The organism is Flavobacterium frigoris, from assembly GCF_900111075.1.
In the GTDB taxonomy this organism is placed as follows: Bacteria; Bacteroidota; Bacteroidia; order Flavobacteriales; family Flavobacteriaceae; genus Flavobacterium; species Flavobacterium frigoris.
On the sequence record NZ_FOFZ01000004.1, the window covers coordinates 115344 to 173014 of the forward strand.

General features: G+C 33.1%; 56 protein-coding genes (2 of these 56 cut by a window edge). 27 read left to right on the plus strand and 29 right to left on the minus strand.

Annotation, left to right across the window (positions count from 1 at the left end):
* The 6 genes from lgt to hemN form a co-directional block, all read left to right on the plus strand.
* On the plus strand, positions 1-434 hold the 3' portion of the coding sequence (gene lgt, locus BMW63_RS07665; protein ID WP_074722877.1) for a prolipoprotein diacylglyceryl transferase. It extends 403 nt beyond the left edge of the window; the window shows 434 of its 837 coding nt (coding positions 404-837); its start codon lies beyond the left edge, outside the window; it ends in the stop codon at positions 432-434.
* Positions 435-474: 40 nt separating this feature from the next.
* Positions 475-1671, plus strand: coding sequence for an aspartate aminotransferase family protein (locus tag BMW63_RS07670; RefSeq protein ID WP_074722878.1), 1197 nt, complete (start codon positions 475-477; stop codon positions 1669-1671).
* A gap of 128 nt (positions 1672-1799) precedes the next feature.
* Positions 1800-3194: a tetratricopeptide repeat protein gene (locus tag BMW63_RS07675; RefSeq protein WP_074722879.1), complete on the plus strand. Its 1395-nt coding sequence runs from the start codon at positions 1800-1802 to the stop codon at positions 3192-3194.
* 2 nt (positions 3195-3196) lie between these two features.
* Positions 3197-3946, plus strand: coding sequence for a shikimate dehydrogenase family protein (locus tag BMW63_RS07680; RefSeq protein WP_074722880.1), 750 nt, complete (start codon positions 3197-3199; stop codon positions 3944-3946).
* Between the two features lie 309 nt (positions 3947-4255).
* Entirely contained in the window at positions 4256-6280 is a 2025-nt protein-coding gene (locus BMW63_RS07685; RefSeq protein WP_074722881.1) for a DUF349 domain-containing protein, read from the plus strand.
* A gap of 139 nt (positions 6281-6419) precedes the next feature.
* A complete protein-coding gene (gene hemN / locus BMW63_RS07690; protein WP_074722882.1) occupies positions 6420-7784 on the plus strand; it encodes an oxygen-independent coproporphyrinogen III oxidase in 1365 nt (454 codons plus the stop codon).
* 124 nt (positions 7785-7908) lie between these two features.
* Here the strand turns inward: hemN and BMW63_RS07695 are convergent, their stop codons facing one another.
* The 10 genes from BMW63_RS07695 to BMW63_RS07740 all read right to left on the minus strand — a co-directional run bounded on the left by BMW63_RS07695 (position 7909) and on the right by BMW63_RS07740 (position 17622).
* Entirely contained in the window at positions 7909-8139 is a 231-nt protein-coding gene (locus BMW63_RS07695) for an HP1242/YdcH family protein (protein ID WP_074722883.1), read from the minus strand.
* Positions 8140-8171: 32 nt separating this feature from the next.
* Positions 8172-8873, minus strand: a complete 702-nt coding sequence (locus tag BMW63_RS07700) for a sulfite exporter TauE/SafE family protein (protein ID WP_074722884.1) — start codon at positions 8871-8873, stop codon at positions 8172-8174.
* Positions 8874-8886: 13 nt separating this feature from the next.
* Positions 8887-9468, minus strand: a complete 582-nt coding sequence (locus BMW63_RS07705; RefSeq protein WP_074722885.1) for a cytochrome b/b6 domain-containing protein — start codon at positions 9466-9468, stop codon at positions 8887-8889.
* Between the two features lie 149 nt (positions 9469-9617).
* Positions 9618-10067 (minus strand): FixH family protein, encoded by a 450-nt coding sequence (locus tag BMW63_RS07710; RefSeq protein ID WP_074722886.1) that lies wholly within the window; start codon positions 10065-10067, stop codon positions 9618-9620.
* A gap of 42 nt (positions 10068-10109) precedes the next feature.
* The gene (ccoG, locus tag BMW63_RS07715; RefSeq protein WP_074722887.1) at positions 10110-11528 is read right to left on the minus strand and encodes a cytochrome c oxidase accessory protein CcoG; all 1419 of its coding nucleotides are present in this window, start codon (positions 11526-11528) and stop codon (positions 10110-10112) included.
* Positions 11529-11553: 25 nt separating this feature from the next.
* Positions 11554-12450: a cbb3-type cytochrome c oxidase N-terminal domain-containing protein gene (locus BMW63_RS07720; RefSeq protein ID WP_074722888.1), complete on the minus strand. Its 897-nt coding sequence runs from the start codon at positions 12448-12450 to the stop codon at positions 11554-11556.
* 108 nt (positions 12451-12558) lie between these two features.
* On the minus strand, positions 12559-12759 hold the full coding sequence (locus tag BMW63_RS07725) for a cbb3-type cytochrome c oxidase subunit 3 (protein WP_074722889.1): 201 nt from the start codon (positions 12757-12759) through the stop codon (positions 12559-12561).
* A gap of 5 nt (positions 12760-12764) precedes the next feature.
* Entirely contained in the window at positions 12765-14954 is a 2190-nt protein-coding gene (ccoN, locus tag BMW63_RS07730) for a cytochrome-c oxidase, cbb3-type subunit I (RefSeq protein WP_074722890.1), read from the minus strand.
* A 2-nt stretch (positions 14955-14956) separates the two neighbouring features.
* Positions 14957-15148, minus strand: a complete 192-nt coding sequence (gene ccoS, locus BMW63_RS07735) for a cbb3-type cytochrome oxidase assembly protein CcoS (RefSeq protein WP_074722891.1) — start codon at positions 15146-15148, stop codon at positions 14957-14959.
* 95 nt (positions 15149-15243) lie between these two features.
* Positions 15244-17622: a heavy metal translocating P-type ATPase gene (locus BMW63_RS07740; RefSeq protein WP_074722892.1), complete on the minus strand. Its 2379-nt coding sequence runs from the start codon at positions 17620-17622 to the stop codon at positions 15244-15246.
* Between the two features lie 106 nt (positions 17623-17728).
* Between BMW63_RS07740 and BMW63_RS07745 the strand changes: the two genes are divergently transcribed.
* On the plus strand, positions 17729-18409 hold the full coding sequence (locus BMW63_RS07745) for a Crp/Fnr family transcriptional regulator (protein WP_074722893.1): 681 nt from the start codon (positions 17729-17731) through the stop codon (positions 18407-18409).
* A gap of 11 nt (positions 18410-18420) precedes the next feature.
* Here the strand turns inward: BMW63_RS07745 and BMW63_RS07750 are convergent, their stop codons facing one another.
* The 4 genes from BMW63_RS07750 to def form a co-directional block, all read right to left on the minus strand.
* A complete protein-coding gene (locus BMW63_RS07750; RefSeq protein WP_074722894.1) occupies positions 18421-19866 on the minus strand; it encodes an APC family permease in 1446 nt (481 codons plus the stop codon).
* Between the two features lie 37 nt (positions 19867-19903).
* Positions 19904-20677 carry a nucleoside triphosphate pyrophosphohydrolase gene (mazG, locus tag BMW63_RS07755; protein ID WP_074723028.1) on the minus strand — a complete coding sequence of 258 codons (774 nt, stop codon included), beginning with the start codon at positions 20675-20677 and terminating at the stop codon, positions 19904-19906.
* Positions 20678-20789: 112 nt separating this feature from the next.
* The gene (locus tag BMW63_RS07760; protein ID WP_074722895.1) at positions 20790-21269 is read right to left on the minus strand and encodes a DUF5606 family protein; all 480 of its coding nucleotides are present in this window, start codon (positions 21267-21269) and stop codon (positions 20790-20792) included.
* Positions 21270-21358: 89 nt separating this feature from the next.
* Entirely contained in the window at positions 21359-21946 is a 588-nt protein-coding gene (gene def, locus BMW63_RS07765) for a peptide deformylase (RefSeq protein ID WP_074723029.1), read from the minus strand.
* 200 nt (positions 21947-22146) lie between these two features.
* On the opposite strand from def, the gene BMW63_RS07770 reads away from it, so the two are divergent.
* Positions 22147-24375, plus strand: a complete 2229-nt coding sequence (locus tag BMW63_RS07770) for an FUSC family protein (protein ID WP_074722896.1) — start codon at positions 22147-22149, stop codon at positions 24373-24375.
* A gap of 26 nt (positions 24376-24401) precedes the next feature.
* Here BMW63_RS07770 and BMW63_RS07775 read toward each other — a convergent pair whose 3' ends face one another.
* The 4 genes from BMW63_RS07775 to BMW63_RS07790 form a co-directional block, all read right to left on the minus strand.
* Positions 24402-25898, minus strand: coding sequence for a malate:quinone oxidoreductase (locus tag BMW63_RS07775; protein WP_074722897.1), 1497 nt, complete (start codon positions 25896-25898; stop codon positions 24402-24404).
* A gap of 122 nt (positions 25899-26020) precedes the next feature.
* Entirely contained in the window at positions 26021-26437 is a 417-nt protein-coding gene (gene ruvX / locus BMW63_RS07780) for a Holliday junction resolvase RuvX (RefSeq protein ID WP_074722898.1), read from the minus strand.
* A gap of 1 nt (position 26438) precedes the next feature.
* Positions 26439-26720: a type II toxin-antitoxin system RelE/ParE family toxin gene (locus tag BMW63_RS07785; protein WP_074722899.1), complete on the minus strand. Its 282-nt coding sequence runs from the start codon at positions 26718-26720 to the stop codon at positions 26439-26441.
* Entirely contained in the window at positions 26710-26943 is a 234-nt protein-coding gene (locus BMW63_RS07790; RefSeq protein WP_074722900.1) for a hypothetical protein, read from the minus strand. Before BMW63_RS07790 ends, BMW63_RS07785 begins: the two co-directional genes overlap by 11 nt.
* A 171-nt stretch (positions 26944-27114) precedes the next feature.
* On the opposite strand from BMW63_RS07790, the gene BMW63_RS07795 reads away from it, so the two are divergent.
* The 3 genes from BMW63_RS07795 (at position 27115) to BMW63_RS07805 (ending at position 29853) form a co-directional block, all read left to right on the plus strand.
* On the plus strand, positions 27115-27930 hold the full coding sequence (locus BMW63_RS07795) for a 2,3,4,5-tetrahydropyridine-2,6-dicarboxylate N-succinyltransferase (protein ID WP_074722901.1): 816 nt from the start codon (positions 27115-27117) through the stop codon (positions 27928-27930).
* 65 nt (positions 27931-27995) lie between these two features.
* The gene (locus BMW63_RS07800; RefSeq protein WP_074722902.1) at positions 27996-29069 is read left to right on the plus strand and encodes a glycosyltransferase family 9 protein; all 1074 of its coding nucleotides are present in this window, start codon (positions 27996-27998) and stop codon (positions 29067-29069) included.
* Positions 29059-29853 (plus strand): glycosyltransferase family 2 protein, encoded by a 795-nt coding sequence (locus BMW63_RS07805; RefSeq protein WP_074722903.1) that lies wholly within the window; start codon positions 29059-29061, stop codon positions 29851-29853. Before BMW63_RS07800 ends, BMW63_RS07805 begins: the two co-directional genes overlap by 11 nt.
* Here the strand turns inward: BMW63_RS07805 and BMW63_RS07810 are convergent.
* The 3 genes from BMW63_RS07810 to BMW63_RS07820 form a co-directional block, all read right to left on the minus strand.
* Positions 29850-30620 carry a lipopolysaccharide kinase InaA family protein gene (locus tag BMW63_RS07810; protein WP_074722904.1) on the minus strand — a complete coding sequence of 257 codons (771 nt, stop codon included), beginning with the start codon at positions 30618-30620 and terminating at the stop codon, positions 29850-29852. The two genes, BMW63_RS07805 and BMW63_RS07810, sit on opposite strands and share 4 nt — an antisense overlap.
* A 448-nt stretch (positions 30621-31068) precedes the next feature.
* Complete coding sequence (locus BMW63_RS07815; protein ID WP_074722905.1) at positions 31069-32025, minus strand: WaaS/CpsH family glycosyltransferase; 957 nt, start codon at positions 32023-32025, stop codon at positions 31069-31071.
* Positions 32026-32107: 82 nt separating this feature from the next.
* The gene (locus tag BMW63_RS07820; RefSeq protein ID WP_074722906.1) at positions 32108-32896 is read right to left on the minus strand and encodes a glycosyltransferase family 2 protein; all 789 of its coding nucleotides are present in this window, start codon (positions 32894-32896) and stop codon (positions 32108-32110) included.
* A 438-nt stretch (positions 32897-33334) separates the two neighbouring features.
* On the opposite strand from BMW63_RS07820, the gene BMW63_RS07825 reads away from it, so the two are divergent.
* From BMW63_RS07825 to BMW63_RS07850, 6 genes are all read left to right on the plus strand, one after another.
* Positions 33335-33901 (plus strand): L-threonylcarbamoyladenylate synthase, encoded by a 567-nt coding sequence (locus BMW63_RS07825; RefSeq protein ID WP_074723030.1) that lies wholly within the window; start codon positions 33335-33337, stop codon positions 33899-33901.
* 46 nt (positions 33902-33947) lie between these two features.
* Complete coding sequence (locus tag BMW63_RS07830) at positions 33948-34322, plus strand: GxxExxY protein (RefSeq protein ID WP_074722907.1); 375 nt, start codon at positions 33948-33950, stop codon at positions 34320-34322.
* 73 nt (positions 34323-34395) lie between these two features.
* Positions 34396-35811 carry a CCA tRNA nucleotidyltransferase gene (locus BMW63_RS07835; protein WP_074722908.1) on the plus strand — a complete coding sequence of 472 codons (1416 nt, stop codon included), beginning with the start codon at positions 34396-34398 and terminating at the stop codon, positions 35809-35811.
* A 60-nt stretch (positions 35812-35871) separates the two neighbouring features.
* Positions 35872-36894, plus strand: coding sequence for a COX15/CtaA family protein (locus tag BMW63_RS07840; protein WP_074722909.1), 1023 nt, complete (start codon positions 35872-35874; stop codon positions 36892-36894).
* A gap of 61 nt (positions 36895-36955) precedes the next feature.
* Positions 36956-37729 carry a CDP-alcohol phosphatidyltransferase family protein gene (locus BMW63_RS07845; RefSeq protein WP_074722910.1) on the plus strand — a complete coding sequence of 258 codons (774 nt, stop codon included), beginning with the start codon at positions 36956-36958 and terminating at the stop codon, positions 37727-37729.
* 219 nt (positions 37730-37948) lie between these two features.
* Complete coding sequence (locus BMW63_RS07850) at positions 37949-38131, plus strand: CsbD family protein (protein ID WP_074722911.1); 183 nt, start codon at positions 37949-37951, stop codon at positions 38129-38131.
* 108 nt (positions 38132-38239) lie between these two features.
* Here the strand turns inward: BMW63_RS07850 and BMW63_RS07855 are convergent, their stop codons facing one another.
* Genes BMW63_RS07855 through BMW63_RS07875 form a run of 5 tightly spaced genes read right to left on the minus strand, consistent with a single transcriptional unit; the run spans position 38240 to position 41760 of the window.
* Positions 38240-38995 carry a LytR/AlgR family response regulator transcription factor gene (locus tag BMW63_RS07855; RefSeq protein ID WP_074722912.1) on the minus strand — a complete coding sequence of 252 codons (756 nt, stop codon included), beginning with the start codon at positions 38993-38995 and terminating at the stop codon, positions 38240-38242.
* 48 nt (positions 38996-39043) lie between these two features.
* Positions 39044-39397, minus strand: a complete 354-nt coding sequence (locus BMW63_RS07860; RefSeq protein ID WP_074722913.1) for a 2TM domain-containing protein — start codon at positions 39395-39397, stop codon at positions 39044-39046.
* Between the two features lie 15 nt (positions 39398-39412).
* The gene (locus BMW63_RS07865; RefSeq protein WP_074722914.1) at positions 39413-39724 is read right to left on the minus strand and encodes a 2TM domain-containing protein; all 312 of its coding nucleotides are present in this window, start codon (positions 39722-39724) and stop codon (positions 39413-39415) included.
* 2 nt (positions 39725-39726) lie between these two features.
* On the minus strand, positions 39727-41064 hold the full coding sequence (locus tag BMW63_RS07870) for a 2TM domain-containing protein (RefSeq protein ID WP_074722915.1): 1338 nt from the start codon (positions 41062-41064) through the stop codon (positions 39727-39729).
* Between the two features lie 45 nt (positions 41065-41109).
* Entirely contained in the window at positions 41110-41760 is a 651-nt protein-coding gene (locus tag BMW63_RS07875; RefSeq protein WP_074723031.1) for a hypothetical protein, read from the minus strand.
* Positions 41761-41932: 172 nt separating this feature from the next.
* On the opposite strand from BMW63_RS07875, the gene BMW63_RS07880 reads away from it, so the two are divergent.
* Positions 41933-42175 carry a hypothetical protein gene (locus BMW63_RS07880; RefSeq protein WP_074722916.1) on the plus strand — a complete coding sequence of 81 codons (243 nt, stop codon included), beginning with the start codon at positions 41933-41935 and terminating at the stop codon, positions 42173-42175.
* Entirely contained in the window at positions 42168-42464 is a 297-nt protein-coding gene (locus BMW63_RS07885) for a type II toxin-antitoxin system RelE/ParE family toxin (protein ID WP_074722917.1), read from the plus strand. The genes BMW63_RS07880 and BMW63_RS07885 overlap by 8 nt, the downstream gene beginning before the upstream one ends.
* 9 nt (positions 42465-42473) lie before the next feature.
* On the opposite strand, the gene BMW63_RS07890 is transcribed toward BMW63_RS07885, so the two are convergent.
* Positions 42474-44633 (minus strand): TonB-dependent receptor, encoded by a 2160-nt coding sequence (locus BMW63_RS07890; protein ID WP_074722918.1) that lies wholly within the window; start codon positions 44631-44633, stop codon positions 42474-42476.
* Between the two features lie 278 nt (positions 44634-44911).
* Between BMW63_RS07890 and BMW63_RS07895 the strand changes: the two genes are divergently transcribed.
* The 7 genes from BMW63_RS07895 (at position 44912) to BMW63_RS07925 (ending at position 52567) form a co-directional block, all read left to right on the plus strand.
* Positions 44912-45469, plus strand: a complete 558-nt coding sequence (locus BMW63_RS07895) for a sugar O-acetyltransferase (protein WP_074722919.1) — start codon at positions 44912-44914, stop codon at positions 45467-45469.
* Positions 45470-45650: 181 nt separating this feature from the next.
* Complete coding sequence (locus tag BMW63_RS07900; RefSeq protein WP_317040268.1) at positions 45651-46901, plus strand: chloride channel protein; 1251 nt, start codon at positions 45651-45653, stop codon at positions 46899-46901.
* 6 nt (positions 46902-46907) lie between these two features.
* Positions 46908-47510 carry an HPP family protein gene (locus BMW63_RS07905; protein ID WP_074722921.1) on the plus strand — a complete coding sequence of 201 codons (603 nt, stop codon included), beginning with the start codon at positions 46908-46910 and terminating at the stop codon, positions 47508-47510.
* Between the two features lie 105 nt (positions 47511-47615).
* A complete protein-coding gene (locus tag BMW63_RS07910; protein WP_074722922.1) occupies positions 47616-48155 on the plus strand; it encodes an IS1096 element passenger TnpR family protein in 540 nt (179 codons plus the stop codon).
* Positions 48156-48243: 88 nt separating this feature from the next.
* A complete protein-coding gene (locus BMW63_RS07915; RefSeq protein ID WP_074722923.1) occupies positions 48244-49302 on the plus strand; it encodes a nucleoid-associated protein in 1059 nt (352 codons plus the stop codon).
* A gap of 251 nt (positions 49303-49553) precedes the next feature.
* Positions 49554-49796, plus strand: a complete 243-nt coding sequence (locus tag BMW63_RS07920) for a hypothetical protein (protein ID WP_074722924.1) — start codon at positions 49554-49556, stop codon at positions 49794-49796.
* Positions 49797-50197: 401 nt separating this feature from the next.
* Entirely contained in the window at positions 50198-52567 is a 2370-nt protein-coding gene (locus tag BMW63_RS07925; protein ID WP_074722925.1) for a GAF domain-containing protein, read from the plus strand.
* Here the strand turns inward: BMW63_RS07925 and BMW63_RS07930 are convergent.
* Positions 52564-53766 carry a Pycsar system effector family protein gene (locus BMW63_RS07930; protein WP_074722926.1) on the minus strand — a complete coding sequence of 401 codons (1203 nt, stop codon included), beginning with the start codon at positions 53764-53766 and terminating at the stop codon, positions 52564-52566. The two genes, BMW63_RS07925 and BMW63_RS07930, sit on opposite strands and share 4 nt — an antisense overlap.
* A gap of 25 nt (positions 53767-53791) precedes the next feature.
* On the opposite strand from BMW63_RS07930, the gene BMW63_RS07935 reads away from it, so the two are divergent.
* Positions 53792-57520: a metallophosphoesterase gene (locus tag BMW63_RS07935; protein ID WP_074722927.1), complete on the plus strand. Its 3729-nt coding sequence runs from the start codon at positions 53792-53794 to the stop codon at positions 57518-57520.
* Here the strand turns inward: BMW63_RS07935 and BMW63_RS07940 are convergent.
* Positions 57503-57671 carry the final stretch of a hypothetical protein gene (locus BMW63_RS07940; RefSeq protein ID WP_074722928.1) on the minus strand. It continues 710 nt past the right edge of the window, so 169 of the gene's 879 nt are visible here — the last part of the coding sequence; the start codon falls outside the window, past its right edge — the gene reads right to left on this strand; its stop codon occupies positions 57503-57505. The two genes, BMW63_RS07935 and BMW63_RS07940, sit on opposite strands and share 18 nt — an antisense overlap.

The following is a 57671-nucleotide window of genomic DNA, read 5'->3' on the forward strand; positions in this document are numbered from 1 at the left end:
GGCTTCTCGATCGTATTGCAATCGCAGCTCCAGTTGCCGCAACTTTTATCAGGTTAGGTAATTTTATGAATTCGGAGATTTATGGAAAACCAACTAACGGGAATTGGGGAATTGTTTTTCAAAAAGATGATTTAATTCCGAGACATCCCACCCAATTGTATGAAGCTTTCTCTTATTTTTTAATTTTTATCTTGTTACAATTTTTATATAAATCTAATTATACAAAAAAAGGAGACGGTTTACTCTTTGGTATTTTTCTGGTGCTATTATTTTCAGCACGATTAATAATCGAATTTTTCAAAGAAAATCAAGAAGCTTTCGAGAATCAGATGCCTTTAAATATGGGACAAATTTTAAGTATTCCTTTCATTATTTTTGGTGCACTTCTAATTCTATGGAGACTCAAAACTCGACAAGTAAATCCAATAGTTTAAAAACTATTCTTTATCCTTTTTAAAACTTTAAGCAAAAAACGTGAATCAAGATTTCTTACAATATCAGGCACAAACTTCTCCTTATCCATTAGGTATGGAAGTATCCTATGCAAAAGGTTCTTATATCTACGACACCAATAATAAAAAATACCTTGATTTTGTGGCAGGTGTTTCGGCTTGTACGTTAGGACACCAACCGCCGAGAGTAAACCAAGCCATTAAAGATCAATTGGATAAATATTCGCATGTGATGGTCTATGGGGAATATTCCCAAAGCCCAGCAGTAGAATATTGCAAGCTTTTAGCATCTCTCCTACCGCCACCTTTAGACAAGACGTATCTCGTTAACTCAGGAACAGAAGCCATTGAAGGAGCGTTAAAGCTGGCACGACGCGTTACGGGTCGCAGTCAATTGATTTCTTGTCACAATGCCTATCATGGAAATACCATGGGCTCGATGAGTATAATGGGTTTTGAGGAGCGCAAACAAATTTTTCGCCCTTTAATCCCTGACGTCGATTTTATCACCTTTAACAATGAAGCCGACTTAGCGAAAATAACGACAAAAACCGCAGGTATAGTTTTAGAAACAATTCAAGGTGGTGCTGGATTTATTCAACCTCATAATGATTTTTTAAAAAAAGTACGCGCACGCTGCACCGAAGTGGGAGCGCTAATGATTCTTGATGAAATCCAACCGGGCTTTGGAAGAACAGGAAAACTATTTGGTTTCCAGAATTACGATGTCGTCCCTGATGTTGTTGTAATGGGAAAAGGAATGGGAGGCGGAATGCCTGTAGGCGCTTTTACTGCATCAACGGTGATGATGGATTTACTAAGTGATAATCCAAAACTGGGACATATCACCACTTTTGGAGGGCACCCTGTCATTGCGTCAGCCTGCCTGGCTACTTTGCAAGAAATTACTGAAACCGATCTGATGCCCAAGACTCTAGAGAAAGAAATGCTGTTTAAATCACTTTTGGTACACCCTTTGATACAAGAAGTTCGAGGAAAAGGGTTAATGCTGGCCGCAATGACAAGTAGCGCAGCAATAACGAATGAAGTGATTTTAAAATGTCAAGACAAAGGCCTTATTTTATTCTGGTTACTATTTGAAGGATGCGCGATAAGAATTACGCCGCCACTTACAATTTCAGACGATGAAATACGTGAAGGTTGCGCAATAATGCTAGAAGTAATGGATGAAATACTTTTGTCGACTAAAATTGATTAACAGATAACAACAGCTAAATAAATAATTATTATTTTGTTAATTAAATTGTTCACAACAATTCTAAATTTTCTTCGCAACAGCAGTAAGGATGCCTAATTTTAAATAGGCCAAATTCTAAAAACAAAAGTATGCAATTAAGCAACGAAGAAGAAGACTATAACTTATCCCTTAAAAAATTTGAGTCTATGTTGAAAACCAACAAAGTGCTCTTTTTTGACTCGGAAGAATTTGAAGAAATTATTCTTCATTATCTCGATATGGGTAAGGCCGCACTGGCAAAAAAAGCACTTAAGCTTGCACTAGATCAACACCCTAAATCAACTGGTTTAAAACTGGTTCAAGTGGAAATGCTCGTGTATGACGACAAACTGGATATAGCGGAGAAATTACTCAATGAGCTATATGCGATCGAACCTACGAATGAAGAAATTTTCATTCAAAAAGCAAATATTTATTCGAAAAGAGACCAACATGAGAAGGCGGTTGAACTACTAAATACTGCTTTAGAATATACGGATGATTATGCTGATGTGTATAATTTAATTGGGATGGAATATCTATTTATGGATAATCTAGAAATGGCAAAACAAAGTTTTATCAAATGTCTCGAAGAAGACCTTGATGATCAATCCGCACTTTATAATGTAGTGTATTGTTTTGAATTTTTAGATCAAAATTTAGACGCGATCGCTTATTTGAACAAATACATCGATAAAAACCCTTATAGCGAAATAGCCTGGCATCAAATGGGTCGTTTATATTATGGGGTAAAAGATTATGAAAATGCCATTCGTGCCTTTGATTATGCCACTTTAATCGATGATGAATTCCTTGGTGCTTTCATGGAAAAAGCAAAAGCTTACGAACGATTAAACAAATATCAAGAGGCGATTGAAAGTTACAGCCGTACCATCGAATTAGATGATGCCACTAGTTATGCTTTGCTTCGAATAGGTAAATGTCATGAAAAATTAGGCAATAAAGTTCTAGCACTTAAATTTTTCAATCAGACGGTTCATGAAGATCCGCTTTTAGATAAAGGATGGATTGCAATCACCGATTTTTATGTACGACAAAAAAACTATCAGAAAGCGTTATTTTATGTCAATAAAGCGTTAGCAATTGACAATCAAAATCGTTTGTACTGGAAGCGCTATGCCACGATAAACAAAAATATGAATTTCTTTGAAGAAGCTGAATTTGGCTTCAGAAAAGCAGTGGAGTTTGGGGATCATGAATTAGACACTTGGTTATTTTGGGTGGACATCCTTCAGTTTTTAGGTGAGTTTGAAAGTGCTATCCAAACCTTGCTGCAAGCCTCTGAATATTATCCTGAAGAAAATGAAGTAGAATACCGTTTAGCCGGACTGTACTTTATGATTCAAGACAACACGAAAGCAAAATTTCATTTGAGTAATGGCTTGCGTTTAAACTTTGACAACTACATTATTCTTGAAGATATGTTTCCTGTAGTTTGGACAAAAAAAATGGTACAGAATTACATTGCAAAACATAAAAAATAAAAATGTCCGATATAATAAGAAAACGATATGGTTTATTAGGTCGAAATATTAGCTATTCCTTTTCTAAAGGCTATTTTACCGATAAATTCACTGCTGAAAATTTTGTAGGTTACACGTACGAAAATTTCGACATTAAAGCGATTGCCTCATTTACCGAGGTAGTAAAAAATAACTCTGATTTAAAAGGGCTGAGTGTGACCATTCCATATAAAGAATCAGTAATCCCTTTTTTAGATAAATTATCAAAAAAGGCAGCACTTATTGGAGCTGTCAATACGATTAAGATTACAAAAAAAGGAAAAATAAAAGGCTACAATACTGATTATTATGGCTTTAAAAAAGCACTAGAACCTTTATTGCAGCAACATCATAAAAAAGCACTAATCTTGGGTACGGGAGGCGCCTCTAAGGGAGTTGCTTTTGCTTTAGATGAATTGGATATTGCATATACCTTTGTCTCCAGAGAGGCCAAAGAAAACAGTATTGACTATAATCGAATCAATGCGACTACTTTTGACAATTACCAAATTATAATAAACGCCACTCCTGTGGGTACAAGTCCTAATACAGAAGCATTTCCATTAATTCCGTACGACTACTTCACAGATAGGCATATCGCTTTTGACTTGATTTACAATCCTGCCGAAACGCAATTTCTAAAAAAGGCAAAAGAAAAAGGAGCAAAAATTAAAAACGGCTATGATATGCTCGTTTTCCAAGCCGAAAAAGCGTGGAAGATCTGGAATAAATAATTATCCCCTTTAAAAAATATTCCTGCGTTAAATGGCTGCGCCACGATATTTAAATTCAGTACGTTATTCTTAGCACAAAACAGCTAAGTTACTCGTTATTAATCCTATAAAAACCAGCTCTCATAGCAGCAGCATCCTTTTTTATCTCCTTTTTTAGGATAAAAAAGATATAGCGAATAGCAGGAAATTGCTTCAAAAAATTTCTAAATTTAACATAAAACGACTATAAATAAGGTAATTATTTTGTATTTCAATATTCCTTTACTATCTTTCGTTTTCGATAAAATAGGAACCTTAAACATTGAAAAAATGTTAGAAGAAAAGAATGACAACCTGCAACAAGCAGATGGAAATGTAGCTAATGATTCAAATGAATCTGTTCAAGTGGAGACTGCAATCACAGAAACCGAAGCGATTACCGAAGATACCGCTACTGAAACACCAGAGACTGTAGAACATAATGCTGTTTCCACTCCTGAAGAAGAAGTGGCTAACACAGCTGCCGTCACTGAACATGCAAATCAAAAAGCGTTAAACTCAATAGATGATTCTAATGCCGAGGAAAGTGAGGACGAAACCTTAAAAGACCGTCACCATATCCCGATGAAAGATTATGATACATTATCGATGGAGCAACTTGTAGATGAACTGCAAATTCTGGTTGAAAACGATAAAGTTATGTCAGTTAAAGATCATGTTGAAGAAATTAAAAAAGCCTTTTTAACACAGTACAACCATTTTATCGAAGAGAAAAAAGAGGAATATCTTGCCGAAAATCCTGATACGACAGAGGATTTTCAATACCATTTCCCTTTAAAATCTAAGTTTGATCAATCTTACGCTACTTATAGAGATAATAAAAATACACATTTCAAGAGTTTACAAACGAATTTGAAATCTAATTTAGAAAATAGATTAGCTATTGTTGAAGAGTTAAAAGAGCTAATCAATCCGCAGGAAAACATAAAAGATACTTTAAAGCATTTTAATGAATTAAGAGACCAATGGAAAAATGCGGGTTCGATTCCAAAAGACAAATACAATCACGTATGGAATAACTACCATTTTCATGTAGAAAATTTCTATGACTATTTACATCTTGATCGCGAGGCTAGAGACTTGGATTTTAAACATAATTTAGAGCAGAAGCAAAAGATTGTGGCGCGTGTTGAGGAACTTGTGAATGAAGCGGACATAAATAAAGCTTTTAGAGAATTACAAGACTTGCATAAAATCTGGAAAGAAGATATAGGACCTGTTTCTAAAGAACATCGTGATGTCATCTGGAACCAATTTAGTGATTTGACTAAACAAATGCACGACAAACGTGAGGTTTTATTTGAAAAACTAAGAGGTACTGAACTGGAAAATCTAGAAAAGAAAAAAGAAATTATTGCTGCGATTGCCGTGTTAGCGACCGTAAAAGTAAACGCTCATTCGCAATGGCTTGCTCAAATTGAAAAAGTAGAAGCATTAAGAACTGCTTTTTTCTCTGCAGGAAAAGTACCTTCAGATGTTAACGAAGACACTTGGGGTGCTTTTAAATTAGCAGTAAGAAATTTTAATTCTTTTAAAAATTCATTTTACAAAGACATTAAAAAAGAGCAAAATGAGAATTTAGCCAAGAAAAATGCGTTGGTAGTTAAAGCACAAGAATTACAAGAAAGCACTGATTTTGCTGCTACTACTCCGATCATGAAGAAAATTCAGGACGAATGGAAGCAAATAGGTCATGTTCCAAGAAAATATTCAGATAAAATCTGGAAAGAGTTTAAAGATGCCTGCAATCACTATTTCAATAAGCTAAAAGAGCAAAAAGATGAAGATAGCGTTGAAGAAATAGAAGCTTTTGACAAGAAGAAAGCATATTTAGAAACTTTGCGTGAATACCAATTGACAGGAGATCATAAAACCGATTTAGATGCCATAAAACTTCACATTGAAACGTGGAAGAATTTTGGAAAAGTTCCTTTTCCGAGAAGGCATATTGAAGGGAAATTTAATAAAATCCTAGATGCGCTTTTTGAAAAATTAAGCTTGAGTAAAAAAGATACAGACATGTTGCGTTTTTCTAATCGAATGGATCATTTATCTGAAAATAATGATACTCGAAAAATAGAAAATGAAAAGATTTTCTTGATGCGCAAGATTGAAGAAGTTCAAAATGAAATATTCCAATTGGAAAATAACATTCAGTTTTTTACTAACACAAGAAATGCAAAAAAAGAAAATTCAATTGTTTTAGAAGTTAGAAAAAACATTGCTATCCATAAAGAGAGTTTAGACGTTTGGAAAGAAAAACTAAAGCAGTTAAGAAATATAAAGCAAGAATAAAATAATAAAGCACTATAGGTATAAGCCTCATTCTAAAAATAGAATGGGGCTTTTTTTTATACTACCATCCGAGTATGATAATTATCATTTTAATTTTTATAAAATCAATTTACTTTTGATTACTGAAAATTGATATCTCATGAAAAATTCTTTAATCCAAAAATATAATGTTCCCGGCCCAAGATATACCAGTTACCCAACAGTCCCGTACTGGCACGAAGCGGACTTTGTATATCAAAATTGGGTCGATACATTGCAAAAATCGTTTGCGGAAAGTAATTCCACAGAAGGTATCAGTCTCTACATACACCTTCCTTTTTGCGAAAGTTTATGTACTTTTTGTGGTTGTAACAAACGCATTACCAAAAATCATAGTTTAGAACATCCTTATATCGATGCTGTCTTAAAAGAATGGTCTTTATATTGTAAAATTCTAGGCGAAAAACCAATAATAAAAGAAATCCATTTAGGCGGTGGGACACCCACTTTTTTTTCTACTAAAAATTTAGAAGATTTGATTAATGGAATTTTTTGTTATGCCACAAAGGCAAAAGACTATGAATTTAGTTTTGAAGGACATCCTAACAACACTACTTACGAACACTTACAAAAGTTATATGATTTAGGATTTAGAAGAGTCAGTTTTGGTGTTCAGGATTATTCTGAAAAAGTTCAAAAGGCCATTCATCGCGAGCAACCCTTTCACAATGTAGCTAAAGTAACTTTCTGGGCTAGAGAGATTGGCTACACTTCGATAGGACACGATATTATTTTTGGTTTGCCGTTTCAGGAAGTAGAAGATGTAATTGATACCATTGAAAAAACAAAGTCGTTGCAGCCGGACCGCTTGGCATTTTATAGCTATGCCCATGTACCTTGGATAAAAGGAAATGGACAACGTGGCTTTAAAGATCAAGACATACCAAAAGATAATGAAAAGAGAAAGTTGTATCAAATAGGTAAGGAATTACTACAGGCAAATGGTTATTATGAAATAGGAATGGATCATTTTGCATTAAAAACGGACAGCTTATATGAAGCATACGAAAACGGCGAACTGCATCGTAATTTCATGGGCTACAGCTCCTCAAAAACACAACTAATGATTGGTTTAGGTGTGTCCTCAATAAGCGACAGCTGGTATAGCTTTGCGCAAAATGAGAAAAAAATAGAAGATTATTACCAAATCTTGGAATGGGATAAATTACCCATCTTCAGAGGCCATCTGTTAACAGATGAAGACCTCATCATACGAAAACACATCTTAAATTTAATGTGCGAGTTTTCAACTAGCTGGACAAATGAATCTACTTATTTCAAAGAAATACCCGAAGTACTTATTCAACTAAAAGAAATGGAAAAAGATGAACTGCTACAAATCAATAAAGACAGTATTCAAGTCACAGAAAGCGGTAAGCCTTATATTCGTAACATATGCATGGCATTTGACCTACATTTAAAACGAAAAGCTCCAGATACCCAATTATTCTCGATGACAATTTAGAATAAGTCGATAAAAACTATAAAAAAATAACACACAAAAACCATTTAAGGCTATAAGTTAAAATTACTGCAACTTATAGCCTTATATGGTTTTCTTTTTATTAGCTCAGTAAAATCAATTATTCTTAGTTAGTCAGCATAGAATATAGCTCGTCTTTAATTAATAATAATTTAGCTTTTATTTCATGAGCATGTTCATCAGTTACCACCTCAACGTCTGTATTAATTCGATGAACTTGATGTTCTAATTCATTGTATTCGTCAAATAGTTTTTTAAAATGATTGTCATCTGTTTTTAGTTGATGAATTTTATCATGATATTCCGGGAATTCGTGTAATAAATCGTGTCTTTCCATTTTATTTATTTTAAATTATTAATAATATTATTTTAGTGACATTGCGGATTTTCTTGTACAAAAAGGCTCATATTAGAAGGAGAAACATAAGGTATTCCTAAACCTAATCCTCTTAATATAAATAACACCCCAATAATAACTGCAACATAAGGAATAACTTTTTGGATTTTATTTCGAATAGGAATAGTCAAATACGAATTAATGTAGATGACACTACTCATCATAGGTATAGTTCCCAATCCGAATAAAACCATGTAGAACACCCCAAAACCGGCATTTTGCATGGCTATTGCACCAAACAAGGCCACATAAACCATACCACAAGGTAAGAATCCATTTAACAGACCTATCGTGAATAATGATTTATAACTTTTATTTCTAAATTGACTTCCTAATGTTGATTTTATTTTTGAAATCACAACGAAAACAGGCTTTGAGAAATTGTATTTTGCGAATGTCTTCTCCGGAATTAAAATTACGGCAATCATACCAACACCAATGAATATCGATAATTTTTGTTGAAATCCTGCCATAAACAACCCTTTACCAACTAACCCGAAAACCAGTCCGATAGTACCATATGCAGTTAATCTACCAATATGATAGGTCAAAATTTGAGTGACTTTTTTAGTAGGATTATTTCTATCGACAGGTAACATCATAGCAATTGGCCCGCACATACCTATACAGTGAAAACTACTAATTAATCCAAAAAAGAAGGCTGAATATAACATATTAGATATTCTTTTAAAATTTATCCTTTTTTTTCCCACTTATAATTTTAGAAATAAGACCTCGGTTTGTAGTGAACTCTGCAACAAAAACACCACTTAAGTGAATAAAAATAAAAGCTAGTAAATAGTATATTGACAATACATGTATTTCTTCCATTTGTCCCTTTAAATTTTTCGGACCAAATTCAATAATTAAACCTGTCACTAATGAAATTGCAACGCAACCATAAAAAAATAAATAAATCCAATATTGAAATTTTTCTTTTATAGTTAGTCCTTTGCGAAGAGGATTTGAAAATTTCATTAGGTTTAAAAACGGAAGTAACATTCTAATACTAAAAAATCCAACTAAAACATAACCAATATAGATATGCCAATCCCACATGGGTTTTCTGATTTGTTTTGCCAAACTAATCATCTGGTCATCTGACAAAGATTGATCCGTAGTTGCTAAGTAATTTCTAATAATGTCAGCAACACTATTTTTATTCATCCACGTCGAACGCAGAAATATAGTAAATAAAATTAACATCATGCAAATTGCAATTGCCCAATGTATGATTCTGTACGCGACAGTATAGTTTCTATTTTCCATGATTTTTTAATCTAATTAAATAAAAATGATTCTTCCTTATGATAAAATAAATTCTGCATTTATTTCAGTAACCTTCCTTAGTTTGCAAGCAATGTAACACACTGTATTTCCATATCATTATAAAAACATTTTTCCAATCAAAACTGGTCTTAATTAATGTAAATTGTTTCCTTTGTCAGATATTGTTTACCATCATATTGCCATTCCATATTAATGTCCCATCGACCGCCTACCAATTTTGATTTAGGTATGAGCAAAGTTGGATTAGATAAGGAAATTGACGTTTCAAAATCTAATTTTTTGTTAGACGGTCTATATAGGGACACTGTTCCTTTAATCTTATTTGGAACAAAAACATCGGGGAAAACTATAGTTACTCCAGCTGTAGTTTGTGTAACGATAGGTTTCTCAGCTAAATCCTCAGCATTTTGAACCCGTTTCATTTCATTGCCAAAAACGGCATCATGCTTGTAATATTCTTCTACAACCAATTCATTGTCATATTTAGAATTTACTTGTACTTTAATTACAAAGTACAATATAAAGCTCATAAACAATGCAATTGCAATAACGATTCCTGTTCCCCAATTGATTTTCATATTCCTGAATTTTATAATTTTATAACTTCATTTAACATTTTATCAATCGAAACTTCGTGGACTTAAAAAACTAGTGGTACTGGTTTCTATTTTTTTATCGCCTTCATAAACTTCAATTTTTAATTTAGTTTTTTCATTCTCTAATAAAAACTGATTGATTTCTATAAACAAAGTTCCACTGCTCATACCTTGTTTCGGCACTGTAAGCGTTTGATTACCCACCACATTTAATGTCCCTTTTATCCCAATTAATTTGAAATGAATATCATTAAAATCACCATTTGTTTTATTAATAATTTTATAAGTAAAAATATTACTGATTTTATCCCCTTTATGCTGATAAAGCTGTCCTGGCAATCGTAAAATAGTTGCTTCAACATCAGTACGTAAGAATAACAACCCGATCAATATTCCCACCAAAATGGCTAAAATTGCAGTATACCCTTTCATTCTAGCGGTGAATTTAAAAGGGCTTTTTTTCTCTATCTCATCTTCAGATGCATATCGAATTAGTCCTTTGGGTAATCCCACACTATCCATAATAGTATCACACTCATCTATACAAGCAGTACAATTAACACATTCCAGTTGCGTTCCGTTTCTAATATCAATTCCTGTCGGACATACATTTACGCATTGTTTGCAATCAATACAATCTCCTTTTCCAGTAACTTCTCTATCTTCCTGTTTATTGAATTTTGCTCGGCCTACTTGTTTTTCACCACGCACAAAATCATACGCAACATTAATTGATTTATTGTCTAAAAGTACTCCTTGCAACCTACCATATGGACATGCGATAATACAAACCTGTTCTCTAAACCAAGCAAAGATGAAATAGAAAACTCCTGTAAAAATGGAAAGCGCTATTAATGTACTCAAATGATTGGAAGGACCATCTTCAATCATCCTAATCAATTCGTCGCTACTAATAAGATAGGCTAGAAAAACATTGGCAATACCAAAAGATATTACTAAAAAAACACTCCATTTTAACCCCTTCTTTCTAATCTTTTCGGCGTTCCATTCCTGTTTTGACAATCTAATTTGGGCTCCTCTGTCTCCTTCTATCCAGTACTCAATTCTTCTAAAAACCATTTCTAAAAATATAGTTTGGGGACAAATCCATCCACAAAAAATACGCCCAAAAATGACTGTAAACAAGATAACAAATACTACACCCACTATCATAAATAGCACAAAAATATAAAAATCTTGCGGCCAGAATGGAAATCCAAAAATATTAAATCGCCTTTCTAAGATGTTAAACATCATGAACTGATTACCATTCACCTTTATAAAAGGATTTGCAATCAGAATAATCAATAAAAAATAACTAACCCACTTTCTATATTCATAAAACCTACCCGAAGGTTTTTTAGGGAATATGAACTTTCTATTTCCTTCATCATCGATGGTACCAATGGTATCTCTAAAAGCTTCATCTGGCAACTTTGACATTTTGTGTATTTTATTTTACTATACTTTATTTAACTACTGGAGCACTATCATCAACCCATATTTCACCGTCTGGCGCTTTGGGATCTTTAGGATTACTTCCCCTTAAAGATAAAACATAACTAGCAACCTTTTGCATTTCTTTTGGTTTCAGTGTTCCTTTCCAAGAGATCATCCCTTTTCCATCACGACCACCGTTGACTAACGTATGGAATACATTTTTTATTCCTCCACCCAAAATCCAATTTTCATCAGTTAAATTGGGCCCAATTTGACCTCCCGCATCCGCTCTATGACAAACAACACAATTTGCGGTAAAAATGGTTTTTCCTATAGCTAATTCAGCTGGATCTGTTAATAGAGTAACCGTTTTTTCATCCATTAAATCGGGTGCTGTTTTCATATATTCAGCTACATCAATTTTGGCTTGAGCCAATTCTTTTTTAAGCTCCATTTCCTGATTATCGCCATCCATAACTTCAAAACGAATCAAATAAACTGCAGCAAAAACAATACAACCATAGAACAAATACACCCACCATGGCGGTAAATTATTATCCAGTTCCTTAATACCATCATAGTCATGATCCAACAATAATTGGCCTTCATTTTCAATTGGTTCTGTTTTTGTAAGCGCTTTCATCAGACTTTTAAACCACTTGCTTTCTTTAAAACTAATGCTGTTAACTTCCTCTAATTTGGCTTTTTGTTCATCTGTCAGCAATTGATACGTAATCACTTCAACTGCATTCATAGTAATTTCTATTGCTATTAAAAGAAATAGAAATACGAATAAAAATAGGGAAACCATAGGGAATTTTATAAAAGCTGCGCGATCACCGGAATCGATGAAATATTCCATTGCTCCAAAAACGGCAAAGAAAATTAGCGGTACTCTTACGTAGGCTGGGATTAATTTTTTCATTGTTTTTTATATTTAAGGCTCAACTCCCCTCCCCCATTCTAAAGGAGAGGAAGTCAAAACCTGCATGATTACTATTACTACTTTTCTGTCAAGAAAGGCTCATTTTTATTATAAACCATCATTATTTGATTCTCCTTTATAAGTATCGTTCAATGGCATTTGACTCAGTTCAGTAATTTTATCTTTTTTATAAGACCAAACCCACAAACCCAATCCCACAAAGAAGGAAAAGAAAATTAACAGTGATAGTATTGGATAGATCGCGACTCCCGAAATCGTCTCCATGTTGTGTTTAATTTGTTCAAACATGACTTTTAGTTTTTAGTATTATCTTTTACTTTAATATCAGTTCCCAGTCTTTGTATGTATGCTATTAAAGCTACGATTTCTCTTTCATTCATTGGAACAAATTTTTCTCCTCTAGCTTCAGCTTTTTTCTTACTTTCATTATAACTTTTTACAAAGTCAGGATCGTTTTTCAAGCTTTCTTCAATCTTTAAGGCTTGCGTTCTTAAATCCTTAAGTCCGTTTGCAACTTCGGCATCAGAATAAGGAACACCTAATGTAACCATAGCTTCCATTTTCTTTTGTGTCAAAGAGATATCCATCGGTTTATTATCAAACAACCATTTATATCCTGGCATAATTGAACCTGCAGATATACTTTGTGGACTCCAAAAGTGGTTAAAATGCCAGCTGTCATTGTATTTACCTCCTTCTCTTAATAAATCTGGACCAGTTCGTTTTGATCCCCAAAGAAATGGATGATCGTAAACAAACTCACCTGCTTTTGATTGTGGTCCATAACGCTCTACCTCACTACGGAAAGGACGAACAGATTGAGAGTGACAGCCCACACAACCTTCACGGATGTATAAATCACGTCCTTCTAATTCTAATGGCGAATATGGTTTTACACTTGCAATAGTTGGGATATTCGATTTAACCATAATTGTTGGTACGATTTGAATAACACCCCCAATTAATATAGCAATTGTTGCTAAAATGGTTAACTGAATAGGTTTTCTTTCTAGCCATGGGTGAAATTTTTCTCCTTTAATTCTTCCATTACTAATTTTAACTAAAGCAGGAGCTTCAGCTAATTCATCTTCAATAGTAGAACCATTTCTTAAGGTTTGAATAATATTATAAACTAATACTAACATTCCTATTAAATAAAGAGTTCCACCAATAGCACGCATCCAATACATTGGCATAATTTGCGTAACCGTTTCAAGGAAATTACCATACGTTAAAGTTCCGTCTGGGTTAAACTGTTTCCACATAGAAGCTTGTAAAAATCCAGCTACATACATTGGAAGGCAATATAATATAATTCCTAAAGTTCCAATCCAAAAATGGAAATTAGCTAGTTTAGTCGAAAATAATTTACTCTTAGTCATTCTTGGTATTAACCAATAAATCATACCAAAAGTCATAAATCCATTCCAAGCTAAAGTACCTACGTGAACGTGTGCAATAATCCAATCTGTGTAATGCGCAATTGCATTTACATTTTTAAGAGACAACATTGGCCCCTCAAAAGTTGCCATTCCATAACCTGTAATCGCTACAACAAAGAATTTTAATACTGGTTCTTCACGTACTTTATCCCATGCACCTCTTAAGGTTAGCAAACCATTAATCATACCTCCCCAAGAAGGCGCTAATAACATGATTGAAAATACTACTCCTAAATTTTGTGCCCAGTTAGGCAAAGCAGAATATAATAAATGATGAGGACCAGCCCAGATATAGATAAAAATCAATGACCAGAAGTGAACTATAGATAATCTATAAGAATATACGGGACGATTCGCTGCCTTTGGAACAAAATAATACATCAAACCTAAAAAAGGAGTAGTCAAGAAAAATGCAACCGCATTATGTCCATACCACCACTGTACTAAAGCATCTTGAACACCTGCGTAAACAGAATAACTCTTCCAAGCCGAAACAGGTAATTCTAAATTATTAAAAATATGTAAAACAGCTATGGTAACAAAAGTGGCTAAATAAAACCAGATTGCAACATACAAATGGCGTTCTCTCCTTTTTATCATGGTACCAATCATATTAATCCCCATAACCACCCAAATTATGGTTATTGCAATATCAATAGGCCATTCTAATTCAGCATACTCTTTTGAAGAGCTATACCCTAAAGGCAAAGTAATTGCGGCAGCAACAATGATTAGTTGCCAACCCCAAAAATGAAGATTACTTAAAAAATCACTATACATTCTTGCCTTTAGCAGTCGTTGCAATGAATAATACATTCCCGCGAAAAAGGCATTCCCCACAAAGGCAAAAATAACCGCATTGGTATGTAAAGGTCTCAGCCTACCATAACTTAACCACGCAATTCCGTCTGTTAGGTTAGGGAAAAGATAAAAGAAGGCTACTAATAGCCCCACTGACATTCCCACTACACCAAAAAGGATGGTAGCGTAAATGAATTTCTTTACAATTTTGTTGTCGTAATAAAATTGTTGCATTTCCATAATTAATTTTGTTTTTCTTCTGTTATTTGTTCTGGTTTTGGATTCTCAACTTTGAGCTCATCGTCAAAAAGCATTCTGACAGATGGCGTATAATCATCATCATACTGGCCTGTCTTTACCGCTCGTATAAAAGCAATAAAGAAACCTATAGCAATTATTATACTGATGGAGATTAATAAATAAATGACACTCATACCTAAAATTTCTGTTTACAAAGTTAACCAGCTCCCTATTTATAAAATATGACAATTATCATGGTTACTTCTTTTTTGTTAATGTTTGTTTAAAATTATCTTAATTTCTTAGCGTAAAAATTACTCATTATAGTTACAAAACTGACAATGGTTATGGTGCTCAACGGCATAATTATCGCTGCAACTAAGGGTTGTAGATGTCCTGTAATTGCAAATGACAATCCTATTATATTGTAAAGCAATGACATCCCAAAACTCATCCTGATTGTTGTCATTGCCTTTTTAGATAACTTTAAAAAGTAATGCAATTTTTGGAATTCATTTGCTTCCAAAATCCCATCACAAGCAGGTGAAAAAACATTCACATTTTCTGAAATAGAAATTCCGACATTGCTTTGCGCCAATGCACCCGCATCATTCAAACCATCTCCTACCATCATCACGTTTCTACCCTGTTCTTGCAGTTGTTTGATGAATTCCAATTTTTGCTCCGGTTTTTGGTTAAAAATCAATTCAGTCCCTACAGGTAATAACATTTCTAAAGAAAATTTCTCCCCCTCGTTATCTCCAGATAAAACTTTAATTTGATAATTCTGTTTCAAACTTTTGAAAAGACTTTCTAGTCCTACTCTATATTGATTATTAAAAATATATTTTCCATAATACTCATTATTAATGGTAATATGAACTGCCGTTTGCAGCACCGTATTCTCATCTGGGCTTCCCGCAAATGCAGCTGATCCAATTACTACCTCTATTCCCTGAATCTTTGCCCGAATCCCTTTACCAGTTATTTCCTCAAAATCAGTAATAGTTACACTTTTCATCTCCGGAAGAAAATCGTACAACATTCTACTTAATGGATGATTAGAAGCGCGAAGTACTGTTTTAATATTGGTTAGATTCTCACTAGACAAAGACTCGCCTTCATATGAAATTTTTGCTTTTTTATTAGTGGTAATGGTCCCTGTTTTATCAAAAACTATGGTATCAACTTTAGCTAATTGTTCAATAACCAGCGCATTCTTCAGGTAAAACTTCTGTTTTCCTAAAATTCGTAATACATTCCCCATCGTAAATGGAGCAGTCAATGCTAGAGCGCACGGACAGGCCACTATTAAGATTGCAGTAAAAACATTAAAAGCAGTATTTGTATCGATGACAATCCAATAGGCAAATGATGCAAAAGCAATCAGCAATAAGACAGGAGTAAAATACCTGCTTATTGTATCGGTTATACTTTTATGTCTTTGAGTAACAGCTTTCTGAAAAACATCATTACTCCACAATTGGGTAAGGTAACTTTGAGAAACAGAGTACAACACTTCCATTTCAACAACTTTTCCAATTTGTTTTCCCCCAGCAAATACTTTATCACCTGAATTCTTAGTGATAGGAACCGCTTCACCAGTTACAAAACTATAATCGATGGCGGCTTTCTCGCTAATCAATATCCCATCAACGGGAATTAATTCCTGATTTCTGATCAGTAGTCGATCCCCTTTTTGAATATCATAAACCGGGACACTTTCTTCAGAACCATCACTATTGATTCGGGTAATCGCTATTGGAAAATACGATTTAAAATCCCTTTCGAAACTTAAAAAACTATAGGTTTTTATTTGAAACATCTTTCCAAGCAGCATAAAGAAAATCAAGCCAGTCAGACTATCAAAAAAACCAGATCCATAATTAAAAACAATATCAGTAGTACTTCGCACAAACATCACAATGATTCCTAATGCAATAGGAATGTCAATATTTAGCATTTTAGAACGAATACTTTTATAGGCCGAAACATAATAATCTGAAGCGGAATACAAAAACGCGGGCAAGGATAAGATGAAAATTAACCAGCGAAAGAATGGCTTATACGTATCCAACCAAAATTCATTTACCTCAAAATATTCTGGAAAGGAAAGCAACATTATGTTACCGAAGCAAAAAAAAGCAACTCCTAACTTGTAGGTCAAGCTTCTGTCAATATTCTTTTTCCCAGTTTCGTAATTTTCCAGACTAATATAGGGCTCGTAGCCAATAGAACTAAGTAAATATACAATTTTACTTAGAGAAACGGTTTGGGGATTATACGTAATTCGAACCTTTTTTTCAGGAAAATTGACCTGTGAAGTACTGATTCCTTTTTGAAGTCGCTGTAAATTTTCTAAAATCCAAATGCAAGAACTACAATGGATATGAGGTATACTAAGTGAAACAATAGCCGTAGCCTCTTCTTCAAATTCTAATAATTTTGCAACGATACTTTCGTTTTCTAAGAAATCATATTTACCTTTAATATCAAGCGGGGTTGCTCCAGGGGCTTTTTCAAAATCATAATAGCATGTCAGGTCATTGACGCTAAAAATTTCGTACACCGTTTTACAGCCGTTGCAACAAAAACTTTTATCGTCAAAAATAATTTCTTCTGCTTTAATAATATCTAAACCACAATGGAAACAATTTTGTGTGTCCATAACTTTGCTCATTTTACCTGATGCAAATATCCTAAACGAATGTTACTATTAATATGATATATGTCATATTAATGCGTAAATTTACACAACTAACGCCCCCATCAAGATGTCAAAATGCGAAGAATGTATTGTTAGAGAATTTAGCTCGCTGAAAGCTCTAAATAAAGATGAACTGGTAAAACTTGCCGGTTGTAAAACGTCACGCATTATCAGAAAGGGCGACGTGATTTTTGAAGAAGGAGAAAATGTAAATGGAATATTCTGCATTAAGGATGGGGTTTGTAAACTTACCAAATTAAGTCCCAACGGAAAAGATCATATTGTCAAACTAGTTACAAAAGGAGAATTATTAGGACAACGTTCCATGATTAGTGATGAACCCGTTCACTTAAGTGCTGTCGCGCTTGAAGATATGGAAGTTTGTTTTATTCCAAAAACCGAAGTTATGGGGTTCTTTGATAAAAACAATCAGTTTTCAATGAATGTGATGAAAACGATATGTGGTGATTTAAAAGAAGCGGATAGTCATACCGTAAATATGGCTCAAAAAACTGTAAAGGAACGTCTAGCCGAAACACTACTTTACTTATACAATACCTTTGGAAAAAATGAAGATGATTCCTTAAAAATTCAACTTTCAAGAGATGAATTAGCTAGTATGATAGGGACAGCAACTGAAAGCTGTATTCGCTTGCTGTCTGATTTTAATAAATTAGGTTTAATAGAATTAGTCGGTAAAAAGATTACTATCAAAGACATCAGTAAATTAAAAAAGATCTCCGAATAACAACCTACTTATTATTTTTTGTGCATCAAAAAATAATAAACTGGTATTCCCAAGGCTACAATTCCTAATCCTAAACCGGTATTTAAAGTGTCATGTATCAATAAGGTGATACAAATCGCTGTAGTAACAATTATATACAATGCCGGTACAATTGGATAACCAAAAGCGCGGTACGGCCTTTCAGTATTGGGTTCTCTTTTTCTTAGAATAAACACTCCAAAGATCGTTAATATATAAAACAGTAACGAAGCAAAAGTTGCATAGGTTAATAAATCTCCAAACTTACCGGATACACAAAGCACACAAGCCCAAGCACACTGTACCCATAACGCTTTTGCTGGAACTTGGTTTTTATTCAAAATCTTAGCTCCTTTAAAGAAAAGTCCATCTTTGGCCATCGCATAAAACAATCGTCCACCTGAAAGAATCAAGCCACTATTGCAGCCAAAAGTAGAAACCATAATTAAGGCAGCCATTATGAAAACACTGCTATTTCCCATAATCATACCCGCAGCAGCAGCGCCTACGCGATCATTACTTGCAAACATAATTCCGTTACCAGAGATATCAGCAGCCGCTGGAGTACCATGCATTGGCAACAAAGCCAAATAAGCCAAGTTTGCCAAAATGTAAATAACAGTAACAATCAAAGTACCCAGGAATAAACTTCGCGGAATATTCTTTTTTGGCTCCTTAATCTCTCCTGCAATAAAAGTAACATTGTTCCAGGCATCACTTGAAAACAAAGAGTTTATTATTGTAGCACCTGCAGCCCCCAGAAGTGCCATTCCAGTCAGCTTTGAGACAGTAATTGACCCATCAGTATTTAAAACAGTACGACTCGCTTCCCACATATTGGCAAAATTATTAGATAAGACGTCCGTGTGGAAACCAACATACAAACCAAAAACAATTAACGCAAAAAGCGCAATTAACTTAGTCGATGTTAAAATTAACTGAATCAATTTCCCGCTTTCTACTCCTTTAGTGTTGATAAACGTGAGGACAATAATGCTAGCGATCGCCAACACTTTACTGTTAGGAAAAACAAAGCTATCCCCAAAAGTAAAAAGCGTATTGTCTAAAACCGGAAAAAATATAGCAGAATAGTTGGCAAACGTAACTGCAATTGCAGCAATAACTCCAGTCTGAATTACAGTAAAAACAGTCCAACCATAGAGAAATGAAATTAATCTTCCGTAGGCACGCTGAATATAAACAAATTGCCCCCCTGCTTTAGGCATCATACCTGCTAATTCACCATAACTTAATGCGGCAGCAACGGTAATTAAACCAGTCACTAACCAAATTATTAGAAGCCAAGCAGCAGAACCAATATCACGAGCCATAGCGGCAGTAACGATAAAAATACCAGAACCAATCATCGAACCAGCTACTAAACTTGTAGCATCAATTAACCCCAAAGAACGTTTTAACTCCGTTTTATTTTCCGACATTATAATTTGAATTGACTTTTAAAAATAATAAATGATACTACAGTTTTTTTGCTTCATTCCAAAAAATATCCATCTCTGCAAGAGTCATGTCCATCAGTGGTTTCCCTAGTTCGCCTGCTTTGCTTTCCAGATATTGAAAGCGTTTGATGAATTTTTTATTGGTTCGTTCCAAAGCATCTTCGGGATTTACATTTAAAAAACGGGCATAATTAATCATTGAGAATAAAACATCACCGAACTCGGCTTCAATATTATCTTGATTTCCAGCTTCAACCTCAACTTGCAATTCCTCCAATTCTTCTTGAACTTTATCCCAAACTTGATGCGACTCTTCCCAATCAAACCCTACTCCTTTTACTTTATCTTGTATTCTACTGGCTTTGACCAATGCTGGTAAACTTTTAGGAACACCCTCTAGAACTGATTTTTTTCCTTCCTTAAGTTTTAGTTTTTCCCAATTTTGTTTGACTTCTTCTTCATCGGCAACTATAGTATCCGAGTAAATATGAGGATGACGGTGAATTAACTTATCGCAAATTTCATTGCAAACATCGGCTATATCAAAATCATTCGTTTCGCTTCCAATTTTAGCATAAAAAACAATATGCAACAACAAGTCTCCCAATTCCTTTTTAACTTCATTCAGGTTATTATCCAAAATAGCGTCCCCTAACTCATAGGTTTCCTCGATGGTAAGATGACGTAAAGTTTGAAGCGTTTGTTTTTTATCCCAAGGGCATTGCTCACGCAACTCGTCCATAATAGTTAATAATCTATCAAAAGCATTAAGTTGATTTTCTCTTGTATTCATAGCATTTGGTTTTTCTCTGTCAGTTCTGTCTTTGAACAAAGGCTGGTAAAAATAAGAAATCCTGTCTTCTAAAATTAGAGAAGACAGGATTTTTTATAAAATTTAGAATGTATTATTCTTTAACTTTTTTTGCTTTTTTTGTTTTTTCAGCAACAGCTTCCTCTTCGACTACAGCAGGAGTTTCCTCTGCAGCGCCTGCAGCTGGTTCTTCATCAACAACCAAACCTTTAGCTTCAAGCATATTATACCAATTTAATATTTTTTTAATATCTGATGGATATACCCTTTCCTCATCATAGTCAGGTAAAACTTCTTTAAAGTAAGCTGCTAATGTAGCATTGTCTTCTTTATGTGAAATTGCTGCACCATTACTTTCTTTGGCAGCAATTTTATCCATTATTTCAGCTAATGGTTTTTCACCTTCATAAGTGTAAACTGAAATCTCAGATAATAAACTTACATTACTTTTTAAATTTACCGTGATTTTCTTTCCATCTAATAATGATTCTGCAACAAAACCAGTACGCGTTTGCACTTTAAGTACATATAAACCCGGTTTCCCAGAAATGGCTAGTATTTTTTCTAAATTCATATTATTTTAATTATTATTAAGAATTCGATTTGTGTATATATTTTATTAAACTCCAAAATCCATGCCTAAATATAGCCTCTGAAATTTTATTACCTTCCTTTTTTGGCGATAAATCTCATTCTATAGTCTTGGAATGTCTTGCCTTCAGTAATATTCTTTAGTTTCTTTTGAATCAAACGCTTTTTAAGTGAGGAAATTTTATCGGTAAACAAGATTCCTTCTATATGATCGTATTCATGTTGAATTACTCTTGCTATTAAACCTTCAAAAACCTCTGTTTTCACAACAAAATCCTCTTCGCAGTACTCAATAGTTATTCTTTCGTTTCTGTAAACATCCTCACGAACATCAGGAATACTCAAGCATCCTTCATTAAAGCACCATTCTTCACCCTCTTCTTTCAACATTTTGGCATTTATAAAAGTTCTTTTAAAACCTTTCAATTCATCTTGTTCTGATGAATCTAAATCTTCATCCTCACTAAAAGGTGTGGTATCAATTATAAACAAACGAACTGCTTTCCCTACCTGCGGTGCGGCAAGACCTACTCCACATGCATTATACATCGTATCATACATATTAGCGATCGTTTCTTTCAAGTCAGGATGTTCCTGTGAAATATTCTCTCCTACTTTTCTTAAAACAGGATGGCCATATCCTACAATTGGTAAAATCATTATTGTTATTTTAAGTATTATCAGTCCTAAATTCAGGATTTTCATTCCTTAAATTATGGTTGGCAAAAATAGTAAAAATTTAGACAATGAATAATTCCTAAAGGATATTTAGCATTTATTTCTAATTTAAACTTAAATCAGTGCCTTTTCCGCTATGGATAAATCGTACAATTCATATATTTGTATGCAATACCACTTATATGATTCCAAAAGTCAAGAAATTTACAGACGGTACTTACTTTACAAATGCTTTAAAAATAACTATTGCAGCGGTTCTGCCTGTTTTACTATTTTCTTATTTAGGTCATTTCAAAATTGGATTTACGATAGCCTTGGGAGCCTTTTTTACTTATCCCAGCGACATCCCAAGTAACCTTAAGCATAAAATTAACGGAATTCTGGTTACGGTTCTTATCGTTTCCGGTGTCAATTTACTAATAAACCTTGTCTATCCCTACTCATGGCTATTTTATCCTTTTTTAGCTATCTTGTTATTTTTCCTATCAATGATTTCTGTATACGGACAAAGGGCAACAATGGTTTCGTTTTCAGCTTTACTGGCAATCTCTTTGGCTTTTGCTCATATACAGACGGGCTGGGACAGAATTCAATATTCGGGACTACTACTTTTGGGAGGCTTATTTTACCTCGTTGTTTCTTTGATTTTCTTTTACATCAGACCGCACCGATATGCTGAACTGCAAATTGCCGAATGCATCAAATTAACTTCTACCTATTTAAAATTAAGAGGTGATTTATGGGAAGTAAATTCAGACCGCAAGGCAATCACTGAAAAACAATTGAATTTACAGGTACAACTAAATACCATTCATGAAAACATAAGAGAGATTCTGATCAGGAATCGAACTAACTCTGGTTCTTCTAATCAAAATCGAAAGATGCTTCTTGTATTTATTTCGTTAGTGGAAATTATGGAGTTGGCGATCGCTACTTCATTTGACCACAACAAGCTACATCAAAAATTTGACAATCATCCAAGAGTTTTAGAAAAATACCAAAACCTTGCCTACAACCTTGCTAAAAGTCTAAAAACATTATCTGAAAGTATTGAAAATGACGAGAAATACCTCTCAAAACACAACCTTCTTAGTGATTTGAATGATTTAGAACTAGCAATTACAAATTATGAAAATGATTTAGGAAAAGCTAACGCTTCAGAAGGTGTTTTAATGCTAACGAATATGCTTCATTATGCGGAGAAACAAGTTGAGATAAACAAAACACTGGAACGTGCTTTTACGGCCGTTGTCAAATCACAAGACTTAAAAGGAAAAGATAAAGATTTAGAAAAATTTATAACTCCTCAATACTATCCGATTCGCACACTTATTGAAAATTTAAGTTTTTCCTCCACGGTTTTTAGACATTCTCTTCGGCTCACAATTACTATTTTGATTGGCTTCTCTATTGGCAAATTCCTTCCTTTTCAAAACGCATATTGGATCGTATTAACTATTGTCGTCATCATGAGACAAGGATATGGCTTGACAAAACAGCGCACCTTTCAAAGGATCTTTGGAACAATTTTAGGTGGGTTTATCGCTTTTGGAATCCTTTTTCTAGTTCATGACTCGACAATCATTGGTGCATTAGCAATCGTCGCGCTGCTTTTTGGATTTTCATTTACTCCCACTAATTATAAAGTTGGCGCCACATTCATAACCATTTATGTTATCTTTATTTATGGAATTCTAACCCCAAATATCGAAGATCTAATTCAATATCGCGTATTGGATACCTTAGTCGGAGCACTATTATCCTTTTTGGCCAATTACTTTCTATGCCCTTCTTGGGAATTTGTAAAAATTCCCGTGTATTTGGAAAAATCGATTGAAGCAAACAGAAATTATTTAAAGCAAATTTCTCTGTTTTATAATACAAAAGGAGAAGTTCCGACTTCGTATCGTTTAGCCCGAAAGCATGCTTTTATTGAAGTTGGTAATCTCATGGCTTCCTTTCAAAGAATGCTTCAAGAACCTAAATCAAAGCAAAGCAAATTACCGCAAGTTTATAAGCTAACCGTTCTGAATCATACCCTATTATCGTCTTCAGCTTCTTTGGGAACCTACATCCAATCACATAAGACATCTGAGGCTTCAGAAGCATTTAATGTTGTCGTTGACAAAGTTATTAAAAATCTGGAAGATGCCATAACTATCTTGAAAGAAGGCAGTATACAGCAACAAGAGAGTACAATAAACGAGGATTTGAGCAAACGATTTATTGAATTAAATAAAATTAGAACCAAAGAATTAAAAGAAGCAAATGCTATTGATGAAGAAGCATTTCAGTTAAAAATGCAGGAAGCACAATTGGTAATCGAGCAGTTAGTATGGTTAACCAATCTGTCAGAAAATATAGTTAAGACTACCAAAGTATTGATAAAAACAGAAAATGAACTCCAATAAGACATTGAAGTTCATTTTATAAAAATTTAATTATTCAGTTTTAAAACTGCAGCAGTACTTTTCCTGATTTCATCTGATAGCGCAGGATTATTATTTAATGCTTGACCATAAGATGGAATCATTTTTTTAAGTTTTTCTTGCCATTCCGCAGAAGCCAACTCTTCCTTAAAACATCTTCCCACTAAGTCAATCATAATAGAAACTGCGGTAGAAGCTCCTGGCGAAGCACCAAGTAAAACAGATAATGATCCATCAGCAGTAGTGATTACCTCTGTACCAAATTCGAGTATCCCGCCTTCTTTTTTATCTTTTTTAATGACTTGTACGCGTTGTCCCGCTCTTTCAATCACCCAGTCCTCTGACTTTGCGCTAGGAACATATTCGCGTAAAGCATTTATTCTATCTTCTGTTGATTGACGCACTTGCTGGATCAAATATTTTGTCAGTGGTATGTTCTTAATCCCTGCAGATATCATTGGAAAAATATTATCTGTAGTGATTGATAATGGTAAATCAGAGTAGGAGCCATTTTTCAAAAAACGAGTTGAGAAACCGGCAAAAGGGCCAAATAACAACTGTTTTTCTCCATTAATCATTCTTGAATCTATATGCGGAACAGACATAGGTGGTGCCCCTACGCTGGCCTTACCGTAAACTTTTGATTGGTGCTTTGCAATAACCTCAGGATTGATACATTTTAGCCATTGTCCGCTTACGGGGAAACCACCAAAACCATCTCCTTCAGGAACATCGGCTTTTTCTAATAACGGTAGCGATCCGCCACCGGCACCTATAAATACAAATTTTGTATATACTTTCCTTTTTTGGCCTGTAGCTAAATCAGTAATTTTTATTCTCCAAGACTTATCCTCACGCTGTTTCAATTTCTGAACTTCATGATGATAATGAATAGTTACGCCTTCAAGGGTATCCAAATAACCAAAAATACTTCTGGTTAATTCTCCAAAATTCACGTCAGTCCCTATAGCCATGCGGGTAGCAGCCACTTTTTCTGACTCATCTCTACCTTTCATCACTAGAGGCATCCATTCTTTCAATTGGGATAAATCAGTACTAAAAACCATATCTTTAAAAAGTTGGTTTTTTTGTAAAGCTTCAAATCTTTTCTTTAGGTATTCAACATTTTTATCACCCCAAACAAAACTTAGATGCGGAATACTTTTGATAAAATTTTCAGGAGAAGAGACTTTATTTTGTTCCACTAAATAAGCCCAGAATTGTCGAGACACCTCAAAAGATTCCGCAATACTGATTGCTTTTTTCGGGTCAATAGTTCCATCCTCATTTTCAGGAGTATAATTGAGTTCACAAAAAGCAGAATGACCTGTTCCTGCATTATTCCATGCATCAGAACTCTCAGCAGCTGCCCTATCTAATCTTTCGAAAATCTCTATTTTTATATCTGGTTGCAGTTCTTTCAGAATTAATCCAAGAGTGGCACTCATGATTCCAGCACCTATAAGAACTACTTCAGTTTTTGAACGAATTGTTTTGTCTGGCATAGCAACGAATTTTAAAGTGCAAAGATACTTTTAATAATTCCAAAAAAAAGCATAAAATAGTAGAGAAAAGTTATAAATCACGAAAACGTTTTAGCCTTTTATACTCCTTTAAGGATGACACTTTAAAACATTTTTCGATTCAAATAATCCTGAAGCATTATTGTAGCAGAAATCTCATCAATAAGAGCCTTATTCATACGTTGCTTTTTTTTCATCCCACTATCGATCATGGATTGAAAAGCCATTTTTGAGGTAAAACGTTCATCTACTCTAATCACCTTCATATCTGGAAAGTGATTGGTAAAATGTGTTACAAAACCTTTTATAATAGAAGCACTTTCTGAGGGTTGTCCATTCATTTGTTTGGGCTCGCCAATAAGCACTGCTTCTACCTTTTCCTTAGAGAAATAATCTTTTAAAAAGGCAATCGCTGTTGCACTCGGAATAGTAGTTAGTCCTGACGCAATGATTTGCATTTCATCTGTCACCGCAATGCCGGTGCGTTTTTGTCCATAATCTATAGCAAGTACTCTAGGCATATTATAAGGAAGCTTTATGTTTAATGAAACCGAAAATAGAAACAAGGTTTGTTTCTGTTTCTATGAAATAAGTAATTATATAACCTTTAAAAACATAATCTCTTATATTTTCATCGTCAAAATAAATTGATTTTTTATAATGGAAAGGGGATGGCAAATCTTTTTTTAAGTTTAAAAGTAAATCCTTTTTAAACTTTCTAGCGGCAGCTGGTTTATCTCTCGAAATATAATCAACCTGATTGTTTAAGACAAACAAAAAATCATCTTGAAGTCTAATTTTCATATTTAGAAATTGTTTCTTCAAGTATAGCATCTACTTCTTCAATAGTATAAAATTTTGCCGTTCCATTTTTAATTTTAGAAAAAGAATTTTCTAATTTTTTTTTATTTTTATCAAAATCATCATCTTCACGAACAATTTTTAATTCTTCCGAAGAAAAAGAACTCAACAATTCTAAGATTTTATCCTTAATATCAGAATTAAATTCAAGTCTATAAATTTCCATGACACTTATTTTAATATACAAAGATAGCTAATTTATAGCTTTTAAATTTTATTTTAGTTCCAACTTTTGTAGTAACAAAAAGTCTAACCAAATAAATATGTAACATTTTCAAAGCATTTTGAGTTTTTGTTTTTGCTTTAAAAACATATCTTTGTTTAAAAATTATCATACATGAATTCATTACAAACAATTATAGAACAAGCTTGGGAAAACAGAGCTTTGTTACAAGAAGAAACGACTACAAAAGCCATTAGAGAAGTTATAGAATTATTAGACTCTGGTAAATTACGCGTTGCTGAACCAAAAGGAGATGCATGGCAAGTAAACGAATGGGTTAAGAAAGCAGTGGTAATGTATTTCCCGATCCAAAAAATGGAAACATGGGAAGCAGGGATTTTTGAATACCATGACAAAATGGAATTAAAGAAAGACTATGCTGCTAAAGGAATTCGCGTAGTTCCAGGAGCATCTGCTCGTTATGGTGCTTACATTTCAAGTGGCGTAATCATGATGCCAAGTTATGTAAACATTGGTGCTTATGTAGACGAAGGAACTATGGTAGACACTTGGGCAACAGTAGGAAGTTGCGCTCAAATAGGCAAAAACGTACATTTAAGTGGGGGAGTAGGAATTGGCGGCGTTCTTGAACCTTTGCAAGCAGCTCCGGTAATCATTGAAGACGGTGCTTTTATAGGTTCTCGTTGTATTGTTGTCGAAGGGGTACATGTTGGGAAAGAAGCTGTTCTTGGTGCCAACGTATGTTTGACTGCATCTACAAAAATTATTGACGTAACTGGTGATGAACCAGTAGAGATGAAGGGTTTTGTTCCTGCTCGTTCAGTTGTGATTCCAGGAAGCTATACTAAAAAGTTTGCAGCAGGTGATTTTCAAGTTCCTTGCGCATTAATCATTGGTACTCGTAAGCCATCTACTGACTTAAAAACATCGTTGAATAACGCTTTACGCGAATATGACGTAGCGGTTTAAATTTATTTTGTAATAAAATAATATATTGTATATTCCTCCCTCAAAAAGGGAGGTTTTTTTATCTTATGAAAATACTAGTTATACAACAAAAAATGATCGGGGATGTATTGGTAAGTAGCATTATATGCAATAACCTCCGACTCGCCTACCCTGATGCGCAAATCGATTATTTGGTATATGAATCAACTACTCCTGTTTTAGAAGGCAATCTAAATATCGATACGATTATACGTTTTGAAGAAAAGCATAGAAAAAGCAAAAAAGAATTCCTTAATTTGGCTCTCGAAATCAGAGCCACTAAATATGATTTATTAATTGACGCCTATTCAAAATTGGAAAGTTGGTTGATTGTATTACTGAGTGGAGCCAAAAGAAAAATATCTTATAAGAAAAAAGGACGCACTTTTCTATACACTGATAATGTGCCATTTGAGGAATTTCCAAAAACGAATCTGGGTTTAGCTATTGAAAGAAGGCTGTCGCTTCTAAAGCCCCTTCATTTATCAGTAGAAATTAATCCGTTGCCTAAATTATTTGTTACACCGGAAGAAAACAAAAATGCAATTGTGCTTTTCGAAAAACATCAACTAATAAAAAACCGAAAAACAGTCATGATTAGCCTTTTGGGGAGTGAAAAATTGAAGACCTATCCATTAAACTATATGACATCCGTAATTGACACAATTGCAGACAATGCCGATGTTAATATTCTTTTTAATTATTTTCCAAAACAAATTAACGATGCTAAAATTGTTTTTAACAATTGTAAACCATCAACTAAGGAAAAAATATATTTTGATTTATTGGGTGGTGATTTGAGAGCATTTATTGGTGTGTTGAATCAATGCGATTTAATTGTAGGTAATGACGGCGGCTCTATAAATATGGCAAAAGCACTAGAAAAACCGTCTTTTATTATATTTTCTCCATGGATTGAAAAGAAAATCTGGGCCACATTAGAAGATGGCACCCATCACATGTCAGTACATTTAAATGATTACAAACCAGAATTGCTTGAGAAAAAAACAGAGAAGGAACTTAAACAGGATGCCCTTACCTTATATAAAGAACTTAAACCTAGTTTATTTAAAAATAAACTAAAGTCTTTTCTATTAAAGAATCTATCAGATGACAATTAATAGAAATACAAACGAAATATCATCCAATAAAATATTTCTGAGTGCACTAATCATCACCTATAACGAGGAGCACAATATAAAAAACATTTTAAACGACTTGGACTTTGCTGATGAGATAATTGTCGTGGACTCCTTCAGTACGGATAAAACAGTGGTAATAGCAACAACTCATAAAAATGTAAAAGTAGTTCAACACGATTTTGAAAATTTTGCTGCCCAAAGAAATCATGCCATTAGTTTAGCAAATCATTCCTGGATTCTTTTTTTGGATGCCGACGAAAGACTTACAGCTGAGCTAAAAAAAGAGATCCTTAAAACCATTCATCAAAAAGAGGCTGCTGTGGCTTACTATTGCTGCCGCACTTTTATGTTCAAAAACACTAAGCTGCAGTTTAGCGGATGGCAAACAGATAAAATTATCAGACTTTTCAACAAAGAAAAAGCCCAATATGATTTAGCAAAAATTGTTCATGAAAAATTAACAGTTAACGGAAAAACCGGCAAACTAAAAAATAGACTAATTCATTATTCGTATCGCAGTTACAGCGATTACAAACAAAAGATGAATACTTACGGAAAATTAAAAGCAATCGAAGAATTTAACAAAGGAACAAAACCTACTTTTTTTCATTTGTATATAAGACCAATATACCAATTTTTGTATCAATATATTATGAGAATGGGAATTCTCGATGGTAAAAAAGGGATTATTATTTGCTATCTAAACTCCTACAGTGTTTTTGTTCGTTTTCAGGAATTAAAAAAAATCCGCTTAAATAACTAAGATTTCCAAAACTTCAACTTCTTTTTCAACCTGCGTTTTCTAGCAAATTCGTCTTGAAATTGAACCGTAAACTGCCACATTTTTTCAAAAACTGCAGTTTCACTTTCTGAATAATATTTAGCATACTCATTACTCATGATAACAATCATTTCTTTCTTTGGCGTAAGCCTACTAAAATTTTTCATTCTCATTTCAAAATCCATAGTTTCATGAAAATTCATGCGGTTTAAATCCACTAAATAAAAACTGTACGTATCATTTTGTCCTTTCTTAATCAATGTGTTTCCAGGCGAATGGTCTAAGAATTCAATTCCTTTTTGATGCAAATCGAACGTGAATTTTGTAAACTGCCTTAAAATGTTGTCGTGATCTGGATAATCAGGAACTTCTACTAATTCTCTAAAAGTAAGATCAGCCTGCAAATGCTCACTAACATAATAACTATCTAGTAATCCTAAGTTGTTAAAATTTTCAAAATAAGCCAATGGTTCCGGAGTTCCAATCCCTTTTTCTAACAAAATAGTAGCATATTCAAAAGAACGTTTGGCCTTTGATTTTCTAAAATATTTATAGGCCACTTTATTAACTATATTAGGGATTTTGAAAGACTTTACATTTATTTTTTTTTCTTCTAATTCGAAAAGTTTAATAATATTTCTATCTCCATTTCCAAAAACAGTTCCTAAATCAGAATTGAATTCTTTAATAAAGCGAAGGATTTCTTTAGAATTTTGAACCGTCGTAGAAAACATTAGTTTTATTATCATTTTTATTTTATTTAAATACTTTGTTTACCCTTAAAAAAAAACTCGTAGTGCAGAAATGAATTCAAAAAGCAATATTAACTTGTAAAAAAACTGCAGTAATTCGGCAACTCTAAAGAGTTTTGATCAAATTTAAGACACTAACTCACACACTATTATCAACCAACAAAAACACACATACCATCATAGACTTCAAATCATCCTTTTCATTTTTACAATAATTTGATAATAACCATATTATAAGTTTAAATTGTAAAAAAAATAGGAGAACTAAATTATTAATTAGACTACCAAAATATACTTTTTTATCTAGAGAATTCAATCATTGTATAATTATTCTAAAATGATATCGCAAATAACGTTACATAAAAAACAACTCACCTCTTTATTAAAAATGGCAGCTTAATATCTAAAAAAAAATAACCGCTTTGTTATATGAATTATAAAAATACTAATTAGTAGTCGACAAATTAAAAACTGTATCCACCCAATTTTTTAAAGTATATTTTTTATAAATATGCTCTGGAATTTCCTCATAATCAGAAGTTAAAAAAGAATCTGGGATTATAATATTATCTTCGTCTATGACAAGTATATTATTAGTATTATAAAAATCATAATTCTTAACATCTACATTACTAGTTATAAGCTTTGCACGATAACCTATACTTTCAAAAACCCTAAAAGTAAGACCTGTTTGTATATTTCTTTGAGTATCAATATGTATACTTGATTTTTTTATTCTTTCATCTAATTCTTCAATAGGAATTCTTTTATTTAAAAAATTGATTGGAAGCCCTATAGGAGGATTGTAATTTTCATCCAACGAAACTATATTTACATCACAATTCAATTTTTTTGAATTTAAAATATATACTATTTTTTCTAATAGTTTAACCCGTGAATCTAGGGTAGACACATGAAAAGCAGCGTGATTTTTCTTTAATTTATATTCTTTATAAATAAAATTAGTAATGAAAAGTAAATTATATTTTTTAGCATCTTCTTTATCAAAAGTAAAGATTCTATCGAATAATGGAAAAGTTTTTATAATACCTCTAGCTTTTCTTGATCCATCATAGTGGAAAGCTACAAAATCATCACAAAGACAACTTATTGTTCGCAAAGTGCTATTGTAAAATCTATCTGGCCTTATCATTAAAATTTTATCTTGATGTCCTAATTTTTCTATGTTTTCAAGAATTATTTTATTTAAATGATCTTTTTTGTAGTTTTTTCCTAAAAAAACTTTCCTAAATCCATTAAATATTTTTTCAAAGACATTTTTATATTGGTATTTATTTTTATCAATATTAAAATGATTAACTACATATCCTCTTTCTTCCAGTTCCTTTACGATGTAACCATCATAACCATATAAGTCAAGAGAAATAATTGTTATCCGCATAATTTTTTTATTTAAAATTCAAATATTTTTACCGTAGTAATGAAGTTTTTTATTTTCTTGGAAAGTGATTGATTTGAATTATTTACTTTAAGTATTTATTAATCCCATTTTCACACACAACAATTCTGTCTGCGATAGTTTTTTCTTGAATTTGATTGTTCAATTCTAAATTTTGCTTAGAATTGACTTTATGATATAAATGATATACAATTCCGGCATAACGCAATCGCTTAGCCTTAATTCCATTGTTTCCAAGACGAATTGCTAAGTCCGAATCCTCTCTTCCCCAACCTTCAAAGTCTTCATTATATCCATTAATTGCTATAAAATCATTCCGCCAAAAAGAAACATTACATCCTCTAAATTTTCTAGACATTCCTTCGTGAGGCTTATATAATTTCGCTAAAAAAGGAACATATAAAGTTCGTGATTTGTTTTTAATTTCTTTCGAAAACAAATTGAATTTCACAAGTTTATTGCGAAAAACAGCCCCAACAAATTCAGGTAAAATATTCACCCGCGACCCATAAAGATAAATTCCTAGCTGTGAATACTGTAAATGATCCTCTACAAATTTAGGATGCATTATACAATCACCATCAACCTGGATGATGTAATCTGCTTCAGTTTCAGCAATTGCTTTGTTTAAAATCTTAGATTTACGAAAACCGATATCTTCCTGCCAAAAATATCGAACAGGGATAGTACTTTGCTGTTGGAATTTTTCTATTAACTGTTTGGTTTCTGATCTCGAACCATCATCTGCTATAAGAATCTCATTTACCAAATGAGTTTGAGACAATACGCTTTTTAAAACTAATTCTAAAGCATCAGGCCAATTATAGGTGGAGATTAATAAAGATGACTTCATATGTTTTTGACTTTTTTATAAATTTTTAAACTATTTCTAGCGGTTTAATCCGAACTGAATTTTCAATACAACTCCTATTATTTGCTATACCATTAAAAAAGGCTGTAAAAATAGCAAGAGATAATTATTCTGCAACTATATGCAATACATACAGATCTAGCTGAACTAAAAAAGATAAAGAAAAGAGACTAAAAATAACTAATAATAATTAAATCTTTTAACTAGATTTCTGATAATGAGCAGACCACTTATTTAAATACATTTCTAAATTGCAATAGACAATACCTTCCACAGAAAATTTCGTCCATTCGGAAATCCAAATAATTATTTTCTCTTCCTTGCTACCGAACTTCTTGCCCGCTAAATGCGTAAGGTTTTTATAATAATTATCCGTTTCTTTGCAAATATAAAGTGAAAAATTACATCACACTAAAAAAAATGAATATAAACGAAGAAGTCCACAACGCCTACGAAATAATCAAACAAGGCGGAATAATCCTCTACCCCACAGACACCGTATGGGGAATTGGCTGTGATGCAACTAACCCAGACGCTGTTGCCAAAATTTTCAAGCTCAAAAAAAGAGTAGAAACCCAAAGCATGATTGTGTTGATGAATGGGGAACGAATGATGTACAACGTCTTTAAAGACATTCCAGAAGTGGCTTGGCAAATAATGGACTTATCTGAAAATCCTACCACTATAATCCTGGATAAGCCTAGAAATGTAGCGCCAAATTTAATCGCTCCTGACAACACTTTGGGAATCCGAATTGTAAAAGAGCCCTTCTGTTTCAAATTACTGGAAAAGATGAAAAAACCATTAGTTTCCACTTCAGCAAATATTTCAGGGCAACCTACTCCAAAAAGTTTTAAAGAAATCAGCCCTGAGATTATAAAAGGTGTAGACTATGTTGTAAATTTGCACCGCGATAAAATTGCTGGGAAACCGTCCACAATCATTAAATTAACGAATGATAGTCAGGTTAAAGTAATCCGAAAATAGGAAAGGCCACGAATTCACTAATTTTTTTTTAAAAAAATTTATTATTATGAGCGGTCTTATTTATAAAGAGGAAAGCTTTCAGATCGTTGGAATTCTATTTGAAGTACATAATAATTTAGGTGGGGGATTTTCTGAAATAGTCTATAAAGATGCGTTAGAATATGAATTGCGAAATTTAAAAATTCCTTTCGAAAGAGAAAAAGAATATGTTGTTCATTATAAAAACACCGTTTTAAATCATAAGTTCTATGCAGATTTTGTATTATTCGATAAAATTATTATCGAATTAAAATCATGTGAAAAACTAGATCCCAAACACACCGCTCAGTGTATTAATTATCTAAAAGTATCAACAAATAAATTAGCCATTTTAGCTAATTTTAATAATAAATCTCTTGAGTACAGAAGAATAATTTTATAAAACTCAAGAATAAATTTGTGTCATAAGAAGCATTTTAAAAAATATAATTTGTGAATTCGTGGCAAAAAATACTATGAACTACAAACAAGCATTAAATAATAAAATTTTCGAAGTCATTTCAGAAGCTTCCCAAGAACTAAACGTTGATAGTTACGTAATTGGAGGTTTTGTAAGAGACTTAATTTTAGAACGAGATTTTAAAAAAGACATCGATATTGTTGCAGTTGGTAGCGGAATCGAATTGGCTTTAAAAGTTTCTCAACTACTTCCAAAACACCCCAAAGTACAAGTTTTTAAAACCTACGGCACTGCGATGCTTCGTTTTGAAGACACCGACATTGAATTTGTTGGAGCAAGAAAAGAATCCTACCATTTTGAAAGTCGAAATCCTGTTGTAGAAAATGGAACACTTGAAGACGATCAAAACCGTCGTGATTTCACCATTAATGCGCTTGCATTATCATTGAACTTGCACAATTTCGGAGTGCTGTCAGATCCTTTTGGAGGACTGAATGATTTAGAAAATAAGATTCTTAGAACTCCTCTTGATCCAGACATCACTTATTCTGATGATCCTTTACGAATGTTGAGAGCTATTCGTTTTTCTAATCAATTGGGCTTCGAAATAGAAGCAAAATCATTCCAGTCCATTGCGAAAAATGCAGAACGTATTAAAATTATTACGGGAGAACGTATCGTTGACGAACTAAATAAAATCTTATTGACAGACAAACCTTCTACAGGATTTCTATTGCTATACAAAACGGGGCTCTTAGACATTATCTTACCTGAATTGACGGCTTTGAACCAAGTAGAAGAAATTGAAGGTCAAACTCATAAAAACAACTTTTACCATACACTCGAAGTCGTAGACAATATATGTCCGAACACTGATGATGTTTGGTTGCGCTGGGCTGCTTTATTGCACGATATAGGAAAAGCACCAACCAAACGTTTCAACAAAAAACAAGGATGGACTTTCCACGGACATGAGTTTCTTGGTGGTAAAATGGTCAAAAAAATATTTGAACGCTTGCACATGCCATTGAACCAAAAAATGAAATTTGTTCAAAAAATGGTCATGATGAGCTCGCGTCCCATTGTTTTATCACAAGAAACGGTTACAGATTCTGCTGTACGTCGTTTGGTTTTTGATGCTGGAGAAGACGTAGAGAACTTAATGACCTTGTGCGAAGCGGACATTACCACTAAAAACCCAAGTAAATTCAAGAAATACCATAGTAATTTTGAAATTGTTCGAAAGAAAATTGTAGAGGTAGAAGAGCGTGATCATGTTCGAAAATTCCAACCACCAATAACTGGAGAGGAGATTATGGCGATTTTCGACCTTAAACCTTCAAAAGAAATAGGAATGCTAAAGGAAGCCATTAAGGAAGCCATATTAGAAGGTGAAATTCCAAATGATTATGATGCTGCTTATGGGTTCATGATGAAAAGAGCGCAAAAAATGGGCTTAATCAAAGTTTAACGATTGTTGAGTTAAGGATTGTTAAAATTTAAAATATCTTTACCAAAATTAGTTTCAAAAATGAAAAAAGAGAATAGATCTGTCATTATTTGGTTATTATCCGGTTGCGTATTATTGTTTTTAATGGTTACCGTAGGCGGAATTACAAGATTGACTAATTCCGGCCTATCAATGACCGACTGGCATTTAGTTACAGACACTTTTCCCCCATTAACAGAAGCTAAATGGCAACAAGCATTTGATGAATACAAGAAGTTTCCTGAATATCAAAAAATCAATATTCACAATGACTTTCAACTTTCTGATTATAAGTTCATCTATTTTTGGGAATGGTTTCACCGCTTTATAGGTCGTATTATCGGATTGGTATTTATAGTTCCATTCTTTTATTTTTTAATTAAAAAGAAACTGGATAAAGCGACAATAAACAAATGCATCGTCCTTCTAGGAATGGGTGCTTTTCAAGGTTTTTTAGGATGGTTTATGGTTCGAAGCGGCTTGATTAACAATCCAGATGTGAGTCATTTTAGACTAGCGCTACATCTAACTTTTGCCTTTATTACCTTTGCATATACTTTTTGGGTAGCCTTAGATTTACTCTATCCTGTTCGAAAAAACAGTCTACAACCTTTAAAAACTATAGCAAGATATGCTTTAGCATTTTTATTAATCCAAATTGTTTATGGTGGTTTTGTTGCCGGTTTAAATGCAGGATTAATTCACAATCATTGGCCCATGATGAGTGATGGCCAATTCATCCATGACAGTGTTTTTCTAGAACAAAAAAACTTACTATTAAGCTTTACGGAAGGTAAAAGTGGCGTGCAATTTATCCACCGAACCTTAGCTTATGTTGTGGTAGGATTTATGGTTTTACTTTACGTTAAAAGCAGAAAATTCACTTTAGACCTTGCCCAATCCCGAGGAATAAACCTACTTTTAATACTCGTTTTTGTACAATTTGTTTTAGGCGTTTTTACTCTTTTGTATGGCGTTCCATTGTGGCTAGGATTAACACATCAAATCAATGCTTTTTTCCTTTTATCGGCGATGACATTTACTTTACATAGGTTGTCAAAATAACAACTTATCACTATATTTACCTTTGACTATATTGTCACATTTCTATTTGTTCCTATAAAAAATGTCTAAACTTGCTGCGCAAGATAGCTTCCTTGACCTATCAGATTACGGAAGACCCTTTGGAAAAATGCTCGCGAATCGATTAAAAAATACGCGATTCACGCCTATCCATGTCACACTTCTTTTTGGTATATCCGGACTAATTGCGATTTACTGTATTTTGGAAAACCACTTTTACTTAGCTGGATTTTTCATCATTTTAAAATCAGGTATCGATGCTGCCGATGGCGAACTTGCACGCTTAAAAAACACACCTTCCTACACCGGAAGATACCTCGACAGCGTTTTTGATATCATCTTAAACTTCCTTTTTTTGAGTGCAATTTGCTACGTTTCAAATACCTCTTTTCTGCTCACTTTAGGCGCTTTTTTCTGCATTCAATTACAAGGAACCTTATACAATTACTACTATGTTATTTTGAGAAATAAATCGGTAGGGGGAGATAAAACTAGCAAGATTTTCGAATACAAATCACCAAGGGCTTTAGCCGGTGAAACTCAAAAATCAGTCGATATTTTATTCAAAATTTACACAGTCGTTTACGGAGGGTTTGACAAGATCATTCATACTTTAGACAATAGTGCCTACAAGGTAAAAACATTTCCAAACTGGTTTATGACTTTCGTTTCCCTGTATGGATTAGGTTTCCAATTACTGCTGATTTCGTTGATGTTAGCAATGGATTATATCGAGTATATTGCTCCTTTTTTTATTGGATATTCTTTTCTTATATTTATCCTAATAGGCATAAGAAAATCCTTTTTCAAGTTTTAAAAACGGCGATAGATAAAATCTATATTACAACAAAAATAAACTATTAATCAGAACTTTACGTTAATCAACCTACCATATTAGTTTAAATAAACCAACCAACTAGTTAAATTCCAAAATGCAATTATTCTATAACAATTTCACCGAATTATATAACACTTTTTCTTTTACTTTTTTTGAACTTTGTAATAGATGTTTTATTAACTATTAAACTATACAATTATGCCGAACTCAGAAGAAATTAAAGGAAACTGGAATGAAATGAAAGGTAAATTAAAACAAAAATTTGCCGACCTTACCGATGATGATTTGTTATTTGAAGAAGGAAAAGAAGATGAAATGTGGGGAAAGCTACAACAAAAATTAGGAAAGACTAAAAAAGAAATTAAATCATTATTTGAATAATTTCGAGTTTTAGACCCACTAAAAACTGTTCTGGAAAAATGCTTTTTATTTTATTCAAAATGAAATGAAAATGCAGTTTTTCGAAACAGTTTTTTTTGTGTTTTTTCGCTACCCAATCCACACTTTAAAATCAGCTACTTTTTCTCTACTTACAATAACCTCATCCTCTCCATAAGAAGGCAGAATAATTTTTAATCTAGAATTGCTATAGACCACAATTTCCTTAATTGCTTTCATCGGAATTATAAATTTTCGGTTGATTCTATAAAACTCTTTTGTGTCTAATTCTTGTTCTAATACTTCTAAAGTTGATTCAATAAGATAATTTCTATTGTCGAATGTATGAATATAAGTTCCTTTGTTTTCGCTAAAAAAGCATTCGATTTCTTCAATCGAAATGACTTTCAAATATTGCCCAATTTTTACCGTAAACCTTTTTTTGAATTCTTTCTCAAAAGGATTCCCAAGCATTTTTTTAATCTCTTCAAAATGCAATTGCAACTTTTCTTTTTTAGGCAATCGTTCTTTAAATTTCGAAACAGCTTGCTCCAGATCGTCTTCGTCAATTGGTTTTAAAAGATAATCTATACTGTTTAATTTAAAGGCTCGTAAAGCAAATTCATCATAGGCCGTTGTAAAAATTACAGCGCTCTTAATTTCGACTTTTTCAAAAATTTCAAAGGATAATCCGTCGGATAATTGAATGTCTAAAAAAATCAAATCTGGATGTTCATTTTTAGAAAACCAATCGATGGCTTCTTCAACCGAATGAAGCATCACTCCTACTTCAATTTTTAGTTTTTCGAGCTTTCTTTGCAACAGTCTTGCGGCTGGTTTTTCGTCTTCAATTATAATAGTTGTCATCTACTGTGGTCTTATGATTTTTAAAATTATTGTTTTATTTTTTTAACGTTACTCCCATTTATCCCCTTTATCTTTATCCATAAATTGTTGAATTTTCTTTTCTTCCCAATCAGATCCAAAAAACAAATCTCTTCCAAAAACCGAAAATCCATGTGCCAATAAACCCATTCCCCAAAATAAAGCAGTACTCCATGTTTCCCAACTCCAAAATTCAATAGCGTTAAAAAGATCTCTATTAGATCTAGAAATGATTATAACAGTATTCACCAAAACATATACCAGCGCATGAACATAAAAACTCTTTATTCTCTTTACGCGCTTGTAAGCCATGTTATATTGTTGATCAGCGCTGTTTCCAAATTCCTGATAATTTTCGTCCCTTCTTCTTCTAATTCTTCCCATGATTTATTATTTTACTTATTTGTAATTATTTTGTTTTCGAGTTTCTTGTTCTTCCTCCATCAACTCTTTTATTTTCTGTTCTTCCCAATCCTGGTTGAAAAAAGGTAAATAATTGAACACTTTCATACCGTGAATGATTACACCTATTCCCCATCCTAATAGTGGCCAGTAGAACCATAGATGATCTGGTGATGTCCATAAATTAAGTGCTAAAAGCCCTAAATTGACAAATACATATGATGATAAATTACCGTAGAATCCTTTAATTTTATCTACTCTATTTTTCGCTTTGAAGTAACGCTCCTTTTGTTGATATGTGTTTTCCATAATTACTGCCATTTTTTATTTGTAGACTGTTTTTCTAGAATCTCTTTGATTTTGCGCTCTTCCCAGTTCGAACTGTACCCAAAGACTTTCAAAGCATGCATCGTTAATCCAAAACCCCAACCCAAAGCGGAAAACCAGAACCAATGAAATTGTGGCGAAAATTTGAGATTAATAAATATTAAGAACGGAATTACACAGCAGTACGAAATCAAGTTTCCATAAAAGCCTTTCAGTTCTTCGACTCGCTTTTTAGCTCTGTAGTAAGCGTTATTTTCACTATAATCGATAGCTGTTTCCATAACTGAAATTTGTTTTGTTAAAATAGGTATTCTTACTGTAAATGTCTTCTCATCTTGCTCGATCATCACTTTTCTATTCGTGATAATTGCATAACGGCTAATAATATTTTGCAACCCTACTCCTCGACGATCTTGTAATACTTCTTTCTTTTGATAATCATTTTGAACCACCAAATATCCATTTTCTATGTCAATTCTAATTTGCAATGGTTTTTGGGCACTTACTACATTATGCTTAACCGCATTTTCTAGTAATAATTGTAACGAAAGTGGCACTACTCTAGCTTCTGTATTAATATTACTCGCTAATAACTTATAATCTACGCTATCTTCAAATCTCATTTTCAGTAAGTTCATATAAGTCTTGGCAAAATCCAATTCTTCCTCTATAGAAACTAGCTCTTTATCCTTTTGCTCTAGTACATATCGATATACCTTAGACAAGGAGGTCGTAAAACGTTGCGCATTATCAGGGTTTTCCTCTATCAAAGAGCTCAAAACATTTAAACTATTAAAAAGAAAATGCGGATCGATTTGATTTTTTAAGCTTTCGAATTTTGCTGATGCTGTTCCTGCGATGATTTTTTGCTCTTTTACCCTGTTTTCATTGTACGCTTTGTAGAAATAAAGCGAATGAATCCCTAGCAGAACAACAAACGAAACTATTGATGCCACAATATAGTTTGAAGGTTTTTCGTCTATAAAAAAGTCATTAAATGTCCCGTTTTCAATTACTACATCTTGAAAAATACGTAATAAAAATATTACAAATAAAGTAAGGAAAAATGAACTTGAGAACCCTACAATCACTCTTTTTAAACTGTACTTGTCATTTTCAAAAAACGAATCTAAAAAAATATAAAGGGTCGCATTAGCATAATACAAAACCATTCCATAAAGCATGGTGTATAAAAAATTAACCTTTAAATGATTATCAAAAGTGACAACGCCTCCGTTGAGAGCTGGAATTATTGTTAAAACAATAAATATTACTATAGAAATTATTAAAGCTCGTGGAAATTCCCTTAAAAATGTATTCATATACCTATTTTATTAACATTAAAAATTTCACTTTCACCTTTATTCTTATTTACAATTTCTCTGAGCTACTAAGGCTCTGTCTAATCCCCAACTTGGAGAAAAAGCTGTTTCAGGTTGAAAAGTACTAAAAAGTCCAATGGCTTTATCTATTTGAGCACACATTGGCTTGGTATCTCTTCCCCAAAATTTAGCTCCACCAATCTCAAATTCAGCTTTTGAGAAAACCACTCTAGGATTATTAGGGGCAATAGCTTCGGCTTTTGCATAGAGTTCCATGGTTGAACCAGATAATTTCTGTCCGTTTGTCATTGGGTCATATACAATCCAGGCGGTGTTGATCATGGCCTGCATCACATAAAGCTCAGCATTATTCTGGTCTTTTACCATTTCAGTGTCTAAAGCAGTTTGTGCTTTCGAAAGTAATACTTTTATTTTTTCTTTGTCTTTAGTTCCAAAGGCAGAAGTCGTATTGACTAATGCTACATAGTAATTAGGCAACCAAGTAGTTGTTTCTACTGCTGCAATTCTTTCGAATAAATCCGAAGCTTCCGTATTTTTTCCTTCTTTCCAAAGTCCGAAGGCTTTTCCCATTCCTTGTTCAAATTGTCCTGCTGTTGCTGGAGTTACGGCTTGTTGCCCTTGAGCTGAAAGGAATGTAATTACAAATAGTGCGAATGCGGTGATTAATTTAGTCATGATTTCTAGTTTTAAGATTGATTTTTTTATTGATGATTGAAACACTGTTAATTTCTATTTCAAAAGTAATACTGTTTTTATTCTAATTAAATTTAATAATACTGAACTGTCGGTTTTTGAGGATGAGTTGTAGTTAAATGATTTTTTTTGTAATTTTGATAAAAACATCGTCATGAGTACAGCTGAAATAAAACTAAAACTATTCCGAGAAATCGACAAATTGGACCAATCCAAATTGGAACAAGTTTATGGCTTGCTTTTTAATTTTCTAAATAAAGAAAATGACACCGAAGAATGGAATTCATTATCGCAAATGCAACAAAGTGGTTTATTAGAAGCTATTGAAGAATTGGATTCATCAGAAGGTATTGACCATCAATCCATCATGGACAAATTTAGAAAAAAGTATGCGTAAAAGCATCAAATGGTCGTCTCTTGCAGAAGATGATTTAACAAAAATCCTTGATTATTTAGAAATTCGATGGAATAAAAATGTATGCACTAAATTCATCAATAAATTAGATTTCTGCATTGATTTAATCCGAAAAAACCCAAAGCAATTTCCTTTTATAAATAAAGATTTCCAGATAAGAAAATGTATCATAACTAAACAAAATACGCTTTATTATAGAGAGACTAATTCAAGGATAGAAGTGTTGCGCCTTTACGATACAAGACAAAACCCAGATTCCCTACAATTGTAATTAACCACTTTACAAATTCTTCAACTGATTGTCCTTTTTGTCTTTACTGATCGTCCAAAAGAAACCGACGAAAAAGAAGCGATCTGCTGTGGGTGTAATGGCCCTTCTATTATAAATTCCATTTACATCTGGGTTTTTGGCATAATCATATCCGTAGACATTCTGCGTTCCTAATACATTTGAAACTGAGAAATACAGAATTTTTTGTGGGCTAATTAAGTACGCCCAATTGAAACTTAAATTGTTGTAGACTTTTGTTTTTCCGTTCATGAATTGGGTTTCATTTGGATTGTTGTATGGACGTCCTGAACTAAACGAATTTGTAAAACCCACTTGCGAGCGCCAGTCTGTAATGAAATATTTAGTTACTAATGACAAAGTGTGATTGGCTACAAAACTGGGCGTAACTGCAGTTGGAAAATTTTTATAATCTCTTTTAGTATCAATAAACGAATACGAAAGCCAGTATTCTAGATTTTTGATGGTTTTTCCATCTCGCCAAAAAATATCCAATCCTTTGGCGTAAGCCGATCCTTCATTATTGAAAACCGAGTTGTAGGCAATGGCTTGCGTATCGTATTTTACTAAATTGCTATAATCCTTGTAATAGGCCTCAGCTCTAAAAGTTTGATTGTCCTTGCTGTATTGAAAATTCAGAATGTAATGCGATGCTTTCTCACTTTGAAACTGATGGTATTTGGAATATTTGATGTAATCAACCGAAGGACTTTGAGAAAAATCGCCGTAGGCAATAGAAAACTGGCTATTCTTGGCTATTTTGTAGGCCATTGAAATTCGTGGCGAAATGGTACTTTCAGCCAATAAATCATTGTAAGAAGCCCTAAAACCGACTTTGGCGGCTAGTTTTTTAGAAAATAAAATATCCGCTTCGGTGTAGGCTGCAGCAATATTAGAATTGTAGCCGTTTGTTTTAGTTATACCTAAATTGGGTACGAAATTTTCATCGAATTTAGATATGAAATAGTCGCCACCAACCAATAACTTAAAATAATTAGAGAAGTTCTTCTTTATTTTTAATTTTAAATGCGCTGCGTTTTCGTCATTATTAACGTTGTCTAAATCCAATCCTATTTGGTTTTTACTGTATCCATAGCTCATACCAGTCACCACTTGCCAACCAGTACCAAAACGACCGTTGTATGATGTATTGAAATAGAAATTATTATTGTTTAAATCCACACGAATTTTCTCAGGACCATTTATATTTTCTTGATTGATATCCATTTTTGAAGAGTCGAATGCGGCGTAGACTTTCAAGATTCCGTTGTTGAAGTTATAGCGATAGACCAATTCACCAGACAAAGATTGAAACGGACTATTCCAGTCCAGATTTTGAGGAATAGCGGCTTGATAAGGTGCTAAATTGATATAAGAAGCGTTTAGGCTAAGCGAGCTCTTTTTCCATTTTTGGGTATTTCCTAATCCTAATCCAACGGTCATTAAGGAAACTTCGGTTTTGTTTTGATCGGGATTATCTTCTGTATTTAAGAGTAAAACGCTGGACAGTGCTTCCCCATATTCGGCTGAAAAACCACCGGTTGAAAAGGCGATTCCACTGAACAAAAACGGAGAAAAACGTCCGCGTGTAGGCACATTTCCGATGGTAGCGTTGTAAGGTTGTGCTACTCTTATTCCGTCAACAAAAGTTTGGGTTTCATTGGCCTCGCCCCCACGAACAAAAAGTCGACCGTCCTCGCCTACGCTCTGCGTTCCGGGTAAGGTTTGTAGTGCAGCAATTATATTTCCTGCTGAACCTGCAGTAGTTACGATATCTAAGGGTTTGAGGACAGAAACTCTTGCTTTGTCCCCAGACTCCATAGTTCCAGCCGAAATTACTACTGCGTCAAGCGTATTGCTACTTTCTTTTAAAACGATGGTTTTGTCTTGAAAATTAGCGACATCAATTGTTACTTTAAAGCTTTCATAAACCAGAAAACTAGCGATTAGGATTTGATTTCCGGTTGTGGTGGTGGTAAACGAAAATTGTCCGTTTTCGTTTGTAGTAGCACCATCGTAGGTACCATCAATATAAATGTTAGCCCCCGCGATGGGTTTTCCTTTTTTATCGAGCGTTTTTCCTGAAATGGTGGTTTGAGAAAATGCGCTTGCAGCAAAAAATAAAATAATAAATGTTATGATTGATTTCATGTCGTTTAATTTTGATAGTCCAAATGTATTTCGATTATCAGCTTTTAAAAACTTAAAGAAACTGAACTGTTGAAATATGAGGATGAGTTGTGGTACTTTTAATTTTGGTTTATATTTACATCCAATCGCAAAAGGTTACGGAGGCGGTTTGCATGAGGGATAGCAGTGAAAATCCTCTCTTGTCTCGTTTCTAAAAACGAGACAAGAGAGATTGTAACGAATAGCCCGACCGGAGCTTTTGCGAAGGGCATGCCCAAATAATATTTTAAATAGCTCGAATGACTACCGAAAAAGAAAAAATGATTGCCGGAGAATATTATTTGGCCGGAGATGCAACCTTAGTAAAAGACCGCCGACGCGCTAAAAACCTGCTTCATAGATTGAATGTTACCGAATATAGGATCACGAAAAAAGCGCGAGAAATCATCAAAGAACTGATTCCGAATGCGGGTGCGAACTTGTATATTGAGCCGCCGTTTCATTGTGATTATGGTTATAATATTAGTTGTGGCGAGAATGTGTATTTTAATGTAAACTGTGTAGTGCTGGATTGCGCTCCGGTAATTATTGGTTCGAATGTGTTTTTTGCTCCTGGTGTGCAATTGTACACTGCCACTCACCCACTGGAAGCCGAATTAAGAAAAACACTTGAAAGTGCTTTGCCAATAACCATTAGTGACGATTGCTGGATTGGGGGAAATACGGTGATTTGCCCTGGAATTACGATTGGAAAAGGATGTGTCATAGGTGCTGGATCTGTAGTTACAAAGGATGTTCCTGATAATTCATTGGCGGTGGGAAATCCGGCAAAAGTGATCCGAAAATTAAATCAATAATATTTTGAGTTTTATTTTAAGATATTATACTATCATAAAACTTTCCTAAAAAAAGTACCTTGTGACTGTCTAATATGACTTGCTGGAATTTAATTCTTTAAATTTGCACTCGTTAAAAATCTTGAAATTTAGATTTACAATCACTATTAAAATGAATTCTACAAGTCGTATTAAAAAAAATATGCCGTTAATTAAACTGCAAAAATTAATAATTGGTTCTGTATTAATTGGTTTCCTTTCGGCTTTTTTAGGAATAGCACTGAAAAAGCTAACAGAACATTACGAAGAAATTTTCTCCAACCAAGCTAGTTTACACCCTATCTTTATTTTTGTTTTTCCTATTTTTGGATTATCTGTTATTTATTTCCTGAGACATTATTTGTTTAACAAAAAAGAAAACAAAGGAATCAATGAGGTTTTTGAAAGTACAGGATCTAGAACTAAAAACTTACCCAAATCAAAAATTGCTTCTCATTTTATTAATGGATTATTAACCGTAATCTTTGGTGGATCTACAGGAATTGAGGTTTCGACAGTTGTGGCAACTGCGACCATAGGATCAGTAGCGCAGCGCAAACAAAATTTCTTTAAAGAGTATAAAACTGAACTTATTTGTGCCGGAGTTGCCGCCGGAATAACGGCGCTTTTCAACAGTCCGACTGCTGGATTATTTTTTGTTTATGAAGTGATTTCTAAAAAAATAACACGTACTTTCTTTATTACTAACATCATTGCGGTTTTGGTTGCTTTTGGGCTGGTCTACTTGGTTGATGAGAAACCTTTATTTGATGTAACCATAACTACTTGGCATTTACGAGCGATTCCATATTTTATTCTTTTAGGTATTTTGGCCGGAATCAACTCTGTATATCTCACCCGTTGTGTATTGTTTTTTAAAAATAATTTAAGCCAAATAAAAAGTCACTATTATCGAATCATAATAGGATCCGTCATACTTAGTAGTTCCTTATTTTTCTTTCCACAATTATATGGGGAAGGGTATCATGCCATAAAAATGATTTTTACAAATCCAAATGAAGTAAAAATATCTACTAATTTACTTTATACTTTTATCGGAATCATTCTTTTAAAACCTATTGCTACCTCGGCTACTTTATTTTCTGGTGGAGATGGTGGTGTTTTTGCGCCCAGCCTTTTCATAGGTGCGTTTTTGGGATTATTTGTGGCGCTACTTCTAAATACTTATTTGAAAGCTGATATAATCCCAGTTAATTTTATGGTCTTAGGCATGGCTGCCGTTTTAAGCGCTAGTATCCATGCACCATTTACCGCTATCTTTTTAATTTGTGGTTTAACCAATGATTACACCTTATTTATCCCCATTTTATTCGTTTGTCTTATTTCAAAATATACCGCAAAGATGATTTATCCACATTCTGTTTATTCCTACGCTGCTAGCGTGGCAAAATAATATTCTATGCCTACAGAAAAGATTAAAAGAAGTTATCGTAAGACGAAATACATACTTTATAAAGAAACGCTAGTTGATTTTAGAGAGAAATTTTGGTCTTTTGCTGGTTCCTTTATTGGAATAGGGACTCTTGCTTATTTACAATCTCAAATGCTTCCAGATTCGGATGTGTTATTTCTTATAGGATCTTTTGGTGCCTCCTCTGTTTTGATTTATGGAATCATCCAAAGTCCATTAGCACAACCTCGAAATTTGATCGGTGGTCACGTCATCTCTGCAATTGTAGGGGTAACTGTCGCCAAATTTGTTCCGGACATCTTGTGGCTAACAGCGGCCTTATCCGTTTCACTTTCTATTATTTTAATGCAATTGACAAAAACATTGCATCCTCCTGGAGGAGCCACCGCTTTGATCGCCGTAACTGGATCAGCCCAAATAAAAAATTTAGGATATTGGTATGTAATATCACCTGTATTGAGTGGCGTATTAATTTTACTGTTTGTTGCTTTAATTATCAATAATATCACCTCAAAAAGGTATTATCCTAATGACAATAGATTTCACAGAAAATACCACAACTTTAGAAAACGAATTATTCAAAAGAATTAAAAATTACAATTTAGACCTTTTGTAAATCTTATTAACAAATCAAGTTTCTTAAAAAGATATATAAAATTAAATTTTACCTTTGAACTCTCATTAAAAACAAAGATTATGGTTTACAAATTCAGAGTAATTCTAGATGCAGAAGAAGATATATTCAGAGATATTGCAATACTTGCAGATGACACTTTAGAAGATTTACATAACGCAATATTCAATTCCTTTGGATTTGACGGCATGGAAGTCGCTTCGTTTTATACTTGTGATGAGACTTGGAACCAAGAAGATGAAATTTCGCTTTTTGATACTGGTGACGTTATTGGGGAGCAAAAAACAATGGGCTCTTACCAATTATCAGACTTATTAGATGCCGAAAACACAAAAATTATCTATGTATATGATTTCATTAATATGTGGACTTTCTTAGTTGAATTAGCTGCAGTTGAGGAGCAGGTTGCCGGAAATTTATATCCAGAAACTTTATTTTCTCATGGAGAAATGCCTGATGAGGCAATGGAAAAAAGCTTTGAAGCAGACAATGCTGACGATTATGCCAATGATTATGAAGATGGATTAGACGAAGATGATTTGGACATGTTTGGCGACGACGACAGTTTTGAAGAATATGGATCTGACGAAATCTGGAATTAGATTAATAAAAAACGAAGAATCAAGAGCCAAGATTAAAGACTTCTCTATTGTCTATAATCTTGGCTCTTCCATCTAAAAAATAAAAAAAATGATCAACTTATTTAACACGCATATCGAAACGCTTTCGATTCATCGCGTTGGAAACAAAAGCCGCAATGAAGCTCTCTTTTTATCAGAACAACCTTTTAGTCTTCAAGACGAAATTGTGCCATTGATAAAAGAGTTTTTCTTGAAACCTTTTAGAGAAAAAGAAGAAAACTACTTTCAGTTTGCGCATGAAGTTGATTTAGATTATAACGACATGTATAAATTTGCTTCAGCGATTTTTGAAAATCCGGCAAGTTTACATGAAAATTCAAAGAATATTACAAAACATTTATTCGAACAATCGAATCATCCTCACATTAAAAATGGAGAGGTTTATGTTACTTATTTGACTAATGTAAATATTGACAATAATGTAGTTGATGCCATTGGTGTTTTTAAAAGTGAGTTACAAGCTGATTTTTTACAATTTGAAGAAAAAGGAACACATCTAGAAATGATTTTGCAACAAGGGATAAACTTGAGCAAACTAGATAAAGGATGTATCATCTTTAATCATAAAAAGGAAGAAGGCTACAAAATTTTAACTGTTGACAGTAACCGTTACGATGCGCGCTACTGGTTAGAGCATTTTCTTTCAGTTGATGCGTTTGAGGATGAGAATTTTATCACTAAGAAGTACTTGAAATTTTGTCAAAACTTTGCAAAAGACGTTGTTTTTCCAGCTGAAGATAAAAAAGAAGAAGTAATGTTCATGAACCGTTCTGTAAATTATTTTGCAAAAAATGATCAATTTGAAGAATCTAACTTCTTAAATGAAGTTTTAGATAACCCAGATTTGATTCCAGAATTTAAAAATTACAAAGTAGATAAAGGAGAAAAATATAGCATCGAAGATGTAACTTCTTTTCCTATTGCTAATGCTGCCGTTACAGATGCCCGTAAATCAATTAAAAATGTAATCAACTTAGACACACATATCCAAATCAAAATGGATTTTATCAATCCAGAAAGTGCAGAGAAATATGTTGAAAAAGGTTGGGACGAAGAAAAACAAATGTATTACTACTTAGTTTACTTTAATAAAGAAGAAAAATCGTAAAGCTATTTTTCATTCCTTTTGCTTTTAAAAAATCCTCAATTACGACTAAGTAATTGAGGATTTTTTTTTAAGGTACTAATAACTAGTTTATTCGTTAATTTTTATATTTAAGCATTCATTTTTCCTTATAACATCAGAAATTATTTATATTTATACTAAAATCATGTATTTAATCGATTAAATCGTTAGTTATTCTATTTTTTCAATACCTTTTGCAGACTCAAATTTACCTAAACGCCACCATTTACATTATGAGTACAATCGAAATCAAAGAAAATTTTCTAAGTAAAAAACTCTATTGCTCACTTTTTGGACACAGAATAATTACAACCAGGAATATTACAAATCATTTTAAGGAATATAAATGTACCGTTTGTGAGCTAGAGCTAACAAATGATGAAAAAGGAAAGAAAACATATCTGACACCCGAATTAAAAGATATAAATAATACTTTAAAAAGTTTTTGTTCAAAGAAAAATCTTCAGCATATTTAGTTGATTTAAATTATAATTCGGCACTATTTCTTTCACTATAAAGAAAATAAAAAGGATGCTTCTTGCTGTAACTTAGTCACCATATTTTACTTTTTAAACAAAATCTGCATCAGCAAAAAAAAGACAAAATCTGAAATTCTAATTTCATGCCTGTACCTCGATTGTGCGACAAATCAGTTCAAGGGACTTGCTTCAAATAAATTATGCCTTTTTAGTTTTAATAACAAATCAGAATACTGCGGTTATTCAGTAAGTCCTATTATTTAATTTAGTACAACTTCTACTAAGACGATCGAATATTAAACCTTCCATTACTTTAGCAATTGGCGATTTTTTAATAAATTTACAAAGGTAAAAATACTTATTTACTAGTAATTTTGCATTTTTAAAACCGCTCCATAATGAACACTCTTATATTCAACGAAAGTCCTTTTAAAACGCTAATTTCCTTCCATAAACTAATCGAATCATTGGAAGAAATTACACTATCAGATGTTGATTATCGTTCTAATTATGCAAAAGCGGTATTAAAAGAAATTGAATTAATACCTGAATTCAGAACCGGTATTGCCGATTTATCTATTATTGAAAATAACAAAACACTTATAAAATATTTACTAGCTGATTTATTCCCTACTTCACTAACAAATAATGAAATCAAAGCTGTTACTATTCCGTTTCAAAATTTGACGTTTAATTATTCTCAACGATTCAAAAAAATATTAGATGCTGCAGGAGATTTTGATCTAACGATAAGAGATTTTAACGATGATCAGTTTTATATACTAAGTTGTATCTTAATTTTAAATTCTTACTACGGTCAACAATTTGATTACAACAAACCGTTATTCTATGACATTCCTAATTCAAACGGAATTATAAATCATTATCGCATTCTCTACAATGCTGATTTTATTGAAATATATCCTACAGAAAAAGCAGTTCCATTATCCTCTGAAGACATTGATGAATTGATGGACAATTATAGTACTATCGATTTATGGAAAGAGAAATTCCCTTTAGAAAGTTGGATTCTAAAAGGTTTTGGAATAGTCACTCTTTACGATGCTACCAAGGAAAGTGCCATATCTAATTTGAAAACCAATCTTTTAAAATCTGAAAAAGATCAAAATGACATTAATAAAAATTCAGACGCTATCTTTAAATCAATATTTAAAGTTCCTGACTTAAGAATAGGACTTCTTATATATAATGAGGAAGAAGGTAAATTTATAAAACCTCCCTTTAAAAATGGGGAACTGGAAAGCTTCATTCTTTTGAATGAAAATGAAATTCCTTGTGAAAAAGCTTTTCTAGGATGCTCTTTTAGTACTCTATTAGAAGATAAAAAACCATTTTCAATTTCAAATGTGGAACATTTTTCTACTATTCCCGGTAATGAAATGTTTGCTAAACATTTACTAGCTCAGGGTATAAAAAGCTGCATTCTCGCACCTGTAATAAAAGATAATAAATTGCTAGGTATTATGGAACTCGTTTCATCACAACCCAGACAATTAAATAGTATTAATGCTAACAATCTCGATCTTATACTGCCGTATATCGTAGATACTTTGGAACGGTATAACACCGATTTAGAGAATCAATTAGAAGCTATAATTCAACGCGAGTACACTGCAATACACTCCAGTGTTTACTGGAAATTCAGAAATGAAGCACAAAAATATTTCCAGACAAACACCTCTAATAAGGATTATATATTTAAGGAAATTGTTTTCAAAGAAGTGTATCCTTTGTATGGTCAGATTGACATCAAAGGTTCCTCTGAACACCGAAATGCAACTGTAAAAACTGATTTAAAAAACCAGCTGAATGTCCTATCTGCCATTTTAGAAAATTTAGAAGTAAATAGCACGCTTCATTTACTAGAGCAACGAAAATTTGAAATGCAATCCTACGCTAAAGAATTGCAATTAGAATTAAAAGCAGATACAGAGCAACAGATTCAAAACTACATTCAAAAAGAAATACACCCCATTTTATCCAATTCACAAATTGAGGGCGAGTGCCAGTTATTAATAAACAGCTATTTTGAAGACTTAGATCCAAAAACTGGTCTGTTTTATCAAGCACGGAAAAAATTTGATGACGCCATGTCCATCATCAATAAAAAAATGGCTACCGTTTTAGACAAAGAACAAGTGGAGGCACAGCATATATTTCCGCATTATTTCGAAAGATTTAAAACCGATGGAGTCGAGCACAATCTCTATATTGGTGCTTCAATTGCGCCTTCACAGCCTTTTGATTTAATGTACCTGAATAATTTAAGATTGTGGCAACTTCAAACGCTGTGCAAAATGGAATTAGAACATCATCAGCTTAAATCAGCATTGCCCTATGAACTAGATGTAACTTCCTTGATTTTAGTTTTTAGTTCTCCTATCTCTATTCGTTTTAGAATGGATGAAAAACGTTTTGATGTTGACGGTACCTATAATGCCCGTTATGAAGTGGTTAAAAAACGTATTGATAAATCCAACATCAAAGGAACAACCGAAAGAATTACCCAAAAAGAGAAAATCACGATTGTGTACTCCCATAATTATGAAGAAACAGAATACTTAAAATATATCAAGTTCTTGCAATTTAAAAGAATCCTTGAGCCAACAATAGAGCAATTTGATGTCGAAGAATTGCAAGGTGTTTCTGGGCTTAAAGCACTACGAGTAAAAGTTTTAAATACTGTTGACCAAAACTCCCCTGACAAGAGATATACTTATCAGGAATTGCTAGACGAGTTGAATTAAATCCTAACGGAATTAAATGCTATTACAAAAGCGATGACTGAAATTATTATTCCAATCATAAAAATATTATAAGTAATCCTTAATAATCGATATTTTTTTTCGAGAACGATACCCAGAAAATACAAGTCTTTAATCAAGGAGTTGTATAAATAGGCATTGTCTTTCATCATCTCATTTACGGCCCATTCGTATTCGACTAAAGGCATTTTATAAAAGTTCCCAAAAAACAGTAAGTTCACTTTTTTATCTTCTATATCTTGTCTTGTAAAAGTTCCAGTAGTCACTTTGGGACGTGTTGAAAGTATCGCGAAAATTATTGATACCACGCTAAACATCAGCATTATAAAAGTTGGAACTATCAAATGAACATTATTAGCATTGTCTAATTTTGGAATTAAAGAAGATAATGCGATCGAGATGATAATTGCGTTTACCGATAATAAAATATTGGCTTTACTATCTGCAATTCCGCTTAAACGAGTATGATTACTTAATGTTATTCTGAACAAAGTATCAACCCCGCGATCTGGTTTTACTTTCTTATCTTCCTTTTTAGTTTTCTTTTTTTTAATTTTAGTTACTTCCAGTAAATCGCTATTATCGTTTTGCATATTTTGTATTTCTTGTTCAATTACTTTAATATTTTTTTCTTTTAGAATCTGCCAATTTTCAATGGCAAATTCAGTATAATATGCCTGAAGCTGAGATAACATTCTCAAGTTTTCTTGAGCCCATTCTAAATCAGTATATTTTACTTTATTTGTACTTTCCCATTCCCTTCTTAGTAGATTGCATTTTATTGGATAATCTTCCTTTGTAAAATGAAAAAAATCAGCATCCTTGATTATTTTTTCAAGAAGAGATTGAGGAACATGATCGAAAATAGTTGCTTTTATAATACTAGAAACTTGTTGTATATATTCATCTGATTTATCTTTTTCCTTTAAAAAATCAGAAACAATATCTATGCTATGATTTTCATGGTTTTGGCATCCGTATATATATCCAGTATCGTGAAACCAAGCTGCTACAAGTACTATTTCATTTTCCAGCGGACTTAATTCCTCCTCTTTAGAAAGTTCTTGAACTGCAGTTACTACTTCTAAAGTATGGTTGTAATCATGATAGAAATATAAAACAGAAAGTTTATCTTTGAGTAATTTACAAACAAAATATTCGGCTTCTTCTATAAGATTCATATGTAAATTTTTATACTACTAAATTATGAAATTGTTTTCGGATAATCGTTTCTTCAAAAATAAAATATTTCAATCGCTCACTTTATTTTTAGTTTTATTGCAGTCCTGTGCGACACATCATTCGCAATTTGGAAATAAGATTGAAAATCCTGTGGCCGATAGTGCAACTGATACTTCAAAAATTGCCCATACTCTCTTTTTAATTGGTGATGCAGGAAATGCCGACGAAGAAAATGCTAAAAACGTATTAAACTCGCTTCATGAAAAGCTTGTTCTAGCTAATAAACACAGTACACTTCTATTCCTAGGAGATAATATTTATCCAAAAGGAATGCCTCAAAAAGAAGACAAAATAAATTATAAAATCGCCACAAAAAAGCTTGAAAATCAATTAAAAATTTCAAAAAATTTCAAAGGAAAAACTATTTTTATCCCAGGAAATCACGACTGGTATAACGGCATAAAAGGACTAGAACGACAAGAAAAAATAATTACGGATTACTTTGATGATAAAGGATCATTTTCTCCCAGAAAAGGGTCCCCCATTGAAGATGAGAAAATAAATGACAACTTACTTCTTATTACAATTGACAGTCAATGGTTTCTTGAAGACTGGGATAAAACTCCAACACTAAATGATGATTGTTCAATTAAAAGTAGAGAAGCTTTTTTTGAAGAATTAGAAAGCATCTTAAATAAAAACAAAGATAAAACAGTCATTATGGCGTTGCATCATCCATTGATGACTAATGGCAGTCATGGCGGACAATTTTCTTTAAAAAAACAGATTTTCCCATTAGAACAAAAAATCCCTTTACCAGTTATAGGCTCCCTTATTAACTTATTGAGAAAAACCTCTGGAATTAGCCCTCAAGATATTCAAAACAAACAATATACTGCTTATGTAAAACGAATAAAAACCCTTTTACAAAGCCAAAATAATGTAATTGTGGTTTCTGGTCATGATCATAATTTACAATATATTGACAACGATAATATCAAGCAAATCATTAGTGGTGCAGGATCTAAATCTGAGGCAGCCAGAGCTATAAATCCTAATGATTTCTCCTACGGAAAAAATGGGTATGCCACATTAGATATATATAAAAATGGCAAAACAGCAGTTTCATTTTACGGTAGAGATAACAATCAAACTCAATTACTTTTCAGAAAAACAGTACTTTCTCCTAAGAAAGAATTCAAAGTTGATTATGCAACCCAATTTTCTTCAACAGAAAAAACATCAGTTTACACGCCTGAAATGATTGACAAAAGTGCTACTCATAATTTTATTTTTGGTACCCATTATCGAAAATATTATGGCACTATAATAGAATCAAAAGTAGCAACACTAGACACGCTCTATGGAGGCCTGACACCTGAAAGAGCTGGCGGTGGTCATCAATCTATTTCACTGCGACTCTCTGATCATGATGGCAAAGAGTATGTAATGCGTGCTGTAAAGAAAAGTGTGGGACGCTTTTTGCAAAGTGTTGCTTTCAAAGATCAATATGTAGAACATGAATTTAAAAATACCTATGCTGAAAATTTTCTGTATGATTTTTATACGACCGCACATCCTTATGCACCTCTGGCCGTTGGTAATTTAGCGGATGGAGTTGGTGTCTTCCATACAAATCCTCATTTGTACTATATTCCAAAACAAAAAGCATTAGGAGCCTTTAATACTGATTTTGGTGACGAATTATATTTAGTTGAAGAGCGTCCTTCCGAAAGTCAAAAAGACCTAAAGACCTTTGGAAAACCAGATGATATAATTAGCACCGAAGATTTACTAGAGAACTTACACAAGGATGAAAAATATACGGTTGACGAAAGCGAATACATAAAAGCACGTTTATTTGATATGCTCATCGGTGACTGGGACAGACATTATGATCAATGGCGCTGGGCCGAATATAAAAAAGACAATAAAGTTATTTATAAGCCTATTCCTCGTGATAGAGATCAAGCTTTTTCTAAATATGATGGCGCCTTGCTTTCTATCCTGATGAATATTCCGGCGATTCGTCATATGCAAACATTCAAGGATAACATTAAGAATGTTAAATGGTTCAATAGAGAACCGTATCCCTTAGACCTTGCTTTTTTAAAAACCGCTACCGAAAAAGACTGGATTGCACAGGCGAAATACATTCAAAAAAACCTATCTAATGAAACTATAGACCACGCTTTTGATAATTTACCCAAAGAAGTACAAGACGAGACGATTGACCAAATAAAGCAGAAACTAAAATCAAGAAGAGCACAGCTAGTAAAATATGCTAGCGAATATAATCGTGTATTACAAAAAACGATTTTGATTGTTGGCACCAATAAAAAAGACAAATTTATAATTCATCATGTTGCTAAAAATAAAATTGAAGTTCGTGTTTATCGAATAAAAAAAGAGGGCGATGAATTAGAGTATACTAAATTATTCAATGGCTCTAAAACTAAGAATATCTGGGTGTACGGCTTAGATGATGATGACGAATTTGAAGTTATGGGAAATAAAAAATCTAGAATAAACATTAGACTTATTGGTGGACAGAACCATGACGTCTATACAATTACAAATGGTCATAACGCTAAAATCATTGATTTTAAATCAAAAGAAAACAGCTTTAACCTTGACTCAAAAACTAAAAAGTTCCTGACTGATGATTATGAGTCAAATCTTTATGATTATAAGAAACCAAAATACAATGCTTTTTCAGGTATGCCAACTATTGGTTTTAACCCTGATGACGGAATAAAACTTGGTATTATTGCAAACTACACTATCAATCACTTTAAACAAAATCCGTATACCCGAAAACACACTTTAAAAGCTAATTACTATTTTGCAACGGAAGGGTTTGAATTACTTTACAACCTTCATACACCTAAAATAGTTGGTAATTGGGACTTTAATTTAGAATCCCAAATTACAAGTCCAAATTTTGCCATTAACTATTTTGGCTATGGAAATAACAGTCTAAATAATGAAGAGTTATTTGGTATGGATTATAATAGAGTTCGCATTAGAATGCTCATAATAGCACCGCAAATTAAAAAAATAGGCCTTTATGGAAGTACTATTCTTTTTCAAACATCCATTGAAAGTTTTGATGTAGAACGTATAAATAATCGTTTTGTAGCAGTTACAAACAGTGTAAACCCCAGAGTTTTTGACAGTCAGCAATTTGCTGGAGCGAGTATAACATACAGTTATGAAAACTATGACAACCCTTCTTTACCAACCATGGGAATGGGTTTTTCAATAGGTGGAAGTTGGAAAATAAACCTTAACGATACAAAACGTAATTTCCCTGCAATCGAGTCTAAACTTAATTTTAATCATAAAATTGATTCGAATGGGAAACTTGTGTTGGCCACTCTATTAAAAGGGAAAGCAATCTTGAACAATAATTATGACTTTTATCAAGGAGCAACTTTAGGAGGTGATTATGATTTAAGAGGCTTTAGAAACCAGCGTTTTCTAGGAAACCAATCCTTTTTTCAAAGTAGTGACATTCGCTATTCAATAGGAAAAATCAAGAATAGTATCGTTCCTATGTCGTATGGAATCTTTGGCGGTTTTGATTACGGAAGAGTTTGGCTAGATGGAGAAACCTCAAATAAATGGCATCAATCCTTCGGTGGTGGTATCTGGCTTAATGGTCTCAATATCCTGACGACAAGATTAACTTATTTTAAAAGTGCTGATGATGAAGGACGGATTACTTTTGGCTTAGGGTTGGGCTTCTAGTCTTTCTACCGTTGTTTCATAAAGAAAACCACCTATTTTTTTAGTCTTTTCATCAGCAATTAATAGTGTTGAATTGTCTTTAAAACAAATAGCTTCTTTTTGCGAAAAATGATGCAGTTTAAGTTCACTTGCTTTTCCGGACAAGAAATCA

Coding starts and splice junctions, on each gene's coding strand:
- BMW63_RS07675 (WP_074722879.1), top strand. CDS start 1,800: ATGCAATTAAGCAACGAAGAAGAAGACTATAACTTATCCCTTAAAAAA.
- BMW63_RS07680 (WP_074722880.1), top strand. CDS start 3,197: ATGTCCGATATAATAAGAAAACGATATGGTTTATTAGGTCGAAATATT.
- BMW63_RS07685 (WP_074722881.1), top strand. CDS start 4,256: ATGTTAGAAGAAAAGAATGACAACCTGCAACAAGCAGATGGAAATGTA.
- hemN (WP_074722882.1), top strand. CDS start 6,420: ATGAAAAATTCTTTAATCCAAAAATATAATGTTCCCGGCCCAAGATAT.
- BMW63_RS07695 (WP_074722883.1), bottom strand. CDS start 8,139: ATGGAAAGACACGATTTATTACACGAATTCCCGGAATATCATGATAAA.
- BMW63_RS07700 (WP_074722884.1), bottom strand. CDS start 8,873: ATGTTATATTCAGCCTTCTTTTTTGGATTAATTAGTAGTTTTCACTGT.
- BMW63_RS07705 (WP_074722885.1), bottom strand. CDS start 9,468: ATGGAAAATAGAAACTATACTGTCGCGTACAGAATCATACATTGGGCA.
- BMW63_RS07710 (WP_074722886.1), bottom strand. CDS start 10,067: ATGAAAATCAATTGGGGAACAGGAATCGTTATTGCAATTGCATTGTTT.
- ccoG (WP_074722887.1), bottom strand. CDS start 11,528: ATGTCAAAGTTGCCAGATGAAGCTTTTAGAGATACCATTGGTACCATC.
- BMW63_RS07720 (WP_074722888.1), bottom strand. CDS start 12,450: ATGAAAAAATTAATCCCAGCCTACGTAAGAGTACCGCTAATTTTCTTT.
- BMW63_RS07725 (WP_074722889.1), bottom strand. CDS start 12,759: ATGTTTGAACAAATTAAACACAACATGGAGACGATTTCGGGAGTCGCG.
- ccoN (WP_074722890.1), bottom strand. CDS start 14,954: ATGGAAATGCAACAATTTTATTACGACAACAAAATTGTAAAGAAATTC.
- ccoS (WP_074722891.1), bottom strand. CDS start 15,148: ATGAGTGTCATTTATTTATTAATCTCCATCAGTATAATAATTGCTATA.
- BMW63_RS07740 (WP_074722892.1), bottom strand. CDS start 17,622: ATGGACACACAAAATTGTTTCCATTGTGGTTTAGATATTATTAAAGCA.
- BMW63_RS07745 (WP_074722893.1), top strand. CDS start 17,729: ATGTCAAAATGCGAAGAATGTATTGTTAGAGAATTTAGCTCGCTGAAA.
- BMW63_RS07750 (WP_074722894.1), bottom strand. CDS start 19,866: ATGTCGGAAAATAAAACGGAGTTAAAACGTTCTTTGGGGTTAATTGAT.
- mazG (WP_074723028.1), bottom strand. CDS start 20,677: ATGAATACAAGAGAAAATCAACTTAATGCTTTTGATAGATTATTAACT.
- BMW63_RS07760 (WP_074722895.1), bottom strand. CDS start 21,269: ATGAATTTAGAAAAAATACTAGCCATTTCTGGGAAACCGGGTTTATAT.
- def (WP_074723029.1), bottom strand. CDS start 21,946: ATGATTTTACCAATTGTAGGATATGGCCATCCTGTTTTAAGAAAAGTA.
- BMW63_RS07770 (WP_074722896.1), top strand. CDS start 22,147: ATGATTCCAAAAGTCAAGAAATTTACAGACGGTACTTACTTTACAAAT.
- BMW63_RS07775 (WP_074722897.1), bottom strand. CDS start 25,898: ATGCCAGACAAAACAATTCGTTCAAAAACTGAAGTAGTTCTTATAGGT.
- ruvX (WP_074722898.1), bottom strand. CDS start 26,437: ATGCCTAGAGTACTTGCTATAGATTATGGACAAAAACGCACCGGCATT.
- BMW63_RS07785 (WP_074722899.1), bottom strand. CDS start 26,720: ATGAAAATTAGACTTCAAGATGATTTTTTGTTTGTCTTAAACAATCAG.
- BMW63_RS07790 (WP_074722900.1), bottom strand. CDS start 26,943: ATGGAAATTTATAGACTTGAATTTAATTCTGATATTAAGGATAAAATC.
- BMW63_RS07795 (WP_074722901.1), top strand. CDS start 27,115: ATGAATTCATTACAAACAATTATAGAACAAGCTTGGGAAAACAGAGCT.
- BMW63_RS07800 (WP_074722902.1), top strand. CDS start 27,996: ATGAAAATACTAGTTATACAACAAAAAATGATCGGGGATGTATTGGTA.
- BMW63_RS07805 (WP_074722903.1), top strand. CDS start 29,059: ATGACAATTAATAGAAATACAAACGAAATATCATCCAATAAAATATTT.
- BMW63_RS07810 (WP_074722904.1), bottom strand. CDS start 30,620: ATGATAATAAAACTAATGTTTTCTACGACGGTTCAAAATTCTAAAGAA.
- BMW63_RS07815 (WP_074722905.1), bottom strand. CDS start 32,025: ATGCGGATAACAATTATTTCTCTTGACTTATATGGTTATGATGGTTAC.
- BMW63_RS07820 (WP_074722906.1), bottom strand. CDS start 32,896: ATGAAGTCATCTTTATTAATCTCCACCTATAATTGGCCTGATGCTTTA.
- BMW63_RS07825 (WP_074723030.1), top strand. CDS start 33,335: ATGAATATAAACGAAGAAGTCCACAACGCCTACGAAATAATCAAACAA.
- BMW63_RS07830 (WP_074722907.1), top strand. CDS start 33,948: ATGAGCGGTCTTATTTATAAAGAGGAAAGCTTTCAGATCGTTGGAATT.
- BMW63_RS07835 (WP_074722908.1), top strand. CDS start 34,396: ATGAACTACAAACAAGCATTAAATAATAAAATTTTCGAAGTCATTTCA.
- BMW63_RS07840 (WP_074722909.1), top strand. CDS start 35,872: ATGAAAAAAGAGAATAGATCTGTCATTATTTGGTTATTATCCGGTTGC.
- BMW63_RS07845 (WP_074722910.1), top strand. CDS start 36,956: ATGTCTAAACTTGCTGCGCAAGATAGCTTCCTTGACCTATCAGATTAC.
- BMW63_RS07850 (WP_074722911.1), top strand. CDS start 37,949: ATGCCGAACTCAGAAGAAATTAAAGGAAACTGGAATGAAATGAAAGGT.
- BMW63_RS07855 (WP_074722912.1), bottom strand. CDS start 38,995: ATGACAACTATTATAATTGAAGACGAAAAACCAGCCGCAAGACTGTTG.
- BMW63_RS07860 (WP_074722913.1), bottom strand. CDS start 39,397: ATGGGAAGAATTAGAAGAAGAAGGGACGAAAATTATCAGGAATTTGGA.
- BMW63_RS07865 (WP_074722914.1), bottom strand. CDS start 39,724: ATGGAAAACACATATCAACAAAAGGAGCGTTACTTCAAAGCGAAAAAT.
- BMW63_RS07870 (WP_074722915.1), bottom strand. CDS start 41,064: ATGAATACATTTTTAAGGGAATTTCCACGAGCTTTAATAATTTCTATA.
- BMW63_RS07875 (WP_074723031.1), bottom strand. CDS start 41,760: ATGACTAAATTAATCACCGCATTCGCACTATTTGTAATTACATTCCTT.
- BMW63_RS07880 (WP_074722916.1), top strand. CDS start 41,933: ATGAGTACAGCTGAAATAAAACTAAAACTATTCCGAGAAATCGACAAA.
- BMW63_RS07885 (WP_074722917.1), top strand. CDS start 42,168: ATGCGTAAAAGCATCAAATGGTCGTCTCTTGCAGAAGATGATTTAACA.
- BMW63_RS07890 (WP_074722918.1), bottom strand. CDS start 44,633: ATGAAATCAATCATAACATTTATTATTTTATTTTTTGCTGCAAGCGCA.
- BMW63_RS07895 (WP_074722919.1), top strand. CDS start 44,912: ATGACTACCGAAAAAGAAAAAATGATTGCCGGAGAATATTATTTGGCC.
- BMW63_RS07900 (WP_317040268.1), top strand. CDS start 45,651: ATGCCGTTAATTAAACTGCAAAAATTAATAATTGGTTCTGTATTAATT.
- BMW63_RS07905 (WP_074722921.1), top strand. CDS start 46,908: ATGCCTACAGAAAAGATTAAAAGAAGTTATCGTAAGACGAAATACATA.
- BMW63_RS07910 (WP_074722922.1), top strand. CDS start 47,616: ATGGTTTACAAATTCAGAGTAATTCTAGATGCAGAAGAAGATATATTC.
- BMW63_RS07915 (WP_074722923.1), top strand. CDS start 48,244: ATGATCAACTTATTTAACACGCATATCGAAACGCTTTCGATTCATCGC.
- BMW63_RS07920 (WP_074722924.1), top strand. CDS start 49,554: ATGAGTACAATCGAAATCAAAGAAAATTTTCTAAGTAAAAAACTCTAT.
- BMW63_RS07925 (WP_074722925.1), top strand. CDS start 50,198: ATGAACACTCTTATATTCAACGAAAGTCCTTTTAAAACGCTAATTTCC.
- BMW63_RS07930 (WP_074722926.1), bottom strand. CDS start 53,766: ATGAATCTTATAGAAGAAGCCGAATATTTTGTTTGTAAATTACTCAAA.
- BMW63_RS07935 (WP_074722927.1), top strand. CDS start 53,792: ATGAAATTGTTTTCGGATAATCGTTTCTTCAAAAATAAAATATTTCAA.